The sequence below is a fragment of the Bacteroidota bacterium genome, assembly GCA_016706865.1.
GTDB lineage: Bacteria > Bacteroidota > Bacteroidia > Chitinophagales > BACL12 > UBA7236.
On sequence record JADJIS010000003.1, the window covers coordinates 2306860 to 2364530 of the forward strand.

The 57671-nt window shown below is 35.1% G+C and carries 39 protein-coding genes and 1 tRNA gene (2 of these 40 only partly in view); 21 read left to right on the plus strand and 19 right to left on the minus strand.

The window, feature by feature from the left end:
- The 5 genes from IPI31_19130 to IPI31_19150 all read left to right on the plus strand — a co-directional run.
- Positions 1-3, plus strand: partial view of an outer membrane lipoprotein carrier protein LolA gene (locus tag IPI31_19130; GenBank protein ID MBK7569932.1) — the 3' end only. It extends 645 nt beyond the left edge of the window; 3 of the gene's 648 nt are visible here — the last part of the coding sequence; the start codon falls outside the window, past its left edge; it ends in the stop codon at positions 1-3.
- A 427-nt stretch (positions 4-430) separates the two neighbouring features.
- Positions 431-931: a hypothetical protein gene (locus tag IPI31_19135; GenBank protein MBK7569933.1), complete on the plus strand. Its 501-nt coding sequence runs from the start codon at positions 431-433 to the stop codon at positions 929-931.
- Between the two features lie 200 nt (positions 932-1131).
- Positions 1132-2358: a hypothetical protein gene (locus IPI31_19140; protein ID MBK7569934.1), complete on the plus strand. Its 1227-nt coding sequence runs from the start codon at positions 1132-1134 to the stop codon at positions 2356-2358.
- 400 nt (positions 2359-2758) lie between these two features.
- Positions 2759-3367, plus strand: a complete 609-nt coding sequence (locus IPI31_19145) for an NAD(P)H-dependent oxidoreductase (protein MBK7569935.1) — start codon at positions 2759-2761, stop codon at positions 3365-3367.
- 2 nt (positions 3368-3369) lie between these two features.
- On the plus strand, positions 3370-5274 hold the full coding sequence (locus IPI31_19150; GenBank protein MBK7569936.1) for a cation:proton antiporter: 1905 nt from the start codon (positions 3370-3372) through the stop codon (positions 5272-5274).
- Between the two features lie 97 nt (positions 5275-5371).
- Here the strand turns inward: IPI31_19150 and IPI31_19155 are convergent, their stop codons facing one another.
- Positions 5372-6991 (minus strand): T9SS type A sorting domain-containing protein, encoded by a 1620-nt coding sequence (locus IPI31_19155; protein ID MBK7569937.1) that lies wholly within the window; start codon positions 6989-6991, stop codon positions 5372-5374.
- Positions 6992-7171: 180 nt separating this feature from the next.
- Here IPI31_19155 and IPI31_19160 point away from each other — a divergent pair, with 180 nt between their 5' ends.
- Positions 7172-8686 (plus strand): hypothetical protein, encoded by a 1515-nt coding sequence (locus IPI31_19160; GenBank protein MBK7569938.1) that lies wholly within the window; start codon positions 7172-7174, stop codon positions 8684-8686.
- Between the two features lie 5 nt (positions 8687-8691).
- Here the strand turns inward: IPI31_19160 and IPI31_19165 are convergent, their stop codons facing one another.
- The 5 genes from IPI31_19165 to IPI31_19185 form a co-directional block, all read right to left on the minus strand.
- Complete coding sequence (locus IPI31_19165) at positions 8692-9387, minus strand: MBL fold metallo-hydrolase (protein MBK7569939.1); 696 nt, start codon at positions 9385-9387, stop codon at positions 8692-8694.
- Between the two features lie 379 nt (positions 9388-9766).
- Positions 9767-12502 (minus strand): gliding motility-associated C-terminal domain-containing protein, encoded by a 2736-nt coding sequence (locus tag IPI31_19170; protein ID MBK7569940.1) that lies wholly within the window; start codon positions 12500-12502, stop codon positions 9767-9769.
- A 274-nt stretch (positions 12503-12776) separates the two neighbouring features.
- Positions 12777-14486 carry a peptidoglycan DD-metalloendopeptidase family protein gene (locus tag IPI31_19175; protein ID MBK7569941.1) on the minus strand — a complete coding sequence of 570 codons (1710 nt, stop codon included), beginning with the start codon at positions 14484-14486 and terminating at the stop codon, positions 12777-12779.
- A gap of 27 nt (positions 14487-14513) precedes the next feature.
- Positions 14514-16328, minus strand: a complete 1815-nt coding sequence (locus tag IPI31_19180) for a hypothetical protein (protein ID MBK7569942.1) — start codon at positions 16326-16328, stop codon at positions 14514-14516.
- A 542-nt stretch (positions 16329-16870) separates the two neighbouring features.
- Complete coding sequence (locus tag IPI31_19185) at positions 16871-18073, minus strand: hypothetical protein (GenBank protein MBK7569943.1); 1203 nt, start codon at positions 18071-18073, stop codon at positions 16871-16873.
- A 300-nt stretch (positions 18074-18373) separates the two neighbouring features.
- On the opposite strand from IPI31_19185, the gene IPI31_19190 reads away from it, so the two are divergent.
- From IPI31_19190 to IPI31_19220, 7 genes are all read left to right on the plus strand, one after another.
- The gene (locus tag IPI31_19190) at positions 18374-19009 is read left to right on the plus strand and encodes a DUF892 family protein (protein MBK7569944.1); all 636 of its coding nucleotides are present in this window, start codon (positions 18374-18376) and stop codon (positions 19007-19009) included.
- 112 nt (positions 19010-19121) lie between these two features.
- On the plus strand, positions 19122-19898 hold the full coding sequence (locus IPI31_19195; GenBank protein MBK7569945.1) for a Ku protein: 777 nt from the start codon (positions 19122-19124) through the stop codon (positions 19896-19898).
- A gap of 1 nt (position 19899) precedes the next feature.
- The gene (locus IPI31_19200; GenBank protein ID MBK7569946.1) at positions 19900-20616 is read left to right on the plus strand and encodes a 3'-phosphoesterase; all 717 of its coding nucleotides are present in this window, start codon (positions 19900-19902) and stop codon (positions 20614-20616) included.
- A 17-nt stretch (positions 20617-20633) separates the two neighbouring features.
- A complete protein-coding gene (ligD, locus tag IPI31_19205) occupies positions 20634-21677 on the plus strand; it encodes a non-homologous end-joining DNA ligase (protein MBK7569947.1) in 1044 nt (347 codons plus the stop codon).
- Positions 21644-22570, plus strand: a complete 927-nt coding sequence (gene ligD, locus IPI31_19210; GenBank protein ID MBK7569948.1) for a non-homologous end-joining DNA ligase — start codon at positions 21644-21646, stop codon at positions 22568-22570. The genes ligD (IPI31_19205) and ligD (IPI31_19210) overlap by 34 nt, the downstream gene beginning before the upstream one ends.
- Positions 22571-22574: 4 nt before the next feature.
- Positions 22575-23435, plus strand: coding sequence for an SDR family oxidoreductase (locus IPI31_19215; protein ID MBK7569949.1), 861 nt, complete (start codon positions 22575-22577; stop codon positions 23433-23435).
- A gap of 24 nt (positions 23436-23459) precedes the next feature.
- On the plus strand, positions 23460-23870 hold the full coding sequence (locus IPI31_19220) for an NUDIX hydrolase (protein ID MBK7569950.1): 411 nt from the start codon (positions 23460-23462) through the stop codon (positions 23868-23870).
- Positions 23871-23885: 15 nt separating this feature from the next.
- On the opposite strand, the gene IPI31_19225 is transcribed toward IPI31_19220, so the two are convergent.
- From IPI31_19225 to IPI31_19240, 4 genes are all read right to left on the minus strand, one after another.
- On the minus strand, positions 23886-24527 hold the full coding sequence (locus IPI31_19225) for a response regulator transcription factor (protein ID MBK7569951.1): 642 nt from the start codon (positions 24525-24527) through the stop codon (positions 23886-23888).
- 54 nt (positions 24528-24581) lie between these two features.
- Positions 24582-26519: a tetratricopeptide repeat protein gene (locus IPI31_19230; protein ID MBK7569952.1), complete on the minus strand. Its 1938-nt coding sequence runs from the start codon at positions 26517-26519 to the stop codon at positions 24582-24584.
- A 77-nt stretch (positions 26520-26596) separates the two neighbouring features.
- A complete protein-coding gene (locus tag IPI31_19235; GenBank protein MBK7569953.1) occupies positions 26597-29539 on the minus strand; it encodes a hypothetical protein in 2943 nt (980 codons plus the stop codon).
- A gap of 256 nt (positions 29540-29795) precedes the next feature.
- Complete coding sequence (locus IPI31_19240; protein MBK7569954.1) at positions 29796-30884, minus strand: OmpA family protein; 1089 nt, start codon at positions 30882-30884, stop codon at positions 29796-29798.
- A 253-nt stretch (positions 30885-31137) separates the two neighbouring features.
- Between IPI31_19240 and IPI31_19245 the strand changes: the two genes are divergently transcribed.
- A complete protein-coding gene (locus tag IPI31_19245; protein MBK7569955.1) occupies positions 31138-31773 on the plus strand; it encodes a peroxiredoxin in 636 nt (211 codons plus the stop codon).
- 79 nt (positions 31774-31852) lie between these two features.
- Here IPI31_19245 and IPI31_19250 read toward each other — a convergent pair whose 3' ends face one another.
- The 3 genes from IPI31_19250 to ung all read right to left on the minus strand — a co-directional run bounded on the left by IPI31_19250 (position 31853) and on the right by ung (position 36531).
- Positions 31853-33754, minus strand: a complete 1902-nt coding sequence (locus IPI31_19250) for a tetratricopeptide repeat protein (protein MBK7569956.1) — start codon at positions 33752-33754, stop codon at positions 31853-31855.
- A gap of 174 nt (positions 33755-33928) precedes the next feature.
- Entirely contained in the window at positions 33929-35623 is a 1695-nt protein-coding gene (locus IPI31_19255; GenBank protein MBK7569957.1) for a T9SS type A sorting domain-containing protein, read from the minus strand.
- Between the two features lie 200 nt (positions 35624-35823).
- Positions 35824-36531: a uracil-DNA glycosylase gene (gene ung / locus IPI31_19260; protein MBK7569958.1), complete on the minus strand. Its 708-nt coding sequence runs from the start codon at positions 36529-36531 to the stop codon at positions 35824-35826.
- Positions 36532-36692: 161 nt separating this feature from the next.
- Here ung and IPI31_19265 point away from each other — a divergent pair, with 161 nt between their 5' ends.
- The 5 genes from IPI31_19265 (at position 36693) to IPI31_19285 (ending at position 44798) form a co-directional block, all read left to right on the plus strand.
- Positions 36693-38534 carry a CBS domain-containing protein gene (locus IPI31_19265; protein ID MBK7569959.1) on the plus strand — a complete coding sequence of 614 codons (1842 nt, stop codon included), beginning with the start codon at positions 36693-36695 and terminating at the stop codon, positions 38532-38534.
- A gap of 733 nt (positions 38535-39267) precedes the next feature.
- Positions 39268-41439 carry a S9 family peptidase gene (locus IPI31_19270; protein MBK7569960.1) on the plus strand — a complete coding sequence of 724 codons (2172 nt, stop codon included), beginning with the start codon at positions 39268-39270 and terminating at the stop codon, positions 41437-41439.
- Positions 41440-41561: 122 nt separating this feature from the next.
- Positions 41562-43907 (plus strand): M48 family metallopeptidase, encoded by a 2346-nt coding sequence (locus IPI31_19275; protein ID MBK7569961.1) that lies wholly within the window; start codon positions 41562-41564, stop codon positions 43905-43907.
- Between the two features lie 18 nt (positions 43908-43925).
- Complete coding sequence (locus IPI31_19280; protein MBK7569962.1) at positions 43926-44690, plus strand: hypothetical protein; 765 nt, start codon at positions 43926-43928, stop codon at positions 44688-44690.
- A gap of 34 nt (positions 44691-44724) precedes the next feature.
- Positions 44725-44798: transfer RNA gene (locus IPI31_19285), tRNA-Arg, on the plus strand.
- A 173-nt stretch (positions 44799-44971) separates the two neighbouring features.
- Here the strand turns inward: IPI31_19285 and IPI31_19290 are convergent.
- On the minus strand, positions 44972-47017 hold the full coding sequence (locus IPI31_19290; GenBank protein MBK7569963.1) for an AAA family ATPase: 2046 nt from the start codon (positions 47015-47017) through the stop codon (positions 44972-44974).
- 292 nt (positions 47018-47309) lie between these two features.
- On the opposite strand from IPI31_19290, the gene IPI31_19295 reads away from it, so the two are divergent.
- Positions 47310-49034 (plus strand): fibronectin type III domain-containing protein, encoded by a 1725-nt coding sequence (locus tag IPI31_19295; GenBank protein MBK7569964.1) that lies wholly within the window; start codon positions 47310-47312, stop codon positions 49032-49034.
- Positions 49035-49341: 307 nt separating this feature from the next.
- On the opposite strand, the gene IPI31_19300 is transcribed toward IPI31_19295, so the two are convergent.
- Both IPI31_19300 and IPI31_19305 read right to left on the minus strand, forming a co-directional pair.
- Complete coding sequence (locus IPI31_19300; GenBank protein ID MBK7569965.1) at positions 49342-50286, minus strand: phosphoribosylaminoimidazolesuccinocarboxamide synthase; 945 nt, start codon at positions 50284-50286, stop codon at positions 49342-49344.
- Positions 50287-50320: 34 nt separating this feature from the next.
- Entirely contained in the window at positions 50321-52915 is a 2595-nt protein-coding gene (locus tag IPI31_19305) for a hypothetical protein (GenBank protein ID MBK7569966.1), read from the minus strand.
- Positions 52916-52993: 78 nt separating this feature from the next.
- Between IPI31_19305 and IPI31_19310 the strand changes: the two genes are divergently transcribed.
- Positions 52994-53407, plus strand: coding sequence for a DUF423 domain-containing protein (locus tag IPI31_19310; GenBank protein ID MBK7569967.1), 414 nt, complete (start codon positions 52994-52996; stop codon positions 53405-53407).
- A 444-nt stretch (positions 53408-53851) separates the two neighbouring features.
- On the opposite strand, the gene IPI31_19315 is transcribed toward IPI31_19310, so the two are convergent.
- The 3 genes in view from IPI31_19315 to IPI31_19325 are tightly spaced (at most 44 nt apart) and all read right to left on the minus strand, a layout consistent with a single transcriptional unit that may run on beyond the window.
- Positions 53852-56494: an OmpA family protein gene (locus IPI31_19315; protein MBK7569968.1), complete on the minus strand. Its 2643-nt coding sequence runs from the start codon at positions 56492-56494 to the stop codon at positions 53852-53854.
- Between the two features lie 44 nt (positions 56495-56538).
- Positions 56539-57558, minus strand: coding sequence for a PorP/SprF family type IX secretion system membrane protein (locus IPI31_19320; protein MBK7569969.1), 1020 nt, complete (start codon positions 57556-57558; stop codon positions 56539-56541).
- Positions 57559-57575: 17 nt separating this feature from the next.
- Positions 57576-57671, minus strand: partial view of a choice-of-anchor L domain-containing protein gene (locus tag IPI31_19325; GenBank protein ID MBK7569970.1) — the 3' end only. 1752 nt of this gene lie beyond the right edge of the window; 96 of the gene's 1848 nt are visible here — the last part of the coding sequence; its start codon lies beyond the right edge, outside the window; its stop codon occupies positions 57576-57578.

The following is a 57671-nucleotide window of genomic DNA, read 5'->3' on the forward strand; positions in this document are numbered from 1 at the left end:
TAAAAATTGTTATAATACATGTAACACTTTCCTACCTTATAAAAAACGGAAGGTCTAATTTTAGATCTTCCGTTTTTTTGTGGAATAATTTATTCACACATATTCCAAACCAATAATAATTGCAAAATTTATACCGAATTAAATCTACAAATATTTATATTTTAATTCCACTTTAAGCCTTATTTAAATTGTGACTTTATATGTTGAATGTATACCCCAATTAGGGCATTAATTTACATAAATCAAGACCTTAAGCGAGACGAAATCTTGCATCACCTGATAATACCATGAGATTGTATATCATTGAAATTCAATATTTTATCTGAATTTTTAACACATTTGAACTTTAATATACTTATGTGGACTACCATTTGAATTATATAAATCTGAAGAATAGAAAAAATATAATTTAACTAAACAAATTAAGATTATGAAATATCTAGTATTGATTATGGCAAGTAGCACTATGTTTTTTGCCTGTAACAAAGCAACCAGTTGTAAACTGGGTTTTATGGGAGATGATTGTGATATACAAGAAACTCCACAAAGTATTACATTAAATTCATCGGAAGTTATGTCATTTCCGGGCACTAAGGCTGACGGATCTGCATGGGATCTTACAGATGAACCGGATGTGTTTTTCAGAATTTATGATGGTGGAGCTCAAGTTTACCAATCTGAAATTAAAACAAATGCATTAGCAGGAGAAAGTTTAGTGTTTACTGAAGGAACTCCATTTAATTTTGAAAATGTAACTAACAATTATACCATTACATTTTTTGATGATGATGCGTTATTAGGAGCTGAAGAAATGGGATCATTTTCCATAAGTTTATATACTTCAGACAATAACTTTCCTGAGGTTATCACTTATACAAACCCTGGTGGATCATCATTTGTGTTCAATTTTCATGTTGCATACAATCATTAATTAATAATAATTAAAAATTCCTTTTTAAATGCACACACCAATATTATAATCGATCATTAACAACTCAGAAACATACACTTTATTATTAAAAAAAGGTTTATGGTCTATTATTAAACTGAACTTTAACTCTGATTTATCAGGGTTAAAGTTTTTGTTTTAATAAATATTAAATTTTAATTGTTAATTAAAATTTGTTTAAGATGTCGATTAAACTAAAGTTGATCTTGTATTTCTTCACCTTGTGTTTCAGTTTATTCCAAATTGTTGCCCAAACATTAGTTCCAAATAATGGATTTGAAAATTTTGTTGTTTGCCCAATAGGCTTTTCCGAATTTACAGGAAAGGTTAGCAATTGGCAAAATCCAAATACAGCAACACCGGACTATATGAATGCTTGTGCAAATCCAAATCCTGCCGGTATGCCAAAAAATGGAATTGGATATCAGGTAGCCCACAGCGGAAATGGGTATACAGGAATTTATACGTTTTCAGGAACTACTTATCGGGAATTTATTCAGGTGCAATTGATCTCTCCTCTCATCGCATCACATACCTATTATTTTAGTATGTATGTTGTTTTACACAATAAATCGCAAACAGCAATAGACGATCTCGGGGCATATATATCTGTTACAGCTCCCAATACAACCGGTTTGGGAATGTTACCCGGCCTTCCCTACCCTCAAATATCAAATCCTTATGGTTCCGTAATTACGGACACTTTAAACTGGACATTGGTGGAGGGAACTTATATAGCAACCGGCGGAGAGAAATTTTTAACCTTGGGGCATTTAAAGAATGATGTTTCTACAACTTATTTACCACTTCCATATGGAACAGTTGGAGCGTATTATTATATTGATGATGTTAATTTGATCGATATTACTTTATTACCTATCACACTCATTGATTTTTCAGGAACATTACAAACGGATGATCTGAATAATTCCGTATTATTACAATGGTCTACTGAAAATGAAATAAATAATTGTTGTTTCAATATAGAAAAAAGCGAAGATGGAAATCAATTTTCAACTATCGGGGAGGTAAGTAATTCGGAAACTCTTAAGTATGCATTTATTGATGAAGAGCCCTTTATCGGATATAATTATTATCGTTTAAAACAAATAGATAATAACGGAGCATTCACTTATTCGAATATGATCACGATTAATAATTATGCATTATGCGATAATTTGGATGTTTTAGTTGTTAATAATAACATAATAATAGATTTACCATGTAAGGATGTTCGAAAAGTTGAATTGTATAATTTACTTGGACAAAAAATAATTTCCTACAACTTAACTGAGGGCAATAATACTTTAGGCATACCACCTGGATTAAATGGTATTGTATTACTTATTTTCACCGATGACAATACCAATATGGTCAAAACCACCACAAAAGTATTCATTCGCCAATAAAGTAATTATAATTATCTCTCTATGGAAAAAATTCCACACAGTAAATAAAAAAGTGGGACTTTACCCACCATTTTTTCGAGGCGATCGTTTTAACAACCGCCTAACAACCAATACAATAACAAGAAAATAACTACGGTTCCAACGCAGCCACCGCCCCATTTATAGGCGCCGGCACCGGCTAAAAGTCCTCTCCAAGGATTATTCATAATGATATATTTTTAGGTTTAAAGAAATATGATATCCTAATAGAAATAAAAAATCGTACCCGACAAATTAGACTTGTAAGTGGACCTGTAATAAAAGTGCGTTGGCAGCTTATAGTCTGACTCTCATAAAAGTTTAGATTTTTTATAAACTTTTTCCCAATAAATATCCTTAAAACTCTTTACTAAATTTGACCATGGCTAAAGTACTAGTGCTATTTGCGCACCCAATGCTGGAGAAATCGGTAACACAGATCGAATTGATCAAAAGTATCAAAGATCTGCCGGCAGTAACCTTTCATGATCTGTATCAACTGTATCCCGAATACGATATAGATGTTGACCGTGAGCAACGATTATTGGTTTCTCACGATATTATAGTTTGGCAATTTCCATTTTATTGGTATAGTTGTCCTCCCCTACTTAAACAATGGATCGACCTTGTTCTGGAACACGGTTGGGCTTATGGAAAAGACGGCAACAATTTGAAGGGTAAATGGTTGTTTAATGCAATTTCCACCGGCGGGCCTCAATTTGGATATCAGGAAGGTGGTTTTAACAAATATTCGCTGAACCAATTTTTAGCACCTTTCGAACAAACCGCAACCTTGTGTAAAATGTTATATCTGCCTCCATTTGTAATGCATGGCACACATCGGGCAAGTGGTGAGGAGCGCAAGATGTATGCTGATAATTACAAACAACTTCTGATTGGTTTAACGCAGGGGAGATTTACAGCAGATCAGATGAAAAAGGTAACCTACCTCAACGAACTTATTCCATCCACAATAATTTCAAACAATTAAATATGGAAAGTAATTTTTTATTTCAGGCCTTTATTTATTTATTGGCCGCAGTAATTTTTGTTCCCATTGCCAAAAGATTGGGATTAGGTTCGGTGTTAGGATATTTGATTGCGGGAATTGTAATTGGACCATTTGTTATGGGATTTGTTGGAGAGGAAGGAAAAGACATTATGCATTTTGCCGAATTTGGTGTTGTGATGATGTTGTTTTTGGTGGGTTTGGAATTGGAACCTTCCTTATTGTGGCGCATGCGAAAACCTATAGTTGGTTTGGGAGGATTACAGGTATTAGTTACAACAGTTGTATTTTCTTTAATTGCGATATTTATTGGCTTGCAATGGAACGAGGCAATTGCGATCGGGATGATATTAGCCATGTCGAGTACAGCAATTGTTTTGCAAACACTGAATGAAAAGGGAATGATGCAAACCTCGGCGGGACAAAATTCATTTGCTGTTTTATTATTTCAGGATATAGCAGTAATTCCAATTCTTGCATTGATGCCATTACTGGTAGTACATCAAATTGTAGTGGACCCTGTAGAAGATCATGGCTCAACAACATTAATTGCAAATTTTCCAGGATGGTTACAAACCTTATCCGTATTAGGTGCGGTTGCATTTATCATTTTTGCAGGAAGAACTTTAGTAAGACCATTATTGCGATTTGTTGCAGCAACAAGATTGCGGGAGTTATTTACTGCCACCGCTTTATTATTGGTTGTAGGAATAACTGTATTAATGACATTGGTAGGATTAAGTCCCGCGTTAGGAACATTTTTAGCAGGAGTAGTTCTGGCAAACAGCGAATACCGACATGAATTGGAAAGCGATATAGAACCGTTTAAAGGATTATTATTAGGATTATTTTTTATAGCCGTTGGAGCGAGTATTAATTTCAGATTAATTATCGAGAATCCATTGTTAATTGCAGGATTGGTAATTGCAATTCCATTGATAAAATCACTTGTTTTATTTATCCTCGGCAAATCATTTAAAATGGGTACAGATCAAAATGCAATTTTTTCTTTGGGTTTAAGTCAGGTGGGTGAATTTGCATTTGTATTATTAAGTTTTGTTTTACAACTTGGAATAATAAATAACGAAACCGTTAATATATTAATGGCGGTGGTTGCCATAACAATGGCTTTAACACCTTTAGTAAATATTATCACAGAACGCGTAATAATTCCGCGTGTAGGTATAAAAGAAAAAGCGCAGGATATTGAACCGGATGTAATTGATGAAAAAAATCCGGTAATTATTGCAGGTTTTGGAAGATTTGGAAGTATAGTAGGAAGATTTTTAAAAGCCAATGATGTTGGAACCACCGTATTGGATCTTGATAGCGATCGTGTAGAGTTATTGCGCAAACTCGGACGTAAGGTTTATTATGGAGATGCAACAAGATATGATCTATTAAAAAGTGCAGGAGCAGATGATGCAAAATTGATCATTGTAACTTTAGATACGCCTGAAAAATGTGTTGCCCTTGTACAAACGGTGAAAAAACATTTTCCCAACTTGCAGATAATGGTTCGCGCATACGACAGACCAGATTCTTTTTTATTTATGGACGAGGGTATTTTACATATTTACAGAGAAACGCTTGATACCTCTTTGCGCATGGGTGTTGATGCGTTAAATATATTAGGTCATAGAACTTATCGTGCAACAAGACTTGCAAGAACTTTCCGGAAACACGATGAAATGAATATGAAAAAACTCGCAGCGGTTCGTCACGACAGAAACGAATTTATTTCCACCGCAAAACAAACCATTTCAGAATTGGAAGAATATTTACTTGCCGATATGCGTGCTATTGATCTGAATAAGGATGAAGGATGGGATGTGGAATCACTGCGTGAGGAAGTACAGAATATGCAATTTCCTGCACCGGGAAATTGATGAATGCATTTTTTAAAAGTGTAAGTCTAAAAATAAAAAAAGCTGCCGGCATAACCGGCAGCAACAAAAAACATCGTATTTAAACGATATTTGAAACCTAAAGCTTAATAAACTTTTGGGAATTAATAATATTTTCCTCATTAAAAATAACAACGGTATATATTCCTGATGCCAGGTGTTGAATATTAAATTGGATCTGGTCTGCTAAATTAATTTCCAGAGATTCACTCACTACCTGTCCGGCATAATTTAAAATTTTAAATTTCGCAAGTGCATCAGAAAATTCTGAAATATGAAATGTAATATTTTCTGTTGCAGGGTTAGGGAAGATATTTATACTATTTTCATCTGCAATTGTTGTATTAATATCAACTAATACAGATCCAAATTTGTATAAAAATATATCGTAAGTACCATTCGTGGTTAATTCTGGAGCATCTTCCACAATAATATTTTCGGAAAAAGTACCACTGCAATAAACATTACCATGTTTATCTACATCCAGTCCGTTTGGGATTACAAAATTATTACCCGTTGCCTGATAAACTTGCACAATATCACCATCACGTGTATATGCCACTATAAATGTGCCTACATTTTCACCATATAATTGCAATCCGTCGAATTCGGCAGCTCCCATAAAATTTCCGGAAATAAAAACACCATCCTTACCTAATACAATATCTTCAGAATGATCGTAATTGGAGCTACCTCCTGATCTATACCAAGAAACTGCTCCATCATCACCATGCATTTTTACCAAAAACACATCTGTTAATCCGTAATTTGGTACTATTTCCCCGAATAACAGATCATCAGAATTTAATTCCGTGCATAAATAAACATCATTTGCTTCATCAATGGTTATTCCTGAAATATCATATCCATCAGATGGTCCGTAAATTATTTTCCCCCACATGGCTTCACCTTCGGGGTTAAGTTTCAAAATTAATGCATCAGAAAGTCCGTGATTCATAAAATTAAATCCGTCAATGGAAAAAGACGCAGTATATAAAACAGAAAGAAAAATATTTCCGTCATGATCAGCGGCAATTTCATATGGCGTATCAGAGCCATTTGATCCCAAACTTTTTAACCACAGTGCGTTTCCATTCTTATCAAATTTTGCATAGATCACATCATAGTCTCCAAATTCTTCTATTTCCTCACCCATAAATGTGAGTGCTCCTGAATTATTACCTGTTACAAGAATATTATCATTATCATCAACTGCAATTTGTGAAAATGAAGGACCGTTGCCTGATACAGATTGTGCCCAAAGAATATTTCCATCATGGTCATATTTTGCAATAAAAGAATTACTGCCATTATTAGTAAGGGTAATCCCGCTAAAAACCGCATCAGCACCATAAAATATTCCACAAATAATAATATTATTATCATTATCCAGAATAATATCGTAAACTTCAATAGTTGCCTCATTAATTTCAGCAAAAATCCATTCCACATCACCGGCACCGTTAATTTTTGCAATATAGGGTGTGTAACCATAATCACTTGTCAACGTAAATCCCCCGAAATTTAATTCAGGTCCCGAAAACACATCAACGAGAAAAGAATTACCTTCATAGTCAGTTGCATGACCAGAATGATTATTGTAATTCACATCACCATAATTTTTAAGGAACATAGTTTGCGCATTGCCCGTTATGCCTGATAAAAGGAGCGCCATAATTAAAACTTTAATAGGTTTCATTTTTTTTGTTTTTTGTTTATTTGAATTGATGGTTCAAAATTAGACCTGCCCGATGACCTATTCCAACCAAAAAGGAGGTCATTCTTAGAATCCGAAGGGGTCAAATTTCATGAAATGCCTTACATTACTGTGTTTCAGTATGCCTGAGGTTGCTTATCTTTAGGCAAGGAAAAACGAGATATGAAGCCAAGTAACGACCTGTTCCGACTAATAAAATCTCTGGATAAAAATGAAAAAGGGTATTTTAAGAAGAATGCTCAGGGAGTTTCGAAGGGAAAGGACAAAAATTACCTTCTGCTTTTTGATGCAATTGATGCTCAGGAGGAATACAATGAGGATGCTCTTCTTAAGAAATTTCGCACCCAGGCTTTTTCGAAACAATTTTCCGTTGCCAAAAATTTTCTTTTTGAGCTTATTTTAAAAAGTCAGCGCTCCTATCGCGCAAATTCTTCAAAATTTATGCGTTTGAATGCATTAATGGAAAATGGAGAAGTACTTTTCGAAAAAGGACTTTATGAGGAAGCTATTAAAATGTGGGACAAGGCAAAATATCTGGCCAGTGCATTTGATGAAAAGCCTTTTATACTAGATATAGAATCATGGAAAAGAAGATATTATGTAGATCTAAAAGCATCAGATTGGGAACAAAATACGGATCCATCTTTTGAATATAGTTTTAAACTTCTGGATAGCTATAAACACACTTTGCTGTTGCAACAAAAGTATGTGAAGATCATTAAATTTTACAAGACGCAACCATTTTTTCGCGATGAAGAAACGAAAAAAGAATGGGAAAAATATATTGACGATCCATTATTGAAAAACGAACCGGAGGATTTTTACGGAAAATTATATTACTTGTATATTTTTAATTTATATCATGTACTTCAGGGTAATGAAGAAGCTGCTCTTTTATCTATTACAAAGATCGTGAATTTATGGGAGGATAATCCATCGTTAAAAGAAGTTGAACCTGTTAGATATATTGCAGCGGTTAATAATTATTTATTGGTTCTTGGTAAATTTGAAAGGAAAAAAGAGTATAAAGATTTTATTGATAATTTCATTCCAATGGAATTTAATTCCATATCGAAGGAAGCAATATTTTTTGAACATTGGTGGTTATGGAAAGCTTATGGATATAAAATGGAATTGGATTTTGTGGGCTATAAAAAGTTTTTTGAAGAAACCGAAATGGATATCCATAAATTTTCTTCTTATATCAACAAAGTGCGATGGCTTATAATAAGATACGAAAATGCACTGATGTTTATGATGGAAAGTAAATACGAGAAAAGCTTGGAAATTATTGATACTCTTATTGATGCAAAAGATATTGATCTTCGCAAAGATATACAGGCGAATGTGCGAATGGTATATTTAATATTGCATTTTGAGTTGGAAAATAATTTATTGCTAGACAGTCTTACGCGTTCCGTAAAAAGATATTTACAAAGCAATGAATTTTATTATGAGACCGAACGAGTATTTATTAAATATTTTAACAAATTAATATTTACTGCAAACAAAACAGAAAAAATAACCGTACTTACAGAATTACGAGATGAACTAGATCGTTTATTTACCGAAAACGACCGGGAACGCGTGGCATTTTCTAATCTCAATCTTGTGCGATGGTTAACCGCACGAATTACCGGAGTTCCTTTTCTTGAATTATTGCAAAATAAGAGTTAGCAAATTTATTTGAATTTATTTCGCAACGCGACATTTGCTTCATTTAATATCGCGTTACCGTGCCCGAATACTGCGATATTAAAAGGAAGAGCTGCAACTTTTTTAATGGAATCAATCCCCACCTTTGTGTTTTCATACACCGTACTGTGTTTAAGACCCATCATGTTTGAACAAATATCCCCTGCAATTAAAAGGTCCATACCAGGGATATAATAACACACATGTCCTAAAGAATGACCTGGTGTATAAATTACACTAAGTCCTCCTGCAAAAGGCAATTGGTCTTTGTCCTTTAATTCAACATCAATTTGAACTTTATCGTTTTTATTCGCAGACCTTTTGATAAAAAGATGATACAAAATCTTATTTAAGATTTCAGGTGAAACCTCATGAGGTAATCTGCCCGCCAATCCCTGTTGAATTAATGCAGCATCTTCAAAATGCATATAAGTTTTAGCTCCGGTAATGTTAACCAGATCAGCCAAAGCACCTGCGTGATCAGGATGGCTATGAGTTAAAAGAATGTGTTTAATATCTGAAGGCTTCTTATTTAGTTCGTTGAGCGCTTTAAATATTTTGAGGTGATCATTTTTAAATCCCGTATCAATTAAAATCACATCCTGACCATCCATTAATAAATATGCGTTTACCGGCCCAAGCGGGATCTGATAAAGATATTCGGTTATTTTTTTGAGTGCCATTGGAAAAGGTTTGTGCAAAAATAGGGAGGGGAATTGAGAATTGATAATGGACAATTGATAATTGACAATTTGACCTTTGACCTGGATTGGAATTTATTAGTCCCTTTGAAGCTCCGTAAACTAATATGGAGGAGCAAAATTCTTTATTTTAATTTGAACTGCCCATTATGAATTAATTCAATTAATAAATTGAGGGTTATTTAGTGCAAATAAAAAAATGATAATATGTCAAAATTTCGTATGATCAAATCAACTATATTTATTCACTCCCCAATTTTTACCACTGATCCATTATTACATCTTTTAATACCATAAAAAAAACCAACAATTAAAAGATAAAATTATCATCTTTTAATTGTCGGTTTTAAGAAATAACAATTTATTTTATGAGTGTGATATTTCCTTTAAAAACTGTTGTAACACCATTATTAAATGTGAGTTCGGTAACAAAGGCATATACACCTTCATTTAATTCTTTACCCGCCATGGTACCGTCCCAACCTTCGCTTTCGCTTCCTTCGGGCATATTTTCTTTATAAAATATTAATTCACCCCATCTATCAAATATCATCATACTTTTAATCATAGATAGGTTATATCCATATGCAAAGAAATAATCATTTATATTATCACCATTCGGAGTAAAGGTGTTTGGAATAAACACACCATTACCCGGATTTGGCAATACAGTAACGAACATATTATCGCTTGCAATACAGCCGTTTTCGTTTATCGAATTTATGGTATAGGTAATTGATTCGAGTGGGTAAGCATTTGTTGTTGAACAATAATCACAAATAATTTGTGTTGGTGGTGTCCATAAGTAATCGCCACCTGCTTCACTGTATAAAACTGCCTGTTCTCCTGCATACACTGTGGTGTCGCCCCACGCGTCGGCAAAATTTTGATCAACACTTATAAATACGCTGGAAGATGAAGTGCAACCGTTAGCATCGGTATATGTATAATCAATTTGATAAGGGCCACCAACACCTGCTGCTAGAGGATCGAAAGTGGATCCTGATATTCCGTTACCTGTATAAATTCCTCCTGATGGTGATGCGTATAAAGTAAAAGGAATATCTTCCAGACAAACAATATTGTCGATCGGAAAATTAATTACAGGTAAAGGATTAACAATAAGATTAGTCGTAATTATGGAATCACATCCATTAACGGTTATAAAATTACTTAAATATGTTCCACTTACTGTTGTTGTAATTCCACCTGGAAGGATATAAGATTCACCTTCACAAATTTGTGCATTAATTACAGGTAAATAAACGGGATCAACTGTAATTGTTGTTGTAATAACAGAATCGCAATCGTGAATTGTTGGAAGAATTGTAACATATATTCCTGCAGCACCGGTTGTAGTGCCATCAGGTAAAGTATAAATATCGCCTGAACAAATTGATGCGGCTACCGGGACTGCATAGGCAGGAAACACCATTAAATGTGTTGTAATAATAGAATCGCATCCGGCTGCTGTAATTAAATTAGAAACGTAACTGCCAGTTACACTTGCAATTGTTCCATCGGGTAAAGTAAATGTTTCGCCGGAACAAATTGATTCATTTACTGTGTAAGCATAAATATCATTAACATCGAGAATAGTTGTGATAATAGAATCACATCCATAGGGTGTTGGAAAATTCAAGGTATAAGTTCCTGAAATTCCGGTGGTGGTGCCGTCAGGTAAAATATAGGTATCCCCACTGCAAATTGCTGCATTAATAGTTGTGGATGAAGCTGTATGAACAACCAGGTTTGTGGTAATAATAGAATCGCAACCTGCTGCTGTTAAAAAGTTATTAATATAAGTTCCGGTTGCTGCTACAATTGTTCCATCGGGAAGTGTATAGGTTATATCATCACAAATATCTGCGTTAAAAACAATATCGTAGGTTGGCAAAATAACAACTGTTACATCATGAGTTGCAACTCCACAATACAAACTTGTAACTGTATTTGTAATAGTATATGTTCCCGGAGTGGAAGCACTTACGAATATTGTTCCCGTTGTGGGGTTAATTGATAACCCGGGTGGTGATGAAGTAAAAGCTCCCGGTGTTCCTCCTCCCGGAAATAACGGTGATTTATCGGGTTCATTCACGCAATAGGGTGCTCCCAAATAAGAAAAATTGGCAACAGGATCATCTCCTACTATTAAGGTGAAAGAGGAAGGAACACAATCAATTACGGCTCCATTTGTAATAACATATGTTCCCGGTGTGGAGAGGCTGAGATCGATCTCACCTGTTACATCATCAATGATGAGACCGGTTGGTGTTGCAGTATAAATTCCGGTATCGGCTCCGGGGTCAATTATGGGAAAAGGATTCGGTTCATCCTGGCAATAAATAGAATCGGGATAAGAAAAATCTCCTGCTATTACTCCTACAAAATCGTATAGATAAACAAAAATATTTTGCCTCATATTTCGGGCATTTGTAAAAGGAGAATGCCAACCTGTAACGGTCATACTTCCAAATATTACACAACCTGCTCCCCAATGTTTTTCAGCTGCAGCAATGTTAGTTGAAAATGCATCCTTTACTAAAGTTGTAAGACAAGTTCCAGTAACTTTTGCATGCGTAAATGACGTGCCCGTCCAGGAAGTGCCGGCAGGTGTATATGGTCCGAGAAAGATAGGATGAGTAACAATGGCTGCAACGGCATTGGACATATAAACTCCCGGAGTGAAATCGAGTGTTGTTCCGTCGAATCCGAAATTAATATCACCACCTTCATTGGGAGCGGCATTTAAAAACAGGGAGCCTCCATTATAAACCCAATTTTCGATTGTGGTTATGTTTGTAATAAGGAAATTTTTGAGTTCGATAGCATGATCATCCCCTCCTTCTAAAAAAACGAATTTGGATGTTGGACCAAAAGCAACAGCAGGATCTACTGAGGTAAAATACCCGGAATTCCATCCCCCCACACCAAAAACATTGTCCATTTCGGTGATATTGGTATTGAGCACAGGGCACCAGGTCCAAGGTTCCGGGGCTGTTCTGCGAATATACCATGCTTCTGTTGCCTGTGAAAAACCAGAATAGGAACTCACAATTGCAATAATAATTAAAAGCCCATTTCGTATTGTGTGCATTACAGTTTGCTCTCCATGGGTTTGGGTTAAGCGAAATATGGAACTAAAATAAGGAAATTTATTACAATGGGCCCCTGATGTTAATATTTTTTATTCACCCTAATTTTATTTTGTGGTGGGTAAGTGGGTTATTTAAGGGCAACAATTTCAAAATGGTGAGAGTGAATACCAACCTGATAATAATTGGAGAATTTTTTTTCCCTTAATTGACTTGCCTATAAAAAAACCCCGCAAATTATTTTTGCAGGGTTTTTTTTGATGGTATATTAATTAATTATTGAACTACCACTTTTGCAGTTTCCACTGATTTTCCATTGTAAAATTCAATTAAATAAATTCCTTTCGCTTGATCAGAAAGATCAATTTGTTCGGTAAAAAGATTTACGTCATTTAATTTCGATGATGAGTAAATTATTTCTCCTACAAGATTGCGAATCAAAAAATATTTATCTGAAGGCACATCAGAATAATAATACAATTCAAAATTTCCAAAATTTGGATTTGGATAAACTGACATTTGATTATTTTCTACGATTGTTTGTACATCTTTTAATCCACCAATAGTGCAGGGGTCTACTTGTGCTTTAAATTCACAATTCATTGTAGCTTTAAAACCCACATTTAATTTCACGTAATTTTCTGCTTCATAAAGAACATCATTCGTACTAACTCCGGAAATTGTAGCAGTAGACGCAATATAATCACCATTTAAATATCCTTTTACACCTGTATGTGTTCCGGTAAGGGTTACAGCAGCAGGGCAATTGACAGTAAAATAGTGATAATAAAATTTACCTTGATGTGTAACTCTTATTTTATAAGTGCCTGTTGCATAACCTGTAAGTGATTCAGTGAATAAAAAAATTTCCTTATAATAATTGGACGTTGCTACCCAATCCATATCTTGGAGAATAACTCCCGCACTGGAAATAATATCAACATCCAGATCATCACCCTCAAAGAAATCGCGCATTGCCACACTTATCATTAACACTTCACCGGTAGTAAAGTGATTCGAAAAATTAACGGTTTCATTACTTCCGGCTTCATACTCTGCGCATGTTTTAAATACGGGCAGCGCATTATGTGTAGATACTCTTAATACTTCAGGTTCATAATATGGTATTTGATCAATCCATCTGCTTTCTACCAACTCGTCATTACATCCTTCCGGATCGTACCATGGTTCCTGATAGGAATAATATTCCGTTGGTCTGAATTCAAAGTGTATATGTGGGGCGGAAGAATTTCCGGAACTACCCATTTTTCCGAGGTATTGGCCTGCAACAACATAATCATCCACTTCTAGATCTGCAACTGTTCCAGTTTTCATGTGTGCATATACGGTAATGGACATATCATCGTGCAATAAAGCGATAAAATTTCCATAATAACCACCGTTAAATGGTTCGTAATTAAAAGTATGCGGCTCATCACAATTTCTATCCACAGTATTTCCGGTATACATATGAATAACCTGACCATCAGCAGCTGCAATTATATCCACACTTTCATCATCCATCATTTGCCATGGAAATGGATATGGTACGATGTCGGCACCATTATGGCCATCATAATTTTTTGCGCCTCCAAAATAATAATCATCATATATTGCAGTATTGCATTGCCAATCCGTTCTGTAATATTCATCATGATTAAGATCAGCAAAGTTTCCAATATAAAAATAGGAATTCACCCCTTCTATTGCCTGATATTCAGGAGTCATTCTCAATGGCCAGGCAAATTTTACTTCACCTCCCATTTTTGCAGCAACATCAGCGTGAAGTTTACCTTCCTCGCGCAGTCTTGCAATATTTTTTTCAATTGCAGGCCTCATATAATCTTGGTAATCCTTTTCTGTAACGCATTGAAGTTGAGGTTTATCTCCACCTAATACCTGAACAGTTTGGGCAAAAGCACTTAAGGATCCTAATAATAAAACAGTGCAAAGCAGCCGTTTTATTTTATGTTCAATTCGTTTCATTTTCTAGTATTTAACAATAGTGAACAATTATTTCTTTAATGCTTCAACTTCTGCTTTTAACACATCATTTTCCTTTTTGAGGTCGATCATATATAGAGTTAACTCTTCAATTTTTTCCATCATAAGTTGTTGCATTTGTCCTACATTTAATCCTTCTGATTCTACTTCAGCAGCAGTTGGAATACCAGGTAAATGATTATTTTTTTGGATATATTGTTCTACCTCAAGTAGTGATGCCAATTTATAATCGGGTTTGAAAACATAATCGGGCCAAGGGCTTAATTGAACGAGTAATTCTTCGCAAACAACTTTGCCATCCACACTTAATTTATATCCTGCTTTAGGAACAACAGTGGAACTTCCCATAACTATATCTCCATTGTCGTTAATGTACATTCTATTTACACCATTTGTGCGGAGGATTAATTTACCATCATCGTTTCCTGCATTTAAAGCAACCATAATATCTTCCCCATCGGCTCTTAAATAACCAACATCTTCAGCGCCGCTTACCATTTGTATATATGGATCTGTTCCTTGAACCGTTAATATTTGATCATTTCCTTCCACTACCAGATCACCATCAAAAAAACCTGCGTAATTTGTTGAAGCTCCGCTGGCTTTAGCCCAAATTCCATAATTTGTAGTGCCAACTCCAGTACTCTTAGCTACTACACCATAATTACTTGTTCCTGTAGAAGAGTTGGTTGCATAAACACCTGCAGAACTGGTTGTGGTGTTCGCACTTCCCCAAACACCTGAATGAGAAACAGGTGCATCAAAAAATATTAATCCGGTAGTATTGTAACCCAAATTTCCGTTAGCATGTATAGTTGTTGTAGCGCCGGAAATTGTTTGGTCTACACCGTAAACGGCAATATCTTCTGTGCTGAAAGCAGATAAGCGGTTCCTAAAAGTTGCTTTTGCATTCGTATTAAAATCGCCCATTGCAATTCTTCCATTTTCATCACCAATTGATCCTGTAATTAATGCGGTGCCATCCCATTTAGGTACTTTATTGAGTGTAATTGCACCAACCTGAGGGTCAGATTCTGCCCCGGCTGCCGGAGTTGTAGCAATCCATGAAGCACCATTATATTGCATCACCTGACCAGAAATTGCGCCCATAGCGCTTAGATCAGCCGCAGCAATTGTTCCATTTAAAATATCTGTAGATGAAACTGTTCCATCTGCAATTTCTGATGTTCCTACAGCACCTGATCCTATCTGTAAATTATTATATAAACCAGTTACATCGCCAGTATGATTTGTTGTATTGGTAACATCATCGGCAGCATTAATATCACCTGTGTTTGAAATAACAGTTCCTGCGATATTAATTCCTGTACCTGCAGTATAGGTTCCCCCACCTCCACCGGCAGTGGTTTGCGTTGAACCATCCATAAATTTAATTGCATTAACATATATCTCGTTCCAATTTAATAGTGAAGAACCGAGATCTAAAGTGTTATTTGCATTTGGAGTTAAATTTTGATTAATGGCTGTTCCCGCACCCCCTAAATTCGACAAACTCGTATTTGCTCCTTTAGTGGATATTGCTGCCCATCCAGCGCCGGTATAATAATAAAATCCTGGAGTAGCATTTGTTTGGAATATCAATAATCCTTGTGCCGGAGCGGCAATTGCATCACGTTGGGCTTTTGTCATTCGGGGCGCCAATAAACCTTGTGTGGTCGATTGCATTTCCACTATGGAAGATGCGTTAGGAGTAAGGGTTCCAACACCTGCACTTCCTGTTAAAGGAAATGTATTTGTTTGTGCGGATAATTTTATTTGAGTGATAACAAATAAAATGCATGCAGTGGTAAGTAATTTTTTCATATTAGAAGTTTTAGAACACAAAAATGGCATCATAATCAGACCCTTGAAATACCACAATTGTGGGAACTGAGGCGCTTTAGAGGAGAACTTTTTACACTTGTTCCAATTCAACCTAGAGGTTTTGCGTAAAAATTCTACATACAACAAAATTGACATTGTTAAAATACCGGAGTAGAATGTTCAAAATCAACTAATTATGACCACAGTAAAAGCACTTGTTGAACTGGCATAATAATTTCATTTACATAAATATTAATAATTAATATTTTCATTTTTAAAAAATAATACATTATGGGAAAAGGTATTTTAATAACAGTGCTCAGCGGTTTAGTTCTTGGAGGACTTTTAGCTGCATATTCAACAAAATCGAAAAAATCGAAAAAAGTGCGCACTGCTCAGTAAGAGGATTGATTATTTAAATTCAGTATTATCAATAGCCGTTAATTTTGTAATTAATGGCTATTTTATTTTGGGTAAATTAAAAAAAATGACACCCCGACCCGAAATTTTCGAGTGGGGTGATCATTTAATAAAAATTAAGATCAGCGACTTTTGCGCTTTTGTGTTTTTGTAGATTTTGCACTTTTGCTACCTGATGTTGCAGAAGTTCTTTTTCCACCTGAAGTCAACTTATTGGAGCTCGAAGATGAATTACGACTTCCGGAAGTTGAACGTCGCTGACGAGTTTCTCCTGAGTCGGAATTTTCTTTTCCTCTGGTATTAGATTTTGATTCTCGTCCTCCGTCTGATTCTGATTCTCCTCTTCCGTTACTTCCTGATTGGCGTCTACCGTTGGAGTTGGATTCCATTCTTCCATTTGATTCGGATTCGCGTCTTCCATTGCTTCCTGATTCACGTCTTCCGTTTGAGTTTGAATCCATTCTTCCATTTGATTCTGATTCGCGCCTTCCATTACTTCCTGATTCTCGTCTTCCGTTTGAGTTTGAATCCATTCTTCCATTTGATTCTGATTCGCGCCTTCCATTACTTCCTGATTCACGTCGGTCGTTTTCCCCTGATCCGCGCGTATTACTTCCGTAACGTTTTGTTTCGGAACGTTCTCTTTGTGTATCATAATTATCATTTCTCCTTCTGCCGCCATTATCTGATCCTCTGTCATCATCGTATCTTCTGCGGTCTTCATTATAATTTCTGCTGTCATCGTTATAACTTCTGCGGTCATCATTATAACTTCTGCGGTCGTCGTTATAACCTCTGCGGTCGTCGTTATGATCTCTTCTGTCATCATCCTCTCTTCTTCTATTCTCTTGTCCATCACGTTCATAATTTCTGCGACCATTTTCATTTTCAGAATTACGACCGTAATCATCATTTCTTCTACCGTTTTGGTTAGTCATATACCGGCGATCATTCTCACTGGTTCTTCTATCATCATCATTTCTTCCGTAACGATCATCACGAAAATCACGATCATTATAATCACGTGTGTTATTTTCGCGCTCGTATCGACGGTCATCATCATAATCTTCATCATCAAAATCATTTCTTCTATCATCATTCCTTCCGCCTAGATTTGACTGGCGCTGACGAGAATTGCCTGAAGTTTCATAATTGCCACGATCATCATCTTCATCATCTTCTTCAAAATCATCATATTCATTTTCATAATCATCGTCATCTCTCATATCATCATCATGATAGGTGCGACGAGTTCTATTATTTTGTGTTTCGTTTTGAAATGTGTCCCGATTTCTAGGACCTCTGTTTCGATTAGAATTAGCCATAATTGTTTGTTTTTTTTATTTAAATAATTTTGTTAAACCTTAATAATTTTGAAAATTCAAATTATATACCATTTTATCGGTAAGTGTGATTAATGTATTATAATTCAAAAGGTTAGAGCAGAAGATTGATATTTAAATTTTTAATATAAGAGCTCATATTCTGTAGATTGATTTCCACATGTCGATGTCAAATTTTCTCATTAACCGGCTAATTGCCAAGCTACTGCGAATCATTCACCGCTGATAACCGGTGGTATAATAATTGTGTTTTTTTTATTTTTTACAATTAAAAGCTGAAATATGAAAAAAACAAATAAAATTCTAACTACGGAGAGCACCAACGGTGAGCCTGAAGTATCAAACAATGAAGGATCTGACATTTCAGAAACTACTGAAAAAAAAACGGTAAAATCAGAATATCTTACTGAAGATGTTGACGATGAAGGAGCTCTTAACAAATTGTTTCTTGACCTGCTTAAAGATGTTTATTGGGCAGAAAAATATTTGGTAAAAAAATTACCGGTAGCGGAAGAAGCTGCTACTACCTCACTATTGAAAAAGGCATTACATGAACATTGGTTACAAACTAAAAAACAAGTGGAAAAAGTGGAGCAGGTATTTGAATCAATTGGTGAAGATGCTGTTTCCAAAAAATGTGTTGCAATGCATGGATTAGTAGAGGAAGTAGAAGAAATTATTCATGAAACGGATGATCAGACCTTAACTCGCGATGTGGGAATAATTATAGCTGCTCAAAAGGTGGAACACTATGAAATTGCAGCTTATGGTGGATTGGCTGCATTAGCGCAGGTATTAGGTCATAAAGAAGCAACAAAAATTTTGTTGGAGATACTGGAAGAAGAAAAAGGAGCTGACTCCAAACTTTCTGAAATAGCGCAAGGCAAAAGAATAAATGCTGAAGCAGCTGCAGAATAAATAATTGTTCATTTTATTTAATATATTGCGCAATTAATCACCAAAACGGAATCAACAGAGGGATATTAATTCACGAGTTGATTTCCGTTTTTAATTCATTAAATATTCAACTATGAAATCGATTTGGAAAGGATCAATAGCCTTTGGATTGGTAAATATTCCAATTAAAATTTATAGTGCCACTTCATCCAGCGCATTAGACCTGGATATGCTGGATAGAAAAGACCATTCCCGCATAAGATATAAAAAGGTAAATGAAAATACCAATAGAGAAGTTGATATTGAAAATATTGTAAAGGGTTATTTTTATAAAGATGATTTTGTGATACTCGAAGCAGAAGATTTTCTGGAAGCGGCGCCCGAAAAAACCAAACTTATAGAAATAGAACAATTTATTTTAGAAAAAGAAATTGATACAATCTACTATGAAACTCCTTATTATCTGGAACCGGAAAAGTCGGGGTTTAAAGCATATGGCTTATTGCGTGAGGCATTAAAAAAATCGGGTAAGATCGCAGTTGCCACATTTGTTTTAAGAAATACAGAAACACTTTGTGTAATAAAACCATTAAATAAAATTTTAATACTCAATAAGATCAGATTTCAGGAAGAGGTAAGAGCATCATCCGACATTAAGGTTCCGGCGTCAACGGAAGTAAAACCAGCGGAATTAAAAATGGCTCTTGCTTTGATCAAACAATTTTCCGGAAAATTTAATCTTTCCGCTTTTAAAGATGATTATTCTGCCGAGTTATTAAAAATTATAAAAGCAAAGGCAGCGGGTAAAAAAACAAAAATTCGGAAACTCACTCCTACTACGGTTAAATCAAAAGATCTGATGGATCAATTAAAGGCCAGTCTTACAGTAAAGAGAAAAAAAGCATCCTGACATGAAATTGAACGATTACGATAAAAAAAGAAATTTTGTAAATACACCGGAACCAAAAAGTTCAAAGAGAGCTTCCGGTAAACAATTGCGGTTTGTGATTCAGCGACATAATGCCTCCCGTTTGCATTACGATTTCAGATTAGAGTTAGATGGTGTATTAAAAAGTTGGGCTGTTCCGAAGGGACCATCCTTAAATCCGGAAGACAAACGTCTGGCAGTGGAGGTGGAAGATCATCCTTATGAGTATAGAACATTCAAAGGTATTATACCTGCCGGAAATTATGGGGCAGGGGTAGTTGAAATTTTTGATGAAGGCACATACATTCCTTATGAAAAGAAAGCCGGAGCTACTAAAGAAAAAATATTAAAGGAGGGTTTAAAGAAAGGCGATCTAAAAATTATTTTAAAAGGAAAAAACATTTCAGGGGCATTTGCCTTGGTGAGGATGAAAACGGGTGAGGAAAAAAATTGGTTATTAATAAAAAAGAAGGACGAATTTGCGATCACAAAAAAATACGATATTGAAAAGATTGATCCAATTAAACCCGTTTCTCAAAAATTAAAAGAAAGTTTCGAAAAAAGCAAAGAGGACAAAACACCAAAAAAAACTTCTGTGCGTAATAACACTAAGGCGAGATCAAGGTCCACCAAAGCAACCATAAAAGTATCGGCTGTAAAAACCGGTAAAGTAAAAAAAAAGACTTTGAAGAAGCAGTAAAAAAAATTGCAAACCCGATGCTCGCACAATTAGTGGATTCCGTAATTGACGATCCCAATTGGATATATGAAAATAAATACGATGGATATAGAACACTTGCTGCCATATATTATGGTGAAACGCAGCTAATATCGCGCAATAAATTGTCGTTGAATTCAAAATTCAGTAAGATCGCTGATCAATTTAATTCGGTTAAAGATTGTGTAATTCTGGATGGAGAAGTGATCGCAGAAGATGAAAATGGAAAAGTTGAATTTCAGTTACTTCAGCGATTTGCGCAAATACCTAAAGGAAAATTGGTGTATTATTGTTTTGATATTATTTATTTAAACGGGACATCACTCATTTCACTTACTTTAGAGGAAAGGAAACAACTTTTATCTCTAGTTTTTCAAAAATATTCTTTTAAACAAATTAAACTTGCCCCTTTTGTAAAGGAAAAAGGCACAGCTCTTTTTCAGAAAGCTAAAAAGGAAGATTTGGAAGGAATTATTGCAAAAGATATTCATAGTATTTATACTCCGGGAGGGAGAAGTTCAAACTGGAAAAAAATAAAAACGCACAAACGACAAGAATTTATTATATGTGGTTTTACAGAACCTACTGGATCACGAAATAAATTCGGCTCACTCGTGTTGGGCGTATATGAAAAAAATAAGCTTCGATATGTAGGAAATTGCGGCACAGGATTTACGGAGGATATTTTGATTGATACTTATAAAAAAATGGAACCTTTAATACAGAGTTCCTCCCCTTTTACTGAAGTGGTCCCTTTAAAAAAAAAAACCACCTGGTTAAAACCCAAATTGGTTTGTGAAGTTAAATTTGCGATGTTTACACAGGGCGGAATTCTTCGTAATGCTGTATTTATGGGACTTAGAACAGATAAAACTCCAAAAAATATCTATATGGAAAATCCAAAAAAGGATACTAAGAGTATAACAGATCCCAAAAAGAAGAAATCAAAAAACTCTACTGTATCAAAATCTCCCCAAAAAAAATTAAAACAGGAAGTGCGAAGAAAAAGGTGGAGGAAAAAAACACAAATACTATCGGAATAAAAATGGTAGGGGGCATTGTAAAGGTTACCAATACCAATAAAATTTATTGGCCGAAAGAAAAATATACAAAAGGTGATCTGTTGGAATACTATAAAAATGTTGCCTCCTATATGTTACCATATTTAAAAGACAGAGCACATTCTTTAAACAGGTTTCCAAATGGAATTACAAAACCCGGTTTCTATCAAAAGGATGTGGAACCCGACAACCTGCCGACTTATGTGAAAACTGCCTCTATACATTCCGATTCGGGGGATAAAAATATCGATTATATGTTATGTCAGAATGAGGCTAGTCTATTGTATATGGCAAATCTGGGATGCATTGAAATTAATCCATGGAATTCAAAATATACAAATATAGAGCACCCTGATTGGATGGTAATTGACCTTGATCCGGGAGAAATTTCTTTTAAGGAAGTTGTAAAAACGGCATTACTCACAAAACAGGTATTTGATTCGTTGGGGATTGATTGTTATTGCAAAACCTCCGGTGCAACCGGATTACATATTTATGTTCCTGCACGAGCCAAATATAATTATGACCAGATAAAAACATTCGCAGAATTGGTGGCGAACTTTATTCATCTACAATTACCGGAAACAACGAGTGTGATCAGAAGTCCACAAAAAAGAAAAAAACAGATCTATATCGATTTTTTACAAAACAGGCGAGGACAAACTTTGGCTGCGCCATATTGTGTTAGGCCAAGACCGGATGCAACAGTTTCTGCTCCTTTAATGTGGAAGGAAGTAAATTCCGACCTGACTCCTAAACTTTTTACGATGTTTAATATGATGGATAGAATTTCGAAAATTGGAGATCTTTGGAAACCTGTAATTGGCAAAGGTTTTAATTTAGAAAAAGCAATAAAAGCGATGGAAAAATTATAAAATTATGGCAAAAATTAAATATCCTAAAAAATTGCCTGCGCAACATCAACAAAAACCGGGAATTGAGGAAAAAATGCACCCCAAACCAAAATTTAGCCGAAGAAAAAAAATGGGAGGTAAACTCGTCGGAAAAGTTGCCTTGGTTACAGGTGGCGATAGTGGAATAGGAAGAGCGGTTGCTGTGTCATTTGCTAAGGAGGGTGCAGATGTATGTATCATTTATTTAAATGAGCATGAAGATGCAAAAGTGACTAAAAAAGCAATTGAAAAATATGGCCGAAAATGTCTTTTAATATCCGGAAATATAATGTTGAGACAATTTTGTTTTGATTGTGTTGCTCAAACAATAAAAGAATTTAAGAAACTTGATATACTTGTGAATAATGCAGGTGTACATTGGTCACAAACTGATATAAAGAAAATCAGTGAGCAACAATTAGAAACAACATTTCGAACCAACATCTTTTCCTACTTTTATTTTACCCAAGCTGCTGTTTCTCATTTAAAAAAGGGAAGCTGCATAATAAATACAAGTTCAATCACGGCATATCGCGGAAGTGGTCATTTAATTGATTATGCATCTACAAAAGGTGCTATTATATCATTTACACGATCCCTTGCCGAGGCACTGGCAAAAAAAGGGATACGCGTAAATGCAGTAGCACCCGGCCCAGTTTGGACACCATTAGTACCATCATCATTTGAAGCTGCCCGGATAAGATCATTTGGAAAAAAGACATTAATGAAACGCCCCGGACAACCAGAAGAAATTGCCCCATCATTTGTATTTTTAGCAAGTGATGATGCATCTTATATGACAGGTCAGGTATTGCATCCCAACGGAGGTGAAATAATAAACGGTTAATTACTAAAATATAAAATTCATGAGATGAGAGAAAAAGTTCAAATGACAGCAGATATCATTATTGTGTATGATGATGGAGAAATTGTTTTAACAAAACGAAAATATGAACCTTTTAAAGATTTCTGGTCATTGCCAGGTGGTAAGATGGAAAATGAAGAAATGTTGGAAATCACCGCTGTAAGGGAAGCAAAAGAAGAAACCGGACTCGACATTCAGATAACACGATTAATAGGTGTATACAGTGATCCATTCCGTGACCCACGTGGGCGCTATATTTCAGTTGCATACGAAGCAAAAATTATTGGCGGCGAACTGAAGCCGGGATCAGATGCCGCTTCCTGTATTAAAATTGCAATAAAAGATATTGGTGATCTTGCATTTGACCACAATAAAATTGTGGAAGACTACATCTCCTCGAAAAAAATAAATAGTTAAAACTATAGTGAATAATTAAACAATTTTTTCACGAATTGCTTTGCTTACTGCCTCGGTATTGGAATTAACGTGTAATTTATTATAAATACTTTTCATATGCGTTCTCACCGTTTCATAAGTAATATTTAAAGCATCGGCAACCATTTTGAAACTTTTTCCCTGCACCATTTGCTGTAGTATTTCTTTTTCCTTAGCAGTAAGTTGATAGTCGGTTTGATTCACAGGATTTATTCCCTTCTGAAACAATTCCAAAACTCGCCGCGCGATAGAACCGGTCATTGGAGCGCCACCGTTTTTCACATCGCGGATAGATTCCACATAATTTGCAGGAGAGGTGGATTTTAATATATAACCCGAGGCTCCGGCACATACTGCATTAAAAATATTTTCGTCATCATGGAAAACAGTTTGCATTAAAACGTGGATGGTTGGAAAGTTTTCACGAATGAGTTTAACTCCTTCAATTCCGCTTATTCCGGGCATTTCTATGTCCATGAGCACAACATCAGGAGTGTTTTTTCGCAATTGAAAAAGAAGATCGCTGCAATCGGGGTAAGCACCTACACAGCTGAAGCCCTGCGTTCCATTGATAAGATAGAATAAACTTTCACGCAGGTGTTTATTATCCTCAAATATTGCTACTGTTATATCGTTCATACTTCAGATATTATAGCAAAGATAACTGAGTTTCACAAACGATTAATACCACAATCATGGGATAGGAATGGATAATATTACTCTGGTTCCCTTTCCCGGGGAAGAATCGATTGTTAACTTGCCATTATGCTTTTCCGCTCGAAGCTTAAGATTTTTGAGCCCGTTACCATTCATTCGGGGTTTTAGAACCTTATTCTCGTTTAAATTGGAAAGATTGAACCCTATACCATTATCAATTATTTGCATTTCAAATAAGTTACCCTCCCTTTTGAAGGCAATTACAATTTTCGAACATGCTGAATACTTAACAGCATTATTCAAGGCTTCCTTAAAAATTAAATAAAGATCACGCCGTATTTCCATCGGAAGTTTAAAGCCGGTAAGGTTTACATTCTGCTCAATATCCAATGATATATTTTTGGCATTACACAGCTCCGTGGCGAAATTGAATATGCGGCTTTCAATATTTTTAAATTCATCGTTCGCCGGTTTTATTGCCCAAACAATATCACTCATATTTTCCATCATTTCTTTAGAGTTTTCACTCATATGTTGAAGTAATGGAATGGATTCCGGATTATTTTCTTTTACCTGATCACTTACAATTTCGCTATACATTCTGATACTGCTCAGGGTAGATCCAATATCATCGTGCAGATCAGCCGCGATGGAATTTCTTATTTCCAATTGTTTAACCTTCTGGTTGATGCGATAACGGTTTATTAGTAAAATTCCGAAAATAAATAAGATCCCTATCAAAAATAAAGCGATATTCCTAAAAACGATCTGAACCTGTTTTTCTTTATCCTTCAAAGCATTCTCGGTTTCCAATAATACAATTTGCTGTTCCTTCTGTGTTACTTCAAATTCCTCTTTTAATCGCAACAGTTCAAGTTTTTTACTTTCTGTATTCAAACTATCCTTTAGAACATTATATTTTTTATAAAATTGCAGTGCTAATTCCGTATTGCCAATCAGATCATAAACTTTATATTTACTGTTATAAACATCCAATCGGTAAGCATCGGCATTATTTCTGGTAAAGATATTAAGTGCAGAATCAAGGTTTGCCAATGCCAAACTATATTCTCCTGTTTCCTTGTAAATTTCTGCAATTTTCATAATTTCATAACCAACATCCGTTTCCGAATTTAATTGTTGCATGATATCTTTTGCAAGAGTATAGTTAATAAGAGCATCAGAATATCTTTTCATAAATTTATAATCATCGGCTAAATTTTCATATACAATTGCTTTGTTGTAAAGATCACCCGATTCGTTTTGAAGTATTGCAGCTTTTTTGTGATTTTCAACTGCTTCAGTTAACCTACCGGTTTTTTGAAGCATGTTTCCATAATTACTGTAAGCATTAGCCAACATGGAAAGGCGGTTATCGATACCGGTATTTTTTACCTTTTCGAAAATGTCGATGGATTTTAAAATATATTTCTCGGCAAGTTCATAGTCCTCCATGTCTCTGTAAATATTGCACATGGTTTGATAAATAACACCGACAGTAACCGAATCGCGATTACTCTCCGATATCTTGAGTGCATTTACTTCATGCGTAAGCGCTTCATTATTGTTATTCAAAAACCGATAGGTAAGCGCCATATTATGATAGGTTTTAGCTCTATTCAAATCATTTTCGGGAAGATATTCAAGTTCTTTTTTAAAATATTCTATCGAAAGATTATAGGAGCCTTTTGTTTGCCAGGCAAGACCAAGAAGATTATAAGCTGAAAATATTTCTTTATTGCTGTTGAGTTTTTCTGCAATGCTCAAAGCCTTTTCTGCATAATAAATTGCAGAATCGGCCTGCGACCTATACAATAAATAGGCATAATCATTATAAGCGCTCATCAACGCCTCCTCATTGTTGGAATGAAATACAACTCTTTTTAACGAATCTACATTTAATTGTGCAGACACCTGCAATGGTAAAAACATCACAACGAGCAAAACCTGAATAATATATATCTTAATTTTCATTCTATACTTTAACAAATAATTTTTTAATATTAGCATTCCTTCCGTTAACAGTAGTAATAACTATTTACAGTTCGTTATTAATTGAGTGGCATTTTTAATATTATTTTTGTGCCTGAACCTATGGACGAATTTATTTCCAGGATTCCATGATGATCATTTGCACGCTTTTTCATATTCTCAAGCCCATTTCCTTTCTTATGTTGATTTGGGTCAAATCCTTTTCCATTATCTTCAATTATCATAATAAGAAAATGCCCGCTTTTTGAAAATTCGATATTCAATTTTGTACTATTTGAATATTTTATAACATTATTTACTGCCTCTTTAAAAATCAAATATAGATCCCTTCTTTGTTCCATTGGAATTTTTATGCTTTCCAAGGTAACGTTTTTCTGCATAATTAGTTGAATATTTTTAACATTACACAATTCAACAGCAAAGTTGAACATTCTGCTTTCTATATTTTTGAAAGCATCATTGGCAGGTTTTATGGCCCAAACAATATCACTCATATTTTCAATCATTTCTTTGGAGTTATCTCCCATTTTTTGAAGCAAGGGGATAGACTCGGGATTTTTATTTTGCACCTGTTCACTCACTATATCACTATACATTCTGATACTGCTTAAGGTGGATCCAATATCATCGTGCAGGTCGCCGGCAATTTTATTTCTGATACTTGTTATCTGCAGAAGTTGGTTGAGTCGATACCGATAAATGGCAAAACTCAAAAGTGCCGTAAGTAATACTGCAGAAATAATAAACCACCAGGTTGCCCAAAATGGTTTATTTATGATGAATACATATCTATCTGTTTTTGAACTCCATATTCCATCGTTATTTGCAGCCTGCAATTCAAATTCATATTTTCCGGGAGCAAGTGCAGCAAAAGTAATTTCATCGAGACCCGCAGCCATATTCCAGGTTGAGCTATATCCTAACAATCGATATCGACATTTATTTTTTGCAGGAATTGTAAGTGAAACGGATTGGAACTTAAAAGTGATACTGTTTTTATTATGCGGTAATTTTGGTTCGAGAAAGAGTCCATTAAAATTTTTTATTCCGGAGGAGTACTCCTGCATGCGAAAAGCTCCATTAAATAATAAAACATTACCAATTACAGGATTCGCATCATATTTATTAAACTGCAATTCCGCCGGATCAAAAAACTGCACACCACCGGTTGTTGCCAGCCACATTAAATTGTTAACTTTATCCTCCGCCAATTTAATATAAGTAAAATCAACAGAAAGAAAACCTTCTGATTCATCCACACGCTTTATGACCTTCCAGGAATCTCCATTTTTTTGAAGCAATGACAATCCGTTATAATGTGCAGCCCATATGTTTCCTTTAGTATCCCGAAGCAAATCCAAAACAGCATCTGCCAGTAATCCATTTTCTTTATTAAATTTTTCTATAATAAAAACACTATCCCCATTCACACGAACATGAAACACGCCGAAATTTCCGGTGGACAACCAAAGGTTTTTGTTGTTATCAATCTCCAAAGAAGTAATAATTGCCCCGTTTAGGTCGAGATCGTTGGAATTTGCTTTAACCAGTGTATCACCATTAAAGTAGATCAATCCAAAATTCGAAGCGAAATAAGTATCATTATTGGGGAGAACAGCCTGGTCGAATAATTTTATATACTGGCCTCCGTAATAAACGGGCCAACTAAAGTCTTTAAAAGAGATATTTTCGGGAGTATTTTCATTTAATATCTGCGTTAATTTACCCTCTGTAAGGCAATAAAATTTACCATTATTGTCATAATAAAAATCCTGACCGTGTGTATCTCCAAGTTTATTTTCATCAAAATTGGTGATCCTGTTATTTTTATAAATACTGATCCCCTCATATCCGGATCCAAACCAAATTGAACCATCATTATTAATATACATTCCAAATATTTCGGAAAAATTCCAAGGTTTCAGATCACCGGGCAAATATTTTTTAAATCCTGAACCATCATATGTGATTACATTCCCTCTGTTTCCCCCAAAAACCATTTTACCATCAGGTGCCTGAGTTATGGAGAAGATATCGTTTAAATTTTCATTTTCACTGGGAAAAAATGTCACGAAAATATTTCTTCTTAATTTAACAAGGCCCTCCCAGGTACTTATCCATATATTTTTTTCTTTGTCAACTAAAATATCCGTTAAATTTTCATATCCCTTTAATGCCAGGTCATAAACTTGTTTTGGGTTATCGTTCTTAATTTCAAATAGTTTGTCAATTGCCAATAAATAATAATGCCCCTCAGAAAAACGATCTATACCGCCGCTAAAAATCAATTCATCAAGCGTATCAACTTTCGATTCACTTATCTCATAATTAAAACCGGAACGTGTGGTTAAATAAATAACATTATTTTCAGAGAATTCAATTTCCGAAACATCTTCTAAACGAGCTTCCCTGCTTTGCCATAACAACGAATATTGAGTTCCGTCGTATTTAATAAGCGAACCTCTTGTTCCAAAATAAATATCCGAATTGTTATTTGTGATCTTTAAAACCTGATTACCCGGATCCCCAAAGTTTTGCCAATTGCCAAACAGTTTATATTTTAATACATCACCATTCTTAACTTTATCAACGAGTGTTTTATCTAAAAAAACCGGGCCGCTTGCAGTACCTATCCAAAGTGATTTCCCATCCGCGCAATGCACAGAATAAATCCACGGATCGGGAAACGACTTATCGAACTTAATTTGTTTAATCTCATTTGCAAAATAAAAAAACAGGCCATTTTCAGCACCAATCCAAATACAGTGATCTTCATCTTGTGTAATGGAAAATACCTTACCAAAACGTTTTTCATTACTTCCGTTATAATTGGTGAAACGAAGTCCATCGAACTTACTCACTCCTAACCTCGTACCCATCCACAAATACCCACCTTCGTCCTGAAATAAGGTGTAGATCTCTGCGCTTGCAATCCCTTGCTTGGAACCAAATTCTTCAAGAATGAATTTTTGTGAATATGAGGTAAAATAACAGGGCAGCAAAAAGCAAATACACAACATCTTATAAAAGACCGTGGAAATATGATAGTTACCGGATCTATTGGGTTTAATCCACATGTTTTTTCCTGCTATTCACAAATGTAAATATTTCTTTTAAAAGAATTTCAGGTTTAACAATAGAAGATAATTTTACAAAGCATCGATAAACAAAAAGCAGCTTGGAATTACCCAAGCTGCCAGCATTAAATTGAAATCTATATGTACTATAAAATTGGTAAGTGCATCATGATATATATTTTTATTTTTTGAGATATAATTCCAATTCCACTCTGCGGTTTTCCATTCTTCCGGCAGCAGTGTCGTTGGTTGCAATGGGTTTTGATTCACCAAAACCAGTTGCTTCCATTCTATTTCCAGAAGCTCCCTTACTGAGTAAATATGCCTTAACAGCATCCACTCTTGCTTGAGATAACTGCATATTAGTTTCATCACTTCCTTCACTGTCGGTATGTCCGCCAATTTTTAAATCATAATCCGGAAATTCTTTTAATATACTGATCACTTCATCCAGCATATCATAAGAACTTGGTTTTAATGTTGCTTTTCCCGATTCAAATAAAATTCCTCTGGCAGCAAAATCAAGACGTTTTTTTACATCAGGTTTAATTACAGGACAACCATTTGTTGTTCCTTCCGCTTTTGTAGTTGGACATTTATCTTCACTATCAATTATTCCATCTCCATCAGTATCAGAGGAACAACCTTTTGCATCTACCTTAATACCTTTTGGTGTGTCTGGACATTTATCTTCTGAATCTGCAATACCATCACGATCAGAATCAGCAACACATCCTGTTGCATCCACTTTAATTCCTTTTTTAGAATCAGCACATTTATCCATAGCATCCTCAACACCATCTCCATCTGTATCCGGACAACCTTTAAAAAGATCCAGACCTTTTGCGTTCGGGCATTTATCTTTTGCATCTTCAATTCCATCACCATCACTGTCGGGACAACCCATAAATCTTGCAAGACCGGGAACTTCAGGGCAACTATCATCAATATCTGCAACTGCGTCATTGTCTTTATCTGGACAACCGTTTAATGCAACCGCTCCCATAACTGAGGGACATTTGTCTAAAAAATCGGCAACTCCATCCAGGTCATTGTCTACAGGGCAACCTTTATTATCTACTACAACTCCGCCAGGCGTGCCTGGACACTCATCATTTTTATCTTTTACCCCATCACCATCTTCATCTTTGGCAAAATTTGAATCAGTTAAATAGCTAACAGAAATTGGATCCGAAGCCATAACATCTGTGCAGGAGACAATAATTAACATCACTGCCGCACAAATAGTAGGAAAACCAGCTTTTTTCATAAAATAATTTTTGGGTTAACTTAATTTATTATCCTAAGTGGTATACAATCCACATTCCACAACAGTTAACCACTGATATACTTACATCTTTGAAGGAAAAGTGCAAATTTTCAAACTAAAATTGTGGAATTCCATACCCAATCGGGCGCCTATTTACGCAAAATTTAAAGAGATTTTATGCAGGCAATTCACGTTATAATTATTTTAGCACTTTGAAAAACTATCTATTTAACTAAACAAAAAAACCTACAAAATGGCATTAAGATTAGGCGATATCGCACCCGATTTTACGGCAGAAACAACCGAGGGAACATTACAGTTTCACCAATGGCTTGGCGACAACTGGGGAATTTTATTTTCTCACCCCGCCGACTTTACTCCGGTTTGCACCACTGAATTAGGATATATGAGCTCGATAAAAAGTGAATTTGATAAACGAGGGGTAAAAGTGTTGGCAATAAGTGTTGATCCTCTGGATTCGCACGAAAAATGGGTGCACGATATAAATGAAACACAAAATACCACTGTAAATTTTCCGATGATCGCCGATGAAGATAAAAAAATCGCAATGTTATATGATATGATACATCCGAATGCAACAGAAAAAACCACAGTTAGATCAGTTTTTGTGATAGGGCCTGATAAAAAAATAAAACTTACACTTACTTATCCTGCATCAACTGGTCGTAATTTCTCAGAATTATTACGCGTAATAGATTCGCTGCAATTAACAGCAAAATATAGTGTTGCCACTCCCGCAAACTGGAAAAATGGGGAGGATTGTATAATTGTACCTGCTGTATCAGATGAAGATGCCTATAAAAAATTCCCTAAAGGATATAAAAAGATAAAACCTTATTTACGTATAACTCCACAGCCGGATCTTTAAATTAATTAAATTAAAAAACCATTAGAACATCTTTTATTCGAAAATGTTTTAATGGTTTATTTTCTTTTAGATGAGATTTTTAAATATTATGTATAAATAATTTAATCTCGGTTCCTTTATCAGCGGCGGAATTAATATTTAACTTCCAATTGTGAAGCGCAGCTCTTTCTTTCATGTTTTTAAGCCCGTTGCCACCCGACCTATCAAGTTTAGATTCCGGATCAAATCCAATACCATTATCCTTTATCGACATGATCAATATATCTTTTGATCTTGAAAAATTGATATTTATCTGAGTAGCCGTAGCATATTTAACAGCATTATTAAGAGCCTCCTTAAAAATAAGATATAGATCACGTCGCTCTTCCATTCCTATTTTTATATTTTCCAATTCTTTAAATACAGGCATTTGCAATTCAATTTTGTGCGTATTACATAAGCCGGAAGCGAAATTGAACATTCTATCTGCAATGTTTTCAAAAGAATCGTTTGATGGTTTAATAGCCCAAACTATATCACTCATATTATCGATCATTTCCCTGGAGCTTTCGCTCATAATAGATAAAAGAGAAGATGCGTCCGGATGTTGTTCTTTGATTTTTTCATTCACAATATCACTATACATTCGTATGCTGCTTAATGTTGATCCGATATCATCATGCAGATCTGCGGCAATACTGTTTCTTAATTGAAATTCTTTTAATTGTTGCTTTAGTGTATACCTGTTATAAATGGTAAATGCGGAAATAGCCAGCAAAATAAATCCGGCTATAAGAATATAATTTAAACTGTTTTTTCGTTTTATCAATTGTTCCTGAATTGCAGCATTTTCATTCAACAATTGAATGGTCTTTTCCTTTTGTGTTACATCAAATCGCGTTTGCATGGCAATAATATCTGCATTGAATTGTTGTTTATTCAATGTATCGTTAACGATTCTGTTTATTTCAAGAAAGTCGAATGCCATTTTATAATCTCCCGTTTTATAATAAGCCCTGGAAAGAATATCGCTGGAGGAGGCAATATGTTCGTTATATAAATTTCTTTTTGCAATATTATATGCATTTGTAGCGAATGGAATACTCAGTTCTGGCTTATTTAAACTTAAATTCACGTCAGCCAGTTGAGAATAGTTTCGCGCAATATCATTACTATCACGCTGGCCAAGGGCGAATTTAAGTCCCATGGAATAATATCTTTCTGCTTCAGTATATTTATTTTGTTCCATATAAACATCCCCAATATTGCCATGATACATCGACATGTTATTCAAATCGTTAATACTATCCCCAATATTAATTGCTGAAAACAAGTTTTTTAATGCGAGATCATAATTTTTTTGATGTTTATAGATGTTGGCGAGGTTATTAATTACAATTGAGGCCATTGCCATATTATTGATCTTATTATAAAGCACTAAAGCTTTATTATAATATTCAACACTTTTATCATACAATTCCTGATAATAATATATGGAACCGATCGTTTGAAATATCCGTGCTTTTCTATCATCGTTATTTGCAATTTCAGCGTATACGGATGACGAATCACAATATTGCAGTGCCTTATCAAATATTCGCAACTGCATATATATATCCGCTTTATTTAAATAGATAAGCGCCAAACGTTTAGGTTCCTTCTCTTTATAAGCATAAATAAGTGCGGAGTCCTGAAATATCAATGAAGAATCAAATTTGGCAGCAAACCCATAAGCCACCGATATATTTAAATAACAACCCGCAATCCCTTTATTCCAGCTAATTTCTTTTCCGAGTTCAACTCCTTTTCTTGCAAACTCCAATGCTTCCTGCTGATCCTGATGTACCACTAGACCTGCCAACATTCGATAGGCAACAACAGTATTGGTATCCTTTACATTTAATGATACCACATTTCGTAAACTATCTGTATTTATCTTCTGAGTAATACCGGGAATACAACTCATTATTAAAATTCCGGCGATCAGGTTTTTGATTTTCATGTTGAAATAGTATTAAAAGTCGTGGTTTTACTGATCTGATACAAAATCCAAACTTACAAGTTCTGTGGGTAAACGCAACATTAAAGTAATAGTAGCACCTTATTTTGCATAGGTGTATAATGCAAAAATATGTTTACTCTTTCATTAAAAAAACCTGTTTCTTAGCAAATAAAATTATTCTTTTAATATCATAAATGAACCGGAATACGAATTTTCAGCTGTCCGTAACTGAATAAAATACAATCCATTATCGAGGCTCCTTGTTGTCAAAGTTAAATCATCACCTGAAAAATTTTGTTGGTCTATTACTTTTTTTCCATTCATATCATAAACAACATATTCGCCATTTTTAATATTATCAGGCAGGGTGATGAATATATTATCGGAAGTTGGATTTGGATAAATAGATAATGGATCAAAAGAATTTGAACCTACTATATTTTCTACAAGCATAGGCTCCAATTTAAATAAACCCCAATTTTCATCCCCGGTAGTGTCTATACCAAAAAAATATACATCACCATCCAAAAATGCGGTTGTTCTGAATGGAGAAGCTCCCGGATAAATAATTGTTGATGCTGCTGATCCACTGCACTGCATAATGCGATTTTGCATTGCAAAGTCCGAAACTTTTACGAGTGCACGGCAATAAAATTCGGGTCGGTCATCTTCGCTGTTAAAATTTGAAATTTCAGGAACAGAACCTAATCCTTCCAGTTCATATATCATAGAAGTTCCTGCAGTGGTGCCATCACTTTTGCATAATCCATATTTAGTAAATCCTTCTGCATTTCCGTAAAAATATAATGATCCATTTTTATTGTAAATAGATCTGGAGGTAAACATGGCCTGAATTTCATTATCTGTTTCTATAATCTCCGTTCCACCAGGTGTTCCATCACTTTTCCAAAAAGCAGAATTATAATAATCACCATCAAAGGCATAAAAATAACAGTCGTCGTTAAAGTTTGTAAACCCGGTAACATTTTGCAAGGTATTATTTAAAGTTATAGTTCCGGCTGCTGTTCCATCAGTTCGGTATAAATAATATAAAACAGGTAATGTTTCATCTATTCTACCGGTAAAATATAAATAGTTATCAATCACAGTAAATTGAGGATCGATACTGCTGGCATATCCATTATTCATCGCGCCATTTATTCCCGGAACTATATCTTTTATGATCATTGTTCCGGCACCGGTTCCATCACTTTTATAAATTTCATATCCATAAACATCATCACGTGCGGTAAAAATTAAAGTGCCGTTAAAATTTATCAGATGTTCGGGATTAGATCCATAAATTCCATCCACCGAAATATCTTTTACCATTTCAGTGCCACCTTCGCTTCCATCGGTTTTCCAGAGTTCAAATCCGTGAGTGCCGTCGTTGGCGGCAAAAAATAATTCCCCATCCAATTCGGTAAAATAAGGATAATTAAATTCCGGATCAAAAAATCCATAAGGGCCGGGATTAATATCCTTTAATATGTGTGTTCCGGCCTCCGTGCCATCCGTTTTCCAAATTTCCATACCATGAGCAAAGTCGTAGGCAAGAAAATATAATTCATTATTAAAAACTACCGGCATACGATCGGTATATTGTGGCCCCCAATAACTATTATCCAAAATACTTCCGCTTGTTCCCGGATTAATATCTTTCACCAAAACTGTTCCTGCTTCAGTTCCGTCGCTCGACCACAATTCGTAATCTTCCGGATTTGTGCCATCGTTTGCAAAAAATAATAATTTTTCGTTTACCGTGGCTAAATAGTCGTATCCATAAAACGGTAATTTAACAGCACTGACCTGTGCATACATTTGTGTGATTATTAAACAGGAAATTCCAAAAATCAGATTTTTTTTCATGATCAAAAGTTTTATGGTAAATAAATAAACGATCTAACTATGCCTGTGGATCGCTGATTTTTCAAAAAAAAAATTTTATACAATTGAATATTGTTATTCGAAATTAATAAAATTATTGATATGGCGATAAAAATTTAACCAATTATTGAATTTTACACTCCGGGCTAAACCTAAATCACCAATGTTTACCTAATTAAACCTTATCCTTGTTTTATACTCCAATCAACAGGATCTATACCATGCAAACGCAAATAATCATTTGTTTTACTGAAGTGTTTTGAACCCAAAAAACCATTATAAGCACTAAAGGGAGAGGGATGTGTGGTTTTAAGGATCAAATGTTTTTCAGGATCTATCATCGATGCCTTTTGTTGGGCGTAATTCCCCCATAACAAAAAAACAAGATTTCTGCGCTCTGCATTGAGTTGCTGAATGGTTGCATCTGTAAAGTTTTGCCAGCCAATATGTTGATGACTGGCGGGTTTATCCTTTTCCACGGTGAGTATCGCATTCAATAAAAACACGCCCTGTTCAGCCCAACTTTCCAAAGAACCATGTTGAGGAGGGTCTATATTGAGGTCCGTTTTTAATTCTTTAAAAATATTTACAAGGGATGGTGGTGGTTTTACACCCCGTTGAACACTAAAACATAGACCATGAGCTTGTCCCGGGCCATGGTAAGGATCCTGACCAAGAATTACCACTTTTACTTTGTCAAAAGGTGTTAAATTATAGGCATTGAATATCCATTTGCCGGGAGGATAAACAAGCTGACCTTTTTGTTTTTCGCTTTCCAGGAAATGTTTTATCTGCTGAAAATAAGGCGAAAAAAATTCCTTTCTTAATTTTTGCTTCCAGCTTGATTCAATTTGGATTTTGGCAAGTGATTGTTCTTCTGATTGATCCATACACCCCTTTAGTTCTGCAATTTTAGAAAATTTAATGCAACTATTTCAACTATTAATGATTAATATCACTTTATTTGGGATAGTTTAATTTTACATTTGAGGATTAAGACTGCACCATGGGAGATACTAATGCCAAAATTAAGGGGACCAAGAGCAAATACATGCAATTTGTAAATGCATTACTCAACGACATTGAAGCATTAGAACAAATGGTTAATGATCATGCATTTGACGGAGATATTGAAAGAATAGGTGCTGAACAGGAGATCTGTATTGTTAATGAAGAATGGAAACCTGCCAATAATTCTTTGGAAATATTGGCGGATATTAATGATCCTTGTTTTACAACTGAACTTGCAAAATACAACCTTGAAATAAATTTACACCCTATTGAATTAAAGGCCGGTTGTTTTTTAGCCATTGAAAAAGATCTTTCAGAAAAATTTTTCCGGGCACAAAGATCTGCAGAAAAATTAAATTCAAAACTCGTTTTGGCGGGAATATTACCTACAATTTCGAGAAATGAAATTACACTTGATTATTTAACTCCACTTGACCGCTATCATCATTTAAGTAAAAAATTGCGCAATTTACGTGGAAGAAAATTCGACCTGTATTTAAAAGGGGTGGATGAAATTCATATTCGTCATGATAGTATCATGTTTGAAGCCTGCAATACAAGTTTTCAATCACATTTGCAGATAAATCCCGAAGATTTTGTGCCGGCTTATAATTGGGCTTTAGCAATTTCGGCGCCGGTATTAGCAGTAACTTCTAATTCCCCTTTATTATTGGGAAAAGAATTATGGAGTGAAATTCGCATCGCATTATTTCAACAAAGTATTGATACACGACATAGCATTGATGAATTCAGAGAACAACGCCCAAGAGTTACTTTCGGAAAAGATTGGATCTATAAATCTATAACAGAAATTTACAAAGAAGATATAACTCGTTTTGAAGTATTAATGCCTGCAGAAATAAATGAAAATTCATTGGAGGATCTTAAAAATAATAAGATACCGGAATTGAAAGCATTGCGTTTGCATAATGGTACCGTTTACCGTTGGAATCGAATGTGTTATGGCATTTCTGATAATAAACCACATTTACGTATTGAGAACAGATATGTTCCCGCAGGGCCTACTATTCAGGATGAAATTGCCAATATGGCATTCTGGATCGGCTTGATGAAAGCCAGACCTGAAAACACAAAAAAAATATGGGAACACTTTGATTTTAAGGATGTAAAATCCAACTTTTTTAAAGCGGCCCGTGCAGGAATTGAAAGTGTTTTTATTTGGAGGGATAAAGCAATATCTGCAAAAGATCTAATATTAAATGAATTATTGCCACTTGCACATGAAGGTTTAAAGATTTCAGGAATTCCGGATGAGGAAATATTTTTATACCTCGGCATTATAGAAAAAAGGTTACATACTAATACAGGCGCACAATGGCAGGTAAATAATTTTCGCAAATTAAAAAAAGAAATAAATGTAAGTGATGCCGTAAAGGTGATCACCGAAAGTATGCACGCATATCAACAAATGAATACTCCTGTTTGCAATTGGGATTCAATAGATACTATAAAGGCCGTGAAACATCAAATAAGTAACATGACCATTATCAAACAACTTATGAGCACCGATGTTTTAACAGTGTATCCTGACGATCCGATAGCTTTGGTAAAAAATATTATGATGTGGAACGACGTAAACCATTTAATTATAGAAGATAAAAAAGGGAAATTAATGGGTGTAATTACTTCCGGACATTTAAAAGAATTATACGAAGCGCAGGAAAATACAGATTCCATTCCCGTTAAAAAATTAATGCGCAAAGAAATACTCACCATCACTCCCGACACCGCAATTGAAGACGCATTAAAAATTATGCAAGACCACTGGATCAGCAGTTTACCGGTTGTGCAGGATAATAAATTGATGGGCATAATTACGAAGAAAGATATGATGAGGTGGCTTGCTTTAAAGGGGACATAGGACATAGGATAAAGGACATAGGACTGGATATAGGACATGGTAAAATTGACATAGGATTGGACACAGGACATAGGATAAAGGACATAGGACATAGGACCTAGGACGTAGGACATAGGACAGATATAGGACATTGTAAAATTGACATAGGAAAACAAACGGTGGGATTTTGCTAAAATTTCGCAAGAAATTTAAACTCCTTTCTCCTCTCTCCTTTCTCCTTTTTAGTATCAGGAAAACAAATAGTGGAATTTTGCAAATTTCTTAATACGGAGCTAGTGAGGCTCTCGCTCCCAGCGAGGGTCTCACTAATGGTATAAACCAAAAAAATTTCGCAAGAAATTTAAACTCCTCTCTCCTTTCTCCTTTTTAGTATCAGGAAAACAAATAGTGGAATTTTGCAAATTTCTTAATACGGGGCTGGGGGGGCTTTCCCCCCCCGGGGGGGGCTCACTAATGGTATAAACCAAAAAAATTTCGCAAGAAATTTAAACTCCTCTCTCCTTTCTCCTCTCTCCTTTTTTGAACAATCAATAAATATCAATAAAACGCATTTTCATCAAAACATTTTCCCTATTGAATTATTCATTGGAACAAACAGCTCCATGCCGACAAAATTGTCAATTATCAATTGTCAATTATCAATCAGCCGCGGCTGATTAAAATACGTTAAATAAGGCTTTAATCCTTGTGGCTTCAGTTCGCAACCCGTATTTTTACTGCAAATATTACACAAATGAAAAACTATTTATTAATCGCTACAGCATGTTTAACAATGATCTCCTGTAAAACCAAAAGTGAACCGGAGGAAGTGGTTCAGGGTCCCGGAAAGGTGACTTATCCCGGAACTTTAACAACTGACTCTTCATCTAATTATTTTGGAACCACAGTTAACGATCCATATCGTTGGTTGGAAGCTGAAGCAAATGAAGATTCTGCTGTGCGAAACTGGGTAACTGCCGAAAATGATATTACCGGCGATTATCTTGCGCAAATTCCATATCGCGAACAGTTAAAAACACGCCTTGCCGAATTGGTTAATTATCCTAAAATGGGAGTTCCTTACAGATCGGGAAAATATTATTTTTATACTAAACACGATGGTGTTCAAAACCAAAGTGTATCATATTATCGCGAAGGATTAGAAGGCCCGGAAAAAGTATTTATCGATCCGAATAAATTATCGGAAGGTGGAACTTTGGTGCAGAATTTTGCTGGATTTTCCAACGACAGAAAATATCTTGCAATTACAGAGAGCGGAGCAGGAAGCGACTGGAGTAATATATTGGTTAAAGATGTTGCAAAAAATGAATATTTAACTGACAAATTGGAATGGACAAAATTTAGTGGTGCTGCCTGGGTTGGTGATGGATTTTATTATAGTGCATACGATAAACCGAGCAAAACATTTACAGGAAACAGTATCAATCAAAAAGTGTTTTTTCATAAATTAGGAACTCCGCAATCTACAGATAAATTAATTTATAAGGATCCTAAAAATCCGACTTTTTATTTGGGAGCACAAACAACCGAAGACGAACGTTATTTGTTTATTAATATTAGTCCTGGCACTTCAGGAAGTTCAATTTTATGGAAAGACCTTCGAATTCCAAATGATAATTTTAAAACCTTATTTGAAGGATTTGAAAATGAATACACTGTTTTGGATAATGATGATGATAAATTAATTGTTTTCACCAATCACAATGCACCAAATTATAAAGTGGTTCAGGTTGATCCAAAAAATCCGGAACCTGAAAACTGGAAAGTGATTATCGCCGAACAGGATGAAATATTAAGTAATGTTTCTTTAGCAGGGGGAAAAATATTTGCGTCCTATTTAAAAGATGTTCGCCCAGTGGTATTCCAATTTTCCAGAACAGGAAAGGCGGAACGTCAGATCACATTACCCAACGATGGAATTGGAGGAAATGTTGCTGGATTTAATGGTGAAAAAGATGATGAATTCGTATTCTTTTCCTTTACTACTTTTCTTTCTCCGGCCGACATTTATAAATATGATATCAAATCAGGGAAATTAGATCTGTATAAAAAATCTGAAATAAAATTTGATGCTTCCGGTTATGAGATGAAACAAGTATTTTATTCCAGTAAAGATGGTACAAAAGTTCCGATGTTTATCGTGCATAAAAAAGGAATTGAATTAGATGGAAAAAATCCATGTTTATTATATGGTTATGGTGGATTTAATATCGCTCTTCCTCCAAATTTTAATACTGCTCGTTTAGCAATGCTTGAACAAGGATTCGTGTATGCAGTTGCAAATATTCGCGGAGGTTCAGAATATGGTGAAGCCTGGCATGAGGCTGCAATGTTTGAAAAGAAACAAAATGTTTTCGACGATTTTATTGCCGCTGCAGAATATTTAATTAATAAAGGATATACTTCCAATACCAAGCTCGCCATTTCAGGAAGAAGTAACGGCGGATTATTGGTTGGTGCGTGTATGACACAACGTCCCGATCTTTATGCAGTTGCTTTACCGGGTGTTGGTGTTATGGATATGTTGCGTTATCATAAATTTACAGTTGGACATGGCTGGATAACAGAATATGGTTGTGCCGACAGTTCTGCTGAGGCATTTAATTATTTACATAAATATTCGCCACTGCATAATTTAAAAGCAGGAACAAAATATCCTGCAACTTTGGTTACAACAGCCGATCATGACGATCGTGTAGTTCCTGGTCACTCCTTTAAATATGCCGCAGCATTGCAAGCAGCACAGGCTCCTGACGGTGCTCCTTGTTTGATCCGCATTGATACCGAGGCAGGACATGGTGCAGGAAAACCACTTGCAAAAATTATTCAGGAGGATGCCGATTGGATAAGTTTTACCATGTGGAACGTTGGCATCAAACATCTTACATTAAAAGACAAACCGTAAAATAATTTTTTTAACACATTGAAAGAGCGGGGTTTATACTCTCGCTCTTTTTTTTGTGCCATTAATTTTCTCGTCATCATTAAAAATTATTAATATTGTAGACAATTCTAATCCACACAATTATGAATAAGTATTTATTGACAGGCGTTTTGTGCATTATTGCACAGTTCTGCATTGGTCAGACCACTGGTGACTACCAAAGAATTACAAACAAAGGAACCTTACCTTCTGAAGTGTATACCCCTTCCACTGAAAAATATTACGATGAAATTCAGTTGATAGAAGCGGACATTTCAAAACAAGAAATAAAGACCAAACAACAATACTATTTGGAAAGCGGATTTTCAATCGACGAGATGATGCGAAGCGGAACGGTTTTATATAATCCCGAATACAATTCTTATCTGGAGTCAATTGCAGATGAGTTGTTAAAAGGTGATCCTGAATTACGAAGCAGAGTGCATTTTTATTTGTTGCGTTCACCTGTTGTAAATGCATTTGCAGGCGCGGGTGGAAATATTTTTATCAGTATGGGCTTGATCGCCATGCTCGACAACGAAGCTCAACTCGCTTATGTAATGGGACATGAAATTGGGCATATTGCACGTGAACACGGTCTTGATTTTTATATGGAGGCCACAGAGATTGATAAAAAAAGTTCTAAAAATTCTTTGCTCAAAAAATCCTCTTTCGATAATACCATGATCACCAAAAACAGGTATTCACAAACACTGGAAACGGAGGCGGATGATTACGGTATTCAAACTTTGATCAGAACAAAATATTATGCTGACACTAGTACATTAGATGCTGTATTCGACGTATTAAAATATTCCTATTTACCCTATGAAAATGTAAGTTTCCCAATAGAATTTTTTGAAGGACCTCATTATGTTATTTCAAAGAATTTAAAAATGGATTCCGTAAAAAAGATCAGCGGAACACCGGAAACTGTTTCGGCGAAAGAAGCGAATAAAAGCACGCATCCAAGTATAGCCGAAAGAAGAGAGGGTGTTCGCGAATTCATGCGTAATGTAAATACCGATAATCGCGAACCATATCTGATCTCTGAAAATAAATTTCTTGCATTGCGCAATATAGCAAGATATGAATTGCCGATGTTTTATTTACACAATAATTATTTTCAGGATGCTATTTATTCTTCTTATCTCATCCTCCAAAAAGAACCGGGAAATAAATATCTGGAAAAGATCATTGCAAAATCGCTTACCGGACTTACGAAATTCAGAAACAGTAAGGATGATGAAGTGTATGCTGAAAAAGCCCGTTTCGAAACTTATGAGGGAGAACAACAACAATTATATTTTTTATTGTGGGCGATGAATGATGTGGAATTAAATGTAATGTCGCTGAACTATACCTTTAACTTACATTTAAAATATCCTGAGGATAAAGAAATATTACCAATTTGTGAATCTTTGGTGAACGACCTTGTTTTTTATCATTTTAATGATGAACACGATTTTTATGAGGATAAAACAGTGTCGAGAGATAGTTTATATACCTTATCAAATATCGCAAATCCAAAAATAAAAGTGGTCATTAGTGAAAAGTCCACAAAAAAATCGCGCAAATTAGCTACTGTAAGAGCAAAAAGAGCATCAACGGAAAAAATAAGAGCGGATAAATACAAAAAACCTTTGCTCTACGCTTATTATGATTATTGGGAAAACAAAGAATTCCGTAAGTTATGGAACGATGCAGTAGCTGAACGCGACGAACGGGAAGCAAATGCAAAAGCCTATAAAAAAGCAGGGATAAAATATGTGAACAAAGGAGATACACGCGATTATTTTTATGCCTCCAAACTCGGAATTGATAAAGTAGTGGTGGTAAATCCTTTTTACAGAAGAATAGATCTGCGTAAAAATGGAGGAATAGAATATGTTTCCGGCGAACAGGGAGAAATTAATTATATGGATATCCTGAAAGACAATGCTGCATTATTGGAAATGGATCTTGAAATTATCGACCCTTTAACATTGGAAAATACAGATGCCGAGAAGTTCACTGATATGACGGAGCTTAACGACTGGTTTTCTGAACAACTCGATTTTGGAAATATCAATATGCCGGGATATAATCAGGCCATGATAGATTCCATCGCCAATAAATACAATACCGATTATTTTTTATGGACGGGCATTATTTCCATGCGCGACAGACAAAATATTTTAGGACCATTGGTTTATATTGCATTATCGCCATTCTTCCCGCCTTTATTACCCTATGGCATATATGAATTAGCCTCACCGGAATATGAGTTCTTTTATCTTAGTCTTTTATATAATGTAAAGACACGTGAAGCCAACGTATTAAAATTTTTATTCCTCGACAATAATGATACAAGGGCAATATTAAATTCGCATACTTACGAAATGTTGTATGAGATCTCCACGGAACCAAAAAATTCAAATAACACAGTTACCACAACCACCTCAAATTAAATCCCAACGCACAACAAAATGAAAAATCGTATAATATATTTATTGATCCCATTTTTATTTGTAACACAAATGAATGCGCAATCGGTGGGATACCAGGGGAAGAAGTTTATGGCGGAACTTGGTTATTCACCACTTACTAATATCGCTGCAAAATATTTCAGTTATGCATTGGCAGATGACCACTATGCAGAAGGAAATGATCCACTCCTTTTCAAACATGTAGTTAAGGTTAGTGTAGAATATACACTATTTAACAGCGGTTCATTGGTTGTAAGGTATAATCCTTTTAATTATACATCCAATATAAATTATTATTCTGTTAATGATGATCTCACTGATCTTATCGGCGTTGAAAGCAAGGGACATATGATATCGTTGGGATATAAAATGTATACAACAGCAACCCCTGCCCCTCTTGGAACTTATTTCGGTTTGTATTTTACACGTTATTCTTTTTCTACAGAGTTGGTGCAAAGTGAATTCAGCAGAAATAAAGTTCCTGAGGAACTTGCCAATTATCAATGGGATCAAAGCACTACAATGGGTATTTCCTTAAGTTATGGAGTTAAAACAATCTTCTGGGATAAGGTTACCATGGATATATCGTTAGAAGCCGGTTATTTTTTAGATAATACGCATACAAACAGCTCTTTCGACAATGAATTATTGGGTGGCGACTATCAAATTTCCTCCTCAACTTATCCGCAGGGCAATACGATAAAAAACGCACGGGCGTTCTTTTTTGCTGTTCCAACTGTGGCATTTGGATATTTGGCTTTCTGATTTTCACCAAAATCCATTACCTTTGCGCCATTCCGGCCCGGTAGCTCAGCTGGATAGAGCATCAGCCTTCTAAGCTGGGGGTCATTGGTTCGAATCCAATCCGGGTCACTTTATACTTCTGCAAACCTTGGTAAATCTAAGATTTATGGAGGATTTGTTTTTGACAAAACAACGGTAAATAAAACTTAATAGTCAAATGTCTCTACCCTTAATTAGTTGAAAGTTAAAGTAAACAATTAAATTTATTTAAAAAATATTCCCAAGATATAATTTGATGAGATTTACAAAGAATTATTATCAGTGATAAATTTATGAACTTTTGTTGTTATTGATTTTGCTTGGTCACTCATAGTCTCCCAAGATATATTTTGTGCAACTAAATTGGCAAGTTTATTTTTATAAAATGAATTAATAGTTCCGCTTTTTGCTCTTAATCCTTCCGGAAATTTACCCTTCAATTTAATCTTTAAGTAATCTCCGAGGTATTGGGCTTGATAGTCATTTTGGTCAAGATTATAGCTTTCCCAATTTAATGATTTCAATTTGCCATGTAACATTGGCAAAAGAATTCTTAGCTCATGTGGCGAGAGTAAATTTTCAATTTCTCTAACTGAAAGCGCTTCATAGGTAAAATATTTGCTTTCCATTTCAGCTAGAAGCTTGTGTTTCCTTTCTTGATCCGAATCTCTATCAGCAATCAACAAAATCTTATTGCTTAAAAAACGCGCTTTAATGGCATCAATATTAGCTTTATCCTCTTCGTCTTCGTGATCAATTTCACTAAATAAATAATGGCTGACATTCGATCCACTGTATTCGAAAAATGAATAGTGTAAATCCTCCTTCAAAGTAGCTGGTGAATTTGAATATATTTCATAAGCCTTCAGGAAAGCTCGCAAAAATAATGTGTCAGAATGTCCTTCAACCCAAACACTACAGTTTGATAAATATACAGAAGAATTATTCACCCCTAATAATTCCAAAGCGTCAATATCAGAACTTTTTACGTTAGAAATTTGCCTGGCTCTTTTGTCTCCGGATCTATTTTCTCTAAAAGTAAAAATTGAAAGGTCAGTTTGGTAAGTTAAAGTAAGGTCTAGCAAATGGTTGGAATGAGTTGTAATAAAATACCTAAGATTTTTCTTATTTAGATCAATATTATTCAGAAGTGTAGTTAGTAATATTCTTTGAAAACCTGGATGCAAATTTAATTCCGGTTCTTCAATAAAAATCCAAGCGCCATCTTTTGCAGTAAAAATTGGATATAATAATAAAATACAGGCTTGAATTCCATCTCCGAATCTATGAATGTCATGCTCCACCTCATCCAAATACAAATAAATATGCTTCTCTCGATCCTCACGCGCTTGTTTCGCAATAATATCAACATCCTTACCAGAGAAAAAAGTTTTAGACAAGAACTTTTCAAAAGCCTCAAACCCCGCGCGGATTTTTCTCTCATTATTTCTTGCAAATAAAATATCTTGGAAAAAATCTAAACCTGTACTGATCTTTATTTCATTTAACTCGCCATATTTAAAATAATTTTTAAGGATTGTCCCTTCATAAATATTTGTGGTTAACTTACCCGCATCAGTTCCTTTTGAAGCATTAAAAAGTGTTGTTAAAGTTCTAAGAATTGGGATGTAAATTCGTTCAGAAGGATAATCATAAATTATCTTATTTGCCAGGTAATACTGAATTAATGGCAAAATTTCTTTACAATATTCGGCGAGATTTTTTCTATCTGAGAGGGATAATGTAATTGCATTTCTCTGAGCATATTCTTGGTAAACTGGCCTTACTTCGTCATTTACTAATTCAATCGCAACAAGTAATTGGGAATTTATATACTCCATTGATCGATTAAAAACATTGATCGATGTTTCGTTTAAACTTTCAATACTTTTTATAATGTTTTGAAAATATTGCTTGTTTATTTCTATATTCTCAATATTTCCACTGTTAAAATAATCCTTTAATGCAGGTGATCTATCATCGAAAAAAGAGCCATAAGGAGTTGTTTTTCTAACATCACTTATCTTAATTGAAATAATCGCATCAGGTTGAAATCTATTAAAATTTTCTTTTATTGCTTTTTTAAGAGATTCTAAATTGTTTATTGTTTGTGAAGAAGGAACAACTTTATGAAAAGTTTTATTAAGCAAATTCCTAAGGAATGTGCTTTTTCCGGAGTTATTTGCACCAACAAAGAAATTTATTTTACTTAGTGGACCAAAATAAGATAATTTTTTATCAGGGACCTCTTCAACAAAATTTAGAGCTTCAATATCTTGAAAAAAATTGTCATCAGTAATTATAAACATTGCTTGTCATTTTAATTAAATAATAAGGTTTATTTAAGTATTCAAAATTACAAAATTTGGTTCGCAATAATGACATAGGTGTATTACGTAAGGATTGAAAAAACATTTGTTCAATAATTTTTGATTTTTGTATCTTCATCAAACCATTGATTGATGAAGTAGAAAGTTGATGAAACATTCCTATATTGGTTCTTAGAATCGGTATAAGCAAGATTTGAGTATTTTTATATAAATGACTGATTAACTATGTATCATATTATTCCTTACCTTTATTATAATTAAACACTTCTATATGAAAATATTTACTTTATCACTCCTTCTGTTTATCTCCTCCCAAACAATTTTTGCCCAAATAGTAGGCTCCAATGTATTTATTAAGGGAACTTATGTGGAAGCCGGTATTAATTCCTGCGGTGCTTTTGGTTCCGACGCATTACCTCCTGTAGGTTATCATCCAACGGAGGGTACTGGTGTAAGTTTTGTTGCCGACAGCGATATGGATGGATGGGAAATTGGGTCTCCACTTTATTGTGGTGATTATTCAGTGCCAGGGTCCCCTGTTGAAGGCTGGGCAATTCAGATCGGCGCATCGGTTTGGGTAAATACTGATCAATCATGTGCCAGTAGTGATATACCCGGTTCACTAACCGATTATTCTACCGCTCCCGTTGCCTCTTCCGCTACCTGGGAAGGTAATATCGTATCTCCTAGTTTGAATATTCAGCAAAAAACAGTTGTGAAAACGAACAAACGATTTTTAACCACAACAATTACACTTACAAATACAGGGGCAACCGCATTAAATGATGTTTATTATATGCGTAATATCGATCCTGATAATGATCAACCTTGGAGTGCCGATTTTACTACTGCTAATACTATAGTTTCAAATCCACCTATTGGTTCCGATGCACTTGTAACTTCAGAAGGATTAACTTACGGTTGTTATTTGGGTATTGGCGCAAGAAACAGCAATGCAAGAGTATCTTATGGAAATTTTTCCACTGCTGATGGGTTACCATCTGATGTTTGGAACGGAACCAGCGGATATTCCATTATCGGAAGTTCAACAGGTGATATAGCAAATTCAATTTCATTTTACATTCCAACCATTGCAGCAGGAGCAACAGAAACTATTGCATTTGTATACATATTTTCACCCGATGTTGTGGAAGAAGCACTTGCTACAACGGGTGATGCATTTGTTTGTGAAGCTGCCACCGGAATTACGACAACAGTAAGCACAACTACTGCAAATTTCAATTGGACTCCCGTTGCAGGGGCCACTGGATATACTCTTAAATATCGCCCAACCGCTGGTGGAACATGGATAAATGTACCGGTTGTTGCACCACCGGTTACATTAACCGGATTAACAGAATGTACCTCATACGATTATAAATTAATTACTACCTGTGCAGGTGCAATTTCACCTGCAAGTATGGGAACATTTACCACCTCATGTTTTCCTTGCGCTTCAGCACCTACGGGATTATTTGCTGATAATATCACAACTACTTCCGCTAAATTACATTGGACCGCAGATCCGGATGCAATTAAATATAAAGTGAGTTATGCACCGGTTGGAGGAACCGCAACTGTTGTAAATGCAACATCCAACTTTAAAACAATAGCAGGTTTAGCGCCCGGAACCACCTACAATTATAAAGTGAGAAGCCTTTGCGCTGCCGGTACACTTTCTGATTATTCTGCCACTGCATCATTTACCACTTTATTGCGTTTAAACGAAAATGCAATTGCTGATGCACAGATCACAATTTATCCGAACCCTGCTTCCGATAATTTTACCATTGCTCTCGAAAACTTTAATGAAGGCCAAGCAAATATTAAATTATTTGATATGCTTGGAAATATAATTCTGGAAGATATTATTACCGTAACAGAAAATAATTATACTGTTAACCTAAACATTTCCGGAATATCAAACAGCATTTATTTATTAAGTGTAGAACAAAATGGATTTACATTAAATAAACAAGTGGTTATTGCTAAATAAGACATTAATTTATATTGAGATCTCGACTTTAAAAGGTCGGGATTTTTTTTGCACTAGCAGAAATAGGAAGTAGGAAGTAGGAAATAGGAAGTAGGACTGATATAGGACAAGGGAAAGTGGACACAGGAATACAAATGGCCGAGTTTGCAACAAGGTTTCAGTGAGGCTCTTGCTCTTAGCGAGGGTCTCACTAATGGCATACATCCAAAAAATGGGTATACCCAAAATTTCGCAAGAAATTTAAACTCCTTACTCCTCTCTCCTGCCTCCTCTCTCCTCTCTCCTTTCTCCTTTCTCCTTTCTCCTCTCAAACAACTCCCAATTTTTTTAATCCATTTATAATATTGGAACTTATGGATTCAGAATTAGTTTCAACAGGAATAAATTTTTTACCTGTTACCATTTCATATAGTTCAATATATCGTGAGGAAATCGTTTTTAGCCACTCCTCTCCCATTTCTGGAACTGTTTGACCTTCCTTTCCCATAAAATTATTTTCTATCAACCACTCTCTTACAAATTCTTTCGATAATTGTTTTTGATGTTCGTTATTAATTTGTCTTTCCGCATATCCTTCCAAATAAAAATAACGCGATGAATCGGGAGTGTGAATTTCATCCATCAAAAGTATTTTTCCATCGTGCAAACCGAATTCGTATTTTGTATCTACTAATATTAATCCGCGTTCCTTTGCCATCTCCGTTCCTTTTTTGAATAATTCGCGGGTATAATATTCCATTAATTCATATTTGTCGGGTGTTATGATATTACTTTTTAAAATATCTTCCTTAGAAATATCCTCATCATGTCCTGCATCTGCTTTTGATGTAGGGGTAATAATCGGTTCCGGGAATTTATCATTCTCCTTCAAACCATCCGGCATTAAAACACCACAGATCATTCTTTTTCCGGATTTATATTCTCTCCATGCATGTCCGGCCAAATATCCGCGAATCACCATTTCCACCTTTACCGGCAAACATTTTATTCCAATAGAAACTCTGGGATCAGGAACGGATAATAACCAGTTTGGAGCAATATCCTTTGTAGCTTCTAAAAAAAATGCCGCCAACTGATTGAGCACCTGCCCTTTAAATGGAATAGGGTGAGGCAAAATAACATCAAATGCAGAAATTCGGTCACTCGCAACCATTACAAGATATTTATCTTTAATAGTATAAACATCCCTAACTTTTCCGTGATAAATTGAATTAGCTCCCGGTAATTTTAAATCAGTATTCAAAACGCTCATAACACAAAATTAAAGGCCAAAATTACGATTTCTGTTATTTAATTCTGTAGGTTATTACAGCATTATCTACACAGGTAACCAACATTTTATCCCCATTTCTGGTAAGATCATCAATTAAAAAATCGGCAGATGCTACGATGGGAAATCCCTCCGTTATTTTACCGTTTTCATCAAATAACAATAAACTATTTGAAGCAGATACAACACCAAAGTATGATTGCTCATTAAAATTAAAAGAAACGATATGATTATACACCGAATCAATTTCGGCAACAAAAAGTGATTTGCCTTGTAGATTTTTAGCTTTCAAATAGGTATCCTCCAAAAATAATATATCTGTTGTATCATCTCCATTAACCAAAGCAAAATTACCTGATATAAAATTATCGGGAGCTGCAATAGTTTTTGTATTTAAATTACCATCAGCAAGAATAATATTTCCCACGGCATCCATAAAATATTTTGTTTTAGTGTTTGTACTGGTTGCAATAATATTATTTTTAACAGGAATGGAACGCACTGAATTTCCTCCTTCTTTGCGAAATTGAATTCCTTTAGCATTAATAAATACAATTAAATTTAATTTATCAGAAGTCATTTCAAATAAGGGTGAGGTAACATCCCCAGTATTCCGCTGTGGATTCCAGCCCGGTATAGGTTTGCCATCCTTAAAAAATCCATAAATATTATCGTTATCACAGGCAACAAACATGCGATAATCATTTTTTGTATTCATAAGTACGGTCAGGGGATTGGTGATCTTCGCCGTAAGTGTGATCGGAAATCCCTCTACAGCATTACCATTCATATCCAATAAATAAATAGCATCAGAAGTATTAAATAATATCTGTGATTTTTCGTTTCCATAAAAATCAACCTCATGTATTTTACCGGTAATTTTATTGGGTAATTTTTGTTTCCACAAAACATCACCACTTGCTGAAATCAGATACAATTGGTGAGCCGTATCCTGCACAACAATACTTTTTTGTTTGTTAAGCTGATTATACACCGTAAATGGACCGCTTTCAATAGGATGATCAACTTGTAATTTCCATAAAACCCCATTCCTGCGTTGAGGAGCAGCATTGTAACTGATAAAACCATTGAGCAGATAAATATTTTTATTATTGCTGAATTGCAATTCCAATCGCGGAAATTTTTGTAATAAATTAAAATTCTTTTCTATGGAATCAATGTGTTTATCGGAAACAAAACTTGAAATAACCTGTTCCGATTTACTGAGATTAAGGTATATTGAATTATTAAAGGAAGCAGAAACGTGTTTTTTAAATTCATTATAATCACTATCAGCAATTAATGTTTCTCCATTTTCAATGGCATCAAACATATTTTTAAGTTGCAATAATTCGAAGGCTACAACAAGATCATTATTATTCCACGCAGTATAACAAATTTCCGGAAATTTAGCTCCCGCAATACCGGTAAGAATATTACTTGCAGCCATTTCCATAATTACGTGACCCCTATATCTCAAAGTATCGGACACTACTGCGGATTTTAATTTATTTTCAGCTAATACTCTGTCACTGGCAGGAATGATGAGAAAACTCCTTTTCATAAAATTTTGATCCAGCGATTCTGAAATACCGAACAAGATATTATTTGTCATCCAGGGCATCCAATGATCAAAATAGTCGCGGTTCTGATTTTCATCAGTGAAAGATGAAGCAATATTTTCGGTTAAATGTTCTGCATTTAACCGATACAATACCACTGTATTTGCGGGTACTGATACATTCATATCCACGGAAAATTCACCGGTATATTTACTTAACAGTAAGTCAGATTCATCATTTTTAGACGCTGCATATCCGGTGATGTTTAAACCTGCTTCTCCAAATTCAAATTCGAATCCCATCCAGGAAACAAACCTGCTTAACTGCATAATGGAAGCATATTTATCGTTGGTAGAAAATAAAGAAAGATAATTCCCAAGCTGATCTGTATTTAAATAAAAACTGTAATCCGCTTTTTTATTCATTTTGTCGTATACATCTTTAAATCCGGCGTGTTCGGTTACAGGATCGCCATTTTTTAATTGTAAAATTGCATTTTCCACTAATACGGATGATGCACTGAAAATAAATACACCGCTCACTTTTGCGAAGGCGACTGCTACCTTACTTTTCGAATAATTTAATTCATATATATCTGCCCTTTCAAATTTGTGTACAGAAACAGAAGGTTGTTCTCCATCAAAATCCGGTAAAAATTGTTTTAGATTTAATTTTGATGCCTCATCCAATTGCAATAAAAATAAATATTGAACATTATTATCACCCGATGCAAATGCACCTGTAAGAAAATTTTTATTTTGTATGTCGGATAATAATTCTGCTTTTGTACCACAAATTTTATTAAAAAGCTCCAGATCATTTTTAAGATTGCCGAATAATTGCGTTTGCATCAATTCCTGCATGGCAACTTCATTATTTAATAAAACAGTAAATGCATCCGTTTTTTTAACATCAAAAAAACAGATCACATCCTGCGGCATTCCATTTAATACCGTTTCATTTCTTTTATTAAAAAATAAAAGATAAACCGTAATAAATATAACTACTGCTAAAATTCCTCCAATGATCCCAATTTTTCGTCGCGCCATGTTATGATGATTACCTTTGCAAAGCTATATGTAATATTCGGCTATGCATACGCATATATGCACATACAAACTCAGATTATGGAACAAAAAACGATCATTCGCTGCGCCACAATTTCAGGAGCGCTTTCTGTGGCCTTAGGTGCATTCGGAGCGCACGGGTTACAACAATTGGAAACAGCCCAAAGGATAACTATTGAAGATATCAGGATATTTGAGACTGCGGTTCGTTATCAATTCTACCACACATTTGCATTATTGGCAGTAGCTGCATTTGCCAACATTTTAAACCCTAAATTAAAAAATTGGTCGGTTACCGCATTTATAGCCGGTATCATCATCTTTTCCGGCAGCTTATATCTTCTTTCCCTTTCTCAATTCTTTTTCGGTACCCGAATGGCATGGCTGGGAGCAATTACACCCTTGGGAGGATTATCGCTTATAACTGGTTGGATCTTGTTTTTTGCCGCCTCGTTTTCGAAGGAGAAGATTTAAATCGGATTCTGACATGCAGTAGATCTCCTGCGTCGATCACTACATGTTTCAGTTCTGGGCCTGCCTGCCGACTGCGTCAGCGTCAGGCAGGTTCGGGGTTCTGAGTTCTGGGTTCGGTTCCGGGCAAAAGTTTTTTTTGGTTTGAATTAGATTCAGGCTTTCGATCCGATTATTTTTTTTATTTTCTGATTGTTATTTATTGTTCTCACGACTTTAATTAGGAGTAACAATAGGAAGTCGGCTTTTTCATTGGAAAATTTTCTTCTCCCTTCCCTCAGACCTTCCGGGTTAAAAAAAACCTTGAAGGTCGAGGGCACTCTCGGTTGTTCATTGGTACATCTTATTGGCTGTTCATCGGTACATTGGTACATCTTTTTGGCTGTTTCATTGGTACATTAAAAAAGCCCCGCTTTTACACGAGGCTTTCATTATTAATTAATTTTTTTATTTACATTTAAACTTCAACTTCGACACATCAAATGAACATCCACTTTTTTCAGCAACCTTAACACCAACAATTAGGTTTTGAGTACTTGTCATATTGATCTTAGTATCCACATTTGTTAATGTTACATCACCGATCTGAAGAGTTTTAATGGTAAATACATCACCCTTAACGGTTGTTCCATTTCCAAGATCTGTAGGTTTATCATTTTTAATATCTGCTTCAGTAATGGCGCCGGATTCCCAAAGTCTGATAAAATAATCTTTACCAACCATTGCCACTGTAATACTAGGGCTTAAGTTTAGAATATATTTAGTTTGTTCTTTACCGTTAACTGACGCATTTCCTTCATACATATTACCCTTTTTAGTTAAGGTAGCATCAAGAGCAGTTGCAGTTGTTGCGGTAGTAGTGGTCTTTTTATCACCGGTTGTTTTTGTGTCATTTGTTTTTACATCCGGAGTTTCAATTACATCGGTTTCATCAACTTGTTGAAGATCTTGAAGCTGTTTTAGGCGTTTTGCTTCTGCATCGCGTTTACGAGCTTCATTCGCTTCTATTGTAGCTTCATCGTATGTGATGATTGCATTTGGAATTATACCAATAATGGTAAATTCTGTTCTTCTGTTTAATTGATGTAAGTCTTCGAAATCCTGACCTTTATATTTTGAAATAAATGCCTCTGTAAGTACTGATCCTTTTGGAACAACGGCACCACTTGTTACTTTAAAATCTTCGGAAATTGTTTTTGGAGTTGTTTCTCCATAACCGGTAGCAACTAATCTTGCAGGATCAATTCCTCTGGAGATCATGTAACTAACAACGGTATCGGCACGGTGCTGAGACAGAATTTTATTTTTTTCATCTGTATCGCGACTGTCTGTATGTGAACCGATTTCCACCTTTAATTGCGGGCTTAATGCGAGTACATTATACATAGAGTCCAATGCTCTGAATGATTCCGGGCGAAGATCCCATTTGCCTAGTGGATAATAAATATTTTTTACTTCAATAGGTTTTAATTCAATGATAGGTTCCATCATGATGTCAACAAATAAAGTATCATTTTCTTTTAATCCAATAGTAGAGGTTGTAGCGCGACCATTTTTATATTTTGCTTTATATCCGGTCAATTCAAATTTATCTTGCGCAGTTCCAACAAAAAAGTCTTCATATGGATTTGACATTTTAGTAACAGCGGAATCTTTTTTCACACCCGATTGATTAAGATCAACTCCGGCGCCTGTGATTACTTCTTTTGTAACCTCATCAATAGCGCGTACCATGATCACAAATTCCGGTGGATATTTATATGCATAAATATCGTCGCAACAAGTTTCACTTTTTACATTAAATCCACCTTTGCGGTTCGATACAAAAAATCCTTTTTTACCCGATTGATTAGTAGAAAAATAAAAATCATCCACTGAACTATTAAATGGAAATCCTAAATTTTGTGGAGCATCAAATGATTTCATACCACCGGCAGTTTTATAAATATCTAAGCCGCCAACATTAATTTGTCCGTTGGAGCTAAAATATAATAATCCTTGTTCATCATTATAAAATGGAGTTATTTCATCACCAATTGTATTCACTTTTGTTCCGCAATTAATGGGATTTGAATATGCTTTTCCTTTGTTTTGAACTTCAACATACCAAAGATCCATTCCACCACGACCACCAGCTCTGTTAGAGGAAAAATACAATATTTCTTTTCCTTTAAATGTGCCGAGTGCAGGATGTGTAGATGTAAAATCTGTTGTGTTAACATCACTTACTTCTTTTCCACTTTGCCATTCACCACTTTCATATTCACTTACATATATTTTACAGATCATCACCAACGAATCGTTTGGACGACATTCTGTATAATAAAATCTTTTTCCATCACCGGAATAAGCACCATTTCCTGTATGAGCATCACCTTTATTAAATGGAGCTTTAAGTTCTTTGGATGGTGTCCATGTATCGCCTTCAGCAGTGGATGTAAAAATTCTGGAACGTAATTCTGTTTTGCCTTGCTGACCAAGATCGATAGGTTTTTCAGAAACTAAGGCTGCATAAGTTAAATTATTATCCGGACTATACTTAGGAGAAAAATCGGTGTAATTATTATTTATATTAGTTCCTAAATGCTCCACATTAACTGTAGTTGGAGTTTGTGCAAGTAAAATTGCAACATCACATCCTTTATCTTCATTTTTTGCCTGACGTTTTAAAATTGTTGCCGTTGCTCCTTTTAATTTACTGTTTTTGGTAACCAGTTTAAAAGCTTCTTTGGCCTCAGCATATTTACCATTATATTTTAAACTCATGGCATAATAAAAACCTGCATCAGGATACATGTCTTTTGATTTACCTGCATCAATTGCAGTCTTATACCATTTTTCAGCATCTTTATAATTGCGCGCTAAATAATATGCTCTTGCTAATTTATAGGCAGCTTCCTGAGAAGCCTCATCCTCATAAGCAAGTTTATATGCGTCTTGCGCTCCGTAATAACTTCCGGCCGACATTAATGCATCACCATACATTAATTTTCTGGTACCGTTCATTTTTTCTAATTCCGGATCATGCGTTTGGGCATTTACTGTCGCAGTAAATAGAATTATTGTAAGAATTGCAAATATTTTTTTCATACTATATTCTTTATCAGTTGAGAATTCATTTTGTTTCACAAATATTAATAACGAGGACAAGGCATATCATAGCTTTTAGGAATAACCGGCAAAATACAACCTGTATAAACCAGCGATAATTCAAATCCGCCTTTGCCACTACTTGCTTCCTGTAATGTGGAAGTATTAATATCGTAACTAGCACCGAAACGGAAATTTTTATAATCCATTCCTACTGTTGCTATCATAGCATCATCTAAACGATAATGTCCGCCTAGAAAAAAGGTTGCCGGGAAATTTGCATTGTTTAAAAAATAACCAAGGTCAGCACCAACAACAACTTCCTTAGCACCGGACTGTGTTTGATATAATACGGAAGGAATAAATCCGTATTTATTTGCAAAAGTAAATCCTGCTTTTAAGTGCCCAACCATACGAGCTCCCAATTTATTTTCATCATCCTGTAAAAAACTTTCTTTTGGAGAAACTAAATTGAACATGGCAAAACCTGCTGTAACATTAAATTTTTTGGAAACTTCATTGTGATATGCTAAACCGGTGCTCATATTAAAACGGGAAATATTGTCGCCAAGATATGGTTCAAAAGAACTCATATTCGGGTCGAAATCATCGCCTGTCCATTGATTCGGCCATTTTAATGCATTAAAATCCAATGATTTTTGCATTAAACCACCTTGCAAACCAAGTGAAAGGTTATGATTTTCACGACCACCTAGTCCTAATACGAACGCGGTTGAAGCCATAACACTCAGGTTAGTTAAATTTCCGTCGCCGGACACATCATTGTATAATAATAATCCCCCTGTTAATTTACTTGCAATTCCAATTTCTTTAACAATAGGCATGTCAAAAAATGCTTCGTATGTTACATAAGGAGTTGTAACACTATTCCATTGGTTGCGGTATGTTAAGCCTGCTCTCCAGTCACAAGAGTTCACACCCGTGAGAGCCGGATTTAATGCAAGAGGGGCGGCGTTATACTGTGAGAAGTGAACATCCTGAGCCCTTAATACACCAACAGCCATGAAAGCTGCAAAAAACGCGATTTTGTAAATCTTCATCATTGGTTATTGTTTTATATTTATCTGAGTAATGTAATTGTTCCTTTATTTATAATTTCATTATTTTCTTCATCCGTTCCCACAAATATATACATATATGCACCTATTTCCTGATC

Coding starts and splice junctions, on each gene's coding strand:
- IPI31_19160 (MBK7569938.1), top strand. CDS start 7,172: ATGAAGCCAAGTAACGACCTGTTCCGACTAATAAAATCTCTGGATAAA.
- IPI31_19280 (MBK7569962.1), top strand. CDS start 43,926: ATGAAAAATCGTATAATATATTTATTGATCCCATTTTTATTTGTAACA.
- IPI31_19275 (MBK7569961.1), top strand. CDS start 41,562: ATGAATAAGTATTTATTGACAGGCGTTTTGTGCATTATTGCACAGTTC.
- IPI31_19195 (MBK7569945.1), top strand. CDS start 19,122: ATGAAATCGATTTGGAAAGGATCAATAGCCTTTGGATTGGTAAATATT.
- IPI31_19155 (MBK7569937.1), bottom strand. CDS start 6,991: ATGAAACCTATTAAAGTTTTAATTATGGCGCTCCTTTTATCAGGCATA.
- IPI31_19265 (MBK7569959.1), top strand. CDS start 36,693: ATGCAATTTGTAAATGCATTACTCAACGACATTGAAGCATTAGAACAA.
- IPI31_19245 (MBK7569955.1), top strand. CDS start 31,138: ATGGCATTAAGATTAGGCGATATCGCACCCGATTTTACGGCAGAAACA.
- IPI31_19175 (MBK7569941.1), bottom strand. CDS start 14,486: ATGAAACGAATTGAACATAAAATAAAACGGCTGCTTTGCACTGTTTTA.
- IPI31_19250 (MBK7569956.1), bottom strand. CDS start 33,754: ATGAAAATCAAAAACCTGATCGCCGGAATTTTAATAATGAGTTGTATT.
- IPI31_19135 (MBK7569933.1), top strand. CDS start 431: ATGAAATATCTAGTATTGATTATGGCAAGTAGCACTATGTTTTTTGCC.
- IPI31_19200 (MBK7569946.1), top strand. CDS start 19,900: ATGAAATTGAACGATTACGATAAAAAAAGAAATTTTGTAAATACACCG.
- IPI31_19240 (MBK7569954.1), bottom strand. CDS start 30,884: ATGAAAAAAGCTGGTTTTCCTACTATTTGTGCGGCAGTGATGTTAATT.
- IPI31_19230 (MBK7569952.1), bottom strand. CDS start 26,519: ATGAAAATTAAGATATATATTATTCAGGTTTTGCTCGTTGTGATGTTT.
- IPI31_19310 (MBK7569967.1), top strand. CDS start 52,994: ATGGAACAAAAAACGATCATTCGCTGCGCCACAATTTCAGGAGCGCTT.
- IPI31_19150 (MBK7569936.1), top strand. CDS start 3,370: ATGGAAAGTAATTTTTTATTTCAGGCCTTTATTTATTTATTGGCCGCA.
- IPI31_19295 (MBK7569964.1), top strand. CDS start 47,310: ATGAAAATATTTACTTTATCACTCCTTCTGTTTATCTCCTCCCAAACA.
- IPI31_19300 (MBK7569965.1), bottom strand. CDS start 50,286: ATGAGCGTTTTGAATACTGATTTAAAATTACCGGGAGCTAATTCAATT.
- IPI31_19225 (MBK7569951.1), bottom strand. CDS start 24,527: ATGAACGATATAACAGTAGCAATATTTGAGGATAATAAACACCTGCGT.
- ung (MBK7569958.1), bottom strand. CDS start 36,531: ATGGATCAATCAGAAGAACAATCACTTGCCAAAATCCAAATTGAATCA.
- IPI31_19215 (MBK7569949.1), top strand. CDS start 22,575: ATGGCAAAAATTAAATATCCTAAAAAATTGCCTGCGCAACATCAACAA.
- IPI31_19185 (MBK7569943.1), bottom strand. CDS start 18,073: ATGGCTAATTCTAATCGAAACAGAGGTCCTAGAAATCGGGACACATTT.
- IPI31_19180 (MBK7569942.1), bottom strand. CDS start 16,328: ATGAAAAAATTACTTACCACTGCATGCATTTTATTTGTTATCACTCAA.
- IPI31_19255 (MBK7569957.1), bottom strand. CDS start 35,623: ATGAAAAAAAATCTGATTTTTGGAATTTCCTGTTTAATAATCACACAA.
- IPI31_19145 (MBK7569935.1), top strand. CDS start 2,759: ATGGCTAAAGTACTAGTGCTATTTGCGCACCCAATGCTGGAGAAATCG.
- IPI31_19290 (MBK7569963.1), bottom strand. CDS start 47,017: ATGTTTATAATTACTGATGACAATTTTTTTCAAGATATTGAAGCTCTA.
- ligD (MBK7569947.1), top strand. CDS start 20,634: ATGCTCGCACAATTAGTGGATTCCGTAATTGACGATCCCAATTGGATA.
- IPI31_19140 (MBK7569934.1), top strand. CDS start 1,132: ATGTCGATTAAACTAAAGTTGATCTTGTATTTCTTCACCTTGTGTTTC.
- IPI31_19315 (MBK7569968.1), bottom strand. CDS start 56,494: ATGAAAAAAATATTTGCAATTCTTACAATAATTCTATTTACTGCGACA.
- IPI31_19320 (MBK7569969.1), bottom strand. CDS start 57,558: ATGATGAAGATTTACAAAATCGCGTTTTTTGCAGCTTTCATGGCTGTT.
- IPI31_19165 (MBK7569939.1), bottom strand. CDS start 9,387: ATGGCACTCAAAAAAATAACCGAATATCTTTATCAGATCCCGCTTGGG.
- IPI31_19270 (MBK7569960.1), top strand. CDS start 39,268: ATGAAAAACTATTTATTAATCGCTACAGCATGTTTAACAATGATCTCC.
- IPI31_19170 (MBK7569940.1), bottom strand. CDS start 12,502: ATGCACACAATACGAAATGGGCTTTTAATTATTATTGCAATTGTGAGT.
- IPI31_19190 (MBK7569944.1), top strand. CDS start 18,374: ATGAAAAAAACAAATAAAATTCTAACTACGGAGAGCACCAACGGTGAG.
- IPI31_19305 (MBK7569966.1), bottom strand. CDS start 52,915: ATGGCGCGACGAAAAATTGGGATCATTGGAGGAATTTTAGCAGTAGTT.
- IPI31_19220 (MBK7569950.1), top strand. CDS start 23,460: ATGAGAGAAAAAGTTCAAATGACAGCAGATATCATTATTGTGTATGAT.